Annotated in this window: 52 protein-coding genes and 4 pseudogenes (2 of these 56 cut by a window edge); 20 read left to right on the forward strand and 36 right to left on the reverse strand. The window is 59.8% G+C overall.

Annotated elements, in window-relative coordinates; translation table 11 throughout:
- The 3 genes in view from AD663_RS15730 to AD663_RS15740 are tightly spaced (at most 12 nt apart) and all read right to left on the reverse strand, a layout consistent with a single transcriptional unit that may run on beyond the window.
- Positions 1–948 carry the 5' portion of an FUSC family protein gene (locus AD663_RS15730; RefSeq protein ID WP_003182538.1) on the reverse strand. Its footprint begins 1,017 nt before the window's first position, so 948 of the gene's 1,965 nt are visible here — the first part of the coding sequence; the start codon lies at positions 946–948; the stop codon falls past the left edge of the window.
- On the reverse strand, positions 948–1,856 hold the full coding sequence (locus AD663_RS15735; protein ID WP_053214102.1) for an HlyD family secretion protein: 909 nt from the start codon (positions 1,854–1,856) through the stop codon (positions 948–950). Before AD663_RS15735 ends, AD663_RS15730 begins: the two co-directional genes overlap by 1 nt.
- Positions 1,857–1,868: 12 nt before the next feature.
- Positions 1,869–2,057, reverse strand: coding sequence for a DUF1656 domain-containing protein (locus AD663_RS15740; RefSeq protein ID WP_053214103.1), 189 nt, complete (start codon positions 2,055–2,057; stop codon positions 1,869–1,871).
- 144 nt (positions 2,058–2,201) lie between these two features.
- Between AD663_RS15740 and AD663_RS15745 the strand changes: the two genes are divergently transcribed.
- Entirely contained in the window at positions 2,202–2,999 is a 798-nt protein-coding gene (locus AD663_RS15745) for a helix-turn-helix domain-containing protein (RefSeq protein ID WP_053214104.1), read from the forward strand.
- A gap of 119 nt (positions 3,000–3,118) precedes the next feature.
- Here the strand turns inward: AD663_RS15745 and AD663_RS15750 are convergent, their stop codons facing one another.
- Entirely contained in the window at positions 3,119–4,132 is a 1,014-nt protein-coding gene (locus AD663_RS15750) for an AraC family transcriptional regulator (RefSeq protein WP_371261195.1), read from the reverse strand.
- Between the two features lie 64 nt (positions 4,133–4,196).
- On the opposite strand from AD663_RS15750, the gene AD663_RS15755 reads away from it, so the two are divergent.
- The gene (locus tag AD663_RS15755; RefSeq protein WP_053214106.1) at positions 4,197–5,441 is read left to right on the forward strand and encodes an MFS transporter; all 1,245 of its coding nucleotides are present in this window, start codon (positions 4,197–4,199) and stop codon (positions 5,439–5,441) included.
- 176 nt (positions 5,442–5,617) lie between these two features.
- On the opposite strand, the gene AD663_RS15760 is transcribed toward AD663_RS15755, so the two are convergent.
- Positions 5,618–6,277, reverse strand: a complete 660-nt coding sequence (locus AD663_RS15760; RefSeq protein ID WP_053214107.1) for a glutathione S-transferase family protein — start codon at positions 6,275–6,277, stop codon at positions 5,618–5,620.
- A 103-nt stretch (positions 6,278–6,380) separates the two neighbouring features.
- On the opposite strand from AD663_RS15760, the gene AD663_RS15765 reads away from it, so the two are divergent.
- Positions 6,381–7,268, forward strand: a complete 888-nt coding sequence (locus tag AD663_RS15765; protein ID WP_033046102.1) for a LysR family transcriptional regulator — start codon at positions 6,381–6,383, stop codon at positions 7,266–7,268.
- Between the two features lie 118 nt (positions 7,269–7,386).
- On the opposite strand, the gene AD663_RS15770 is transcribed toward AD663_RS15765, so the two are convergent.
- On the reverse strand, positions 7,387–7,812 hold the full coding sequence (locus AD663_RS15770; protein ID WP_053214108.1) for a helix-turn-helix domain-containing protein: 426 nt from the start codon (positions 7,810–7,812) through the stop codon (positions 7,387–7,389).
- A gap of 102 nt (positions 7,813–7,914) precedes the next feature.
- Between AD663_RS15770 and AD663_RS15775 the strand changes: the two genes are divergently transcribed.
- The gene (locus tag AD663_RS15775) at positions 7,915–8,526 is read left to right on the forward strand and encodes a glutathione S-transferase family protein (RefSeq protein WP_003182556.1); all 612 of its coding nucleotides are present in this window, start codon (positions 7,915–7,917) and stop codon (positions 8,524–8,526) included.
- A gap of 35 nt (positions 8,527–8,561) precedes the next feature.
- Positions 8,562–8,792: a hypothetical protein gene (locus AD663_RS15780; protein ID WP_003182558.1), complete on the forward strand. Its 231-nt coding sequence runs from the start codon at positions 8,562–8,564 to the stop codon at positions 8,790–8,792.
- Positions 8,793–8,853: 61 nt separating this feature from the next.
- On the opposite strand, the gene AD663_RS15785 is transcribed toward AD663_RS15780, so the two are convergent.
- The 3 genes from AD663_RS15785 to AD663_RS15795 all read right to left on the reverse strand — a co-directional run bounded on the left by AD663_RS15785 (position 8,854) and on the right by AD663_RS15795 (position 12,121).
- Entirely contained in the window at positions 8,854–9,768 is a 915-nt protein-coding gene (locus tag AD663_RS15785; protein WP_003182560.1) for a LysR substrate-binding domain-containing protein, read from the reverse strand.
- A 77-nt stretch (positions 9,769–9,845) separates the two neighbouring features.
- Positions 9,846–11,150: a dicarboxylate/amino acid:cation symporter gene (locus tag AD663_RS15790; protein WP_003182562.1), complete on the reverse strand. Its 1,305-nt coding sequence runs from the start codon at positions 11,148–11,150 to the stop codon at positions 9,846–9,848.
- 86 nt (positions 11,151–11,236) lie between these two features.
- Positions 11,237–12,121 carry an alpha/beta fold hydrolase gene (locus AD663_RS15795; protein ID WP_053214109.1) on the reverse strand — a complete coding sequence of 295 codons (885 nt, stop codon included), beginning with the start codon at positions 12,119–12,121 and terminating at the stop codon, positions 11,237–11,239.
- A gap of 250 nt (positions 12,122–12,371) precedes the next feature.
- On the opposite strand from AD663_RS15795, the gene AD663_RS15800 reads away from it, so the two are divergent.
- Positions 12,372–14,294, forward strand: coding sequence for a sigma-54-dependent Fis family transcriptional regulator (locus tag AD663_RS15800; protein ID WP_053214110.1), 1,923 nt, complete (start codon positions 12,372–12,374; stop codon positions 14,292–14,294).
- 63 nt (positions 14,295–14,357) lie between these two features.
- On the opposite strand, the gene aldA is transcribed toward AD663_RS15800, so the two are convergent.
- Positions 14,358–15,791, reverse strand: a complete 1,434-nt coding sequence (aldA, locus tag AD663_RS15805; RefSeq protein ID WP_003182567.1) for an aldehyde dehydrogenase — start codon at positions 15,789–15,791, stop codon at positions 14,358–14,360.
- Positions 15,792–15,855: 64 nt separating this feature from the next.
- The gene (locus AD663_RS15810; RefSeq protein ID WP_003182569.1) at positions 15,856–18,036 is read right to left on the reverse strand and encodes a PQQ-dependent dehydrogenase, methanol/ethanol family; all 2,181 of its coding nucleotides are present in this window, start codon (positions 18,034–18,036) and stop codon (positions 15,856–15,858) included.
- Between the two features lie 286 nt (positions 18,037–18,322).
- On the opposite strand from AD663_RS15810, the pseudogene AD663_RS28425 reads away from it, so the two are divergent.
- Positions 18,323–18,600, forward strand: a pseudogene (locus tag AD663_RS28425) (hypothetical protein); the annotation flags it as partial.
- A 43-nt stretch (positions 18,601–18,643) separates the two neighbouring features.
- On the opposite strand, the gene AD663_RS15815 reads toward AD663_RS28425, so the two are convergent.
- From AD663_RS15815 to AD663_RS15835, 5 genes are read right to left on the reverse strand one after another with little or no spacing between them, the layout of a single operon-like run.
- Positions 18,644–19,384, reverse strand: a complete 741-nt coding sequence (locus AD663_RS15815; RefSeq protein ID WP_003182571.1) for an amino acid ABC transporter ATP-binding protein — start codon at positions 19,382–19,384, stop codon at positions 18,644–18,646.
- The gene (gene argH / locus AD663_RS15820; RefSeq protein WP_003182573.1) at positions 19,381–20,883 is read right to left on the reverse strand and encodes an argininosuccinate lyase; all 1,503 of its coding nucleotides are present in this window, start codon (positions 20,881–20,883) and stop codon (positions 19,381–19,383) included. The genes AD663_RS15815 and argH overlap by 4 nt, the downstream gene beginning before the upstream one ends.
- On the reverse strand, positions 20,853–21,572 hold the full coding sequence (locus AD663_RS15825) for an amino acid ABC transporter permease (protein ID WP_003182576.1): 720 nt from the start codon (positions 21,570–21,572) through the stop codon (positions 20,853–20,855). The genes argH and AD663_RS15825 overlap by 31 nt, the downstream gene beginning before the upstream one ends.
- Positions 21,573–21,579: 7 nt before the next feature.
- The gene (locus AD663_RS15830; protein WP_053214111.1) at positions 21,580–22,242 is read right to left on the reverse strand and encodes an amino acid ABC transporter permease; all 663 of its coding nucleotides are present in this window, start codon (positions 22,240–22,242) and stop codon (positions 21,580–21,582) included.
- 13 nt (positions 22,243–22,255) lie between these two features.
- Complete coding sequence (locus AD663_RS15835) at positions 22,256–23,101, reverse strand: transporter substrate-binding domain-containing protein (RefSeq protein WP_003182580.1); 846 nt, start codon at positions 23,099–23,101, stop codon at positions 22,256–22,258.
- 241 nt (positions 23,102–23,342) lie between these two features.
- Here AD663_RS15835 and AD663_RS15840 point away from each other — a divergent pair, with 241 nt between their 5' ends.
- A complete protein-coding gene (locus tag AD663_RS15840) occupies positions 23,343–24,245 on the forward strand; it encodes a LysR substrate-binding domain-containing protein (RefSeq protein ID WP_003182583.1) in 903 nt (300 codons plus the stop codon).
- 21 nt (positions 24,246–24,266) lie between these two features.
- On the opposite strand, the gene AD663_RS15845 is transcribed toward AD663_RS15840, so the two are convergent.
- The 9 genes from AD663_RS15845 to AD663_RS15885 all read right to left on the reverse strand — a co-directional run bounded on the left by AD663_RS15845 (position 24,267) and on the right by AD663_RS15885 (position 32,539).
- Complete coding sequence (locus AD663_RS15845; RefSeq protein WP_053214112.1) at positions 24,267–24,620, reverse strand: RidA family protein; 354 nt, start codon at positions 24,618–24,620, stop codon at positions 24,267–24,269.
- Between the two features lie 27 nt (positions 24,621–24,647).
- Positions 24,648–25,808 (reverse strand): FAD-binding oxidoreductase, encoded by a 1,161-nt coding sequence (locus AD663_RS15850; protein WP_033046104.1) that lies wholly within the window; start codon positions 25,806–25,808, stop codon positions 24,648–24,650.
- Positions 25,801–27,177, reverse strand: a complete 1,377-nt coding sequence (locus AD663_RS15855; protein ID WP_003182588.1) for an NAD(P)/FAD-dependent oxidoreductase — start codon at positions 27,175–27,177, stop codon at positions 25,801–25,803. Before AD663_RS15855 ends, AD663_RS15850 begins: the two co-directional genes overlap by 8 nt.
- On the reverse strand, positions 27,174–27,527 hold the full coding sequence (locus AD663_RS15860) for a (2Fe-2S)-binding protein (RefSeq protein WP_003182589.1): 354 nt from the start codon (positions 27,525–27,527) through the stop codon (positions 27,174–27,176). Before AD663_RS15860 ends, AD663_RS15855 begins: the two co-directional genes overlap by 4 nt.
- Positions 27,517–28,659 carry an FAD-binding oxidoreductase gene (locus AD663_RS15865; protein ID WP_003182591.1) on the reverse strand — a complete coding sequence of 381 codons (1,143 nt, stop codon included), beginning with the start codon at positions 28,657–28,659 and terminating at the stop codon, positions 27,517–27,519. Before AD663_RS15865 ends, AD663_RS15860 begins: the two co-directional genes overlap by 11 nt.
- Positions 28,656–29,453, reverse strand: a complete 798-nt coding sequence (locus AD663_RS15870) for an ABC transporter permease (RefSeq protein ID WP_003182593.1) — start codon at positions 29,451–29,453, stop codon at positions 28,656–28,658. Before AD663_RS15870 ends, AD663_RS15865 begins: the two co-directional genes overlap by 4 nt.
- 6 nt (positions 29,454–29,459) lie before the next feature.
- Positions 29,460–30,332, reverse strand: a complete 873-nt coding sequence (locus tag AD663_RS15875; protein WP_003182595.1) for an ABC transporter permease — start codon at positions 30,330–30,332, stop codon at positions 29,460–29,462.
- Positions 30,319–31,392, reverse strand: coding sequence for an ABC transporter ATP-binding protein (locus AD663_RS15880; RefSeq protein ID WP_003182596.1), 1,074 nt, complete (start codon positions 31,390–31,392; stop codon positions 30,319–30,321). Before AD663_RS15880 ends, AD663_RS15875 begins: the two co-directional genes overlap by 14 nt.
- A gap of 67 nt (positions 31,393–31,459) precedes the next feature.
- Positions 31,460–32,539: an ABC transporter substrate-binding protein gene (locus AD663_RS15885; protein WP_003182598.1), complete on the reverse strand. Its 1,080-nt coding sequence runs from the start codon at positions 32,537–32,539 to the stop codon at positions 31,460–31,462.
- 225 nt (positions 32,540–32,764) lie between these two features.
- Between AD663_RS15885 and AD663_RS15890 the strand changes: the two genes are divergently transcribed.
- The gene (locus AD663_RS15890; RefSeq protein WP_003182601.1) at positions 32,765–33,658 is read left to right on the forward strand and encodes a LysR substrate-binding domain-containing protein; all 894 of its coding nucleotides are present in this window, start codon (positions 32,765–32,767) and stop codon (positions 33,656–33,658) included.
- 76 nt (positions 33,659–33,734) lie between these two features.
- The gene (locus AD663_RS15895) at positions 33,735–34,127 is read left to right on the forward strand and encodes an ester cyclase (protein ID WP_003182603.1); all 393 of its coding nucleotides are present in this window, start codon (positions 33,735–33,737) and stop codon (positions 34,125–34,127) included.
- Between the two features lie 114 nt (positions 34,128–34,241).
- Here AD663_RS15895 and treS read toward each other — a convergent pair whose 3' ends face one another.
- Entirely contained in the window at positions 34,242–36,308 is a 2,067-nt protein-coding gene (treS, locus tag AD663_RS15900; protein ID WP_003182604.1) for a maltose alpha-D-glucosyltransferase, read from the reverse strand.
- A 233-nt stretch (positions 36,309–36,541) separates the two neighbouring features.
- Positions 36,542–37,093 carry a TetR/AcrR family transcriptional regulator gene (locus AD663_RS28430; RefSeq protein ID WP_003182606.1) on the reverse strand — a complete coding sequence of 184 codons (552 nt, stop codon included), beginning with the start codon at positions 37,091–37,093 and terminating at the stop codon, positions 36,542–36,544.
- 126 nt (positions 37,094–37,219) lie between these two features.
- Here AD663_RS28430 and AD663_RS15910 point away from each other — a divergent pair, with 126 nt between their 5' ends.
- The 3 genes from AD663_RS15910 (at position 37,220) to AD663_RS15920 (ending at position 39,450) form a co-directional block, all read left to right on the forward strand.
- Positions 37,220–37,864, forward strand: coding sequence for a DJ-1/PfpI family protein (locus tag AD663_RS15910; protein ID WP_003182608.1), 645 nt, complete (start codon positions 37,220–37,222; stop codon positions 37,862–37,864).
- 21 nt (positions 37,865–37,885) lie between these two features.
- A complete protein-coding gene (locus AD663_RS15915; RefSeq protein ID WP_033046107.1) occupies positions 37,886–38,413 on the forward strand; it encodes a DUF2867 domain-containing protein in 528 nt (175 codons plus the stop codon).
- 203 nt (positions 38,414–38,616) lie between these two features.
- The gene (locus tag AD663_RS15920; protein ID WP_033046108.1) at positions 38,617–39,450 is read left to right on the forward strand and encodes a hypothetical protein; all 834 of its coding nucleotides are present in this window, start codon (positions 38,617–38,619) and stop codon (positions 39,448–39,450) included.
- 46 nt (positions 39,451–39,496) lie between these two features.
- Here AD663_RS15920 and AD663_RS15925 read toward each other — a convergent pair whose 3' ends face one another.
- The 3 genes and pseudogenes from AD663_RS15925 to AD663_RS15935 all read right to left on the reverse strand — a co-directional run.
- Positions 39,497–40,237: a dimethylsulfonioproprionate lyase family protein gene (locus AD663_RS15925; RefSeq protein ID WP_256217220.1), complete on the reverse strand. Its 741-nt coding sequence runs from the start codon at positions 40,235–40,237 to the stop codon at positions 39,497–39,499.
- A gap of 79 nt (positions 40,238–40,316) precedes the next feature.
- Positions 40,317–41,216: a glycine betaine ABC transporter substrate-binding protein gene (locus AD663_RS15930; protein ID WP_053214113.1), complete on the reverse strand. Its 900-nt coding sequence runs from the start codon at positions 41,214–41,216 to the stop codon at positions 40,317–40,319.
- A 260-nt stretch (positions 41,217–41,476) separates the two neighbouring features.
- A pseudogene (locus tag AD663_RS15935) lies at positions 41,477–41,884 on the reverse strand (electron transfer flavoprotein subunit beta/FixA family protein); the annotation flags it as partial.
- Between the two features lie 209 nt (positions 41,885–42,093).
- Between AD663_RS15935 and AD663_RS15940 the strand changes: the two are divergent.
- A complete protein-coding gene (locus AD663_RS15940) occupies positions 42,094–44,130 on the forward strand; it encodes an NADH:flavin oxidoreductase (protein WP_053214114.1) in 2,037 nt (678 codons plus the stop codon).
- Positions 44,131–44,188: 58 nt separating this feature from the next.
- Here AD663_RS15940 and AD663_RS15945 read toward each other — a convergent pair whose 3' ends face one another.
- Both AD663_RS15945 and AD663_RS15950 read right to left on the reverse strand, forming a co-directional pair.
- Positions 44,189–44,974 (reverse strand): pyrroline-5-carboxylate reductase, encoded by a 786-nt coding sequence (locus tag AD663_RS15945; protein WP_053214115.1) that lies wholly within the window; start codon positions 44,972–44,974, stop codon positions 44,189–44,191.
- Positions 44,964–45,668, reverse strand: coding sequence for a TetR/AcrR family transcriptional regulator (locus tag AD663_RS15950; protein ID WP_003182619.1), 705 nt, complete (start codon positions 45,666–45,668; stop codon positions 44,964–44,966). Before AD663_RS15950 ends, AD663_RS15945 begins: the two co-directional genes overlap by 11 nt.
- 44 nt (positions 45,669–45,712) lie before the next feature.
- Here AD663_RS15950 and AD663_RS28920 point away from each other — a divergent pair, with 44 nt between their 5' ends.
- The gene (locus tag AD663_RS28920; RefSeq protein WP_157062719.1) at positions 45,713–45,991 is read left to right on the forward strand and encodes a hypothetical protein; all 279 of its coding nucleotides are present in this window, start codon (positions 45,713–45,715) and stop codon (positions 45,989–45,991) included.
- 272 nt (positions 45,992–46,263) lie between these two features.
- Here the strand turns inward: AD663_RS28920 and AD663_RS15955 are convergent, their stop codons facing one another.
- Complete coding sequence (locus tag AD663_RS15955; RefSeq protein WP_003182632.1) at positions 46,264–47,247, reverse strand: lipase; 984 nt, start codon at positions 47,245–47,247, stop codon at positions 46,264–46,266.
- Between the two features lie 408 nt (positions 47,248–47,655).
- Here AD663_RS15955 and AD663_RS15960 point away from each other — a divergent pair, with 408 nt between their 5' ends.
- Positions 47,656–49,308 (forward strand): hypothetical protein, encoded by a 1,653-nt coding sequence (locus tag AD663_RS15960; protein ID WP_053214116.1) that lies wholly within the window; start codon positions 47,656–47,658, stop codon positions 49,306–49,308.
- Positions 49,309–49,533: 225 nt separating this feature from the next.
- Here the strand turns inward: AD663_RS15960 and AD663_RS28435 are convergent.
- Positions 49,534–49,671 (reverse strand): annotated as a pseudogene (locus AD663_RS28435) (hydrolase); the annotation flags it as partial.
- Between AD663_RS28435 and AD663_RS15965 the strand changes: the two are divergent.
- Positions 49,664–49,945: pseudogene (locus AD663_RS15965) on the forward strand (LysR substrate-binding domain-containing protein); the annotation flags it as partial. The pseudogenes AD663_RS28435 and AD663_RS15965 overlap by 8 nt on opposite strands.
- A gap of 102 nt (positions 49,946–50,047) precedes the next feature.
- Positions 50,048–50,248 carry an L-alanine exporter AlaE gene (gene alaE / locus AD663_RS15970; protein WP_003182639.1) on the forward strand — a complete coding sequence of 67 codons (201 nt, stop codon included), beginning with the start codon at positions 50,048–50,050 and terminating at the stop codon, positions 50,246–50,248.
- Between the two features lie 46 nt (positions 50,249–50,294).
- Here the strand turns inward: alaE and AD663_RS15975 are convergent, their stop codons facing one another.
- Positions 50,295–51,695 carry a diaminobutyrate--2-oxoglutarate transaminase gene (locus AD663_RS15975; protein WP_053214118.1) on the reverse strand — a complete coding sequence of 467 codons (1,401 nt, stop codon included), beginning with the start codon at positions 51,693–51,695 and terminating at the stop codon, positions 50,295–50,297.
- Between the two features lie 23 nt (positions 51,696–51,718).
- A complete protein-coding gene (locus AD663_RS15980; RefSeq protein WP_003182643.1) occupies positions 51,719–51,934 on the reverse strand; it encodes an MbtH family NRPS accessory protein in 216 nt (71 codons plus the stop codon).
- A 201-nt stretch (positions 51,935–52,135) separates the two neighbouring features.
- Between AD663_RS15980 and AD663_RS15985 the strand changes: the two genes are divergently transcribed.
- Both AD663_RS15985 and AD663_RS15990 read left to right on the forward strand, forming a co-directional pair.
- A complete protein-coding gene (locus AD663_RS15985; protein WP_053214119.1) occupies positions 52,136–53,122 on the forward strand; it encodes a TauD/TfdA family dioxygenase in 987 nt (328 codons plus the stop codon).
- Between the two features lies 1 nt (position 53,123).
- On the forward strand, positions 53,124–56,534 hold the start of the coding sequence (locus AD663_RS15990) for a non-ribosomal peptide synthetase (protein WP_053214120.1). The gene runs 5,526 nt beyond the window's last position; the window shows 3,411 of its 8,937 coding nt (coding positions 1–3,411); its start codon is at positions 53,124–53,126; its stop codon lies beyond the right edge, outside the window.

Genomic DNA, 56,534 nt, shown 5'->3' on the forward strand with positions numbered 1-56,534 from the left:
GCTGGGCAACCGCGAGCACGGGTTCGAGTCAGCGAGATCGTCCACCAGGCTATGGAGTTGCCCGATCGTATCGGCAGCGGCAAGGAAGTCGCAGCGGGCGTCGACCATCCGTTCACTCAGTTGCCGCAACGCCGTGCTTATTTGAGCGAGTAACGTGGGGTCTATTCCAGGGTCTGGGTCGTCGCCATGCACATCGAGCACAGCGGACTGCAAATGTGCCAGGCCTGCCTGAATCGCCAGTTGCCGGGAGCGAATCAGTGACGACTCCCCCCGGGCGAGTCCCAGTTGGTCGTCCACCTTGCCGATATCCATAGCGAGCTGATGACGCAGCGTCGCCAGCGCCACGGGCTGCTCGCCAGACAGTCTCGCGGCGAGCAGCCGAGCACTGCGGCCCCAGACGTCCGCCAGCGAGCTTCGAACCTTCTGCTCCATGGTCTTGGCACTGAACAGCGTGACCACCAGGCTCAAGCTAAGGACCCCGAGCGCCACCGCCGTGCCTCGGGTGATGATGTGGTCGAACCCTTGTTCGGGCGCGACGATGGCAGGACCCAACGCCAGGCACACCGTATAGCCCGCCACCACTGCCGCCGTGGCTTGGTAATGGCGCAGGACGCTCATCGCGCCTACGCACAGGCCCAGCCACATACCGATGCCCACTATGAACAACACCATCTGCTGAGCGAACAACCCTGTCAGCACGAAGGCCGCAACCATGCCGACCAAGGTACCGAGCATGCGGTAGAAGCCCTTGCCCAGAACCGCCCCTTGGATCGGCTGAACCAGCAGCAGCACGGTGGATGCCCCCGAAAACGGCGATTCCAGATGCAATTGGAAGCCGAGCCACAGCGCCAGGCCCGCCGCCAGGATACTGCGCAGTACGTAGGAGAGAGTGGCGGGCGTCCAGGGCCAGGGGATCGCCGCGAAAAAGCGTGTCGCCAGAGGAGTCATCACATGAACGCCTGTAGCCATTGGGTGAGTCGCCAGCGCGGGGCGGCGTTCGACTGCGTCACTTCGACACTGGCGGTCATGCCCGCCGCCAACTCCACCCCGTCCGGTACCCTGTCCAACTCGATGCGCACGGGTACACGCTGTGCCAACCGAATCCAACTGAAGGTCGGGCTCACCCGGGGCAAACCGTTGTCGTCGCGCAATTCATTGGCATCGGCAATCCCCCTGCCCATGCTTGCGACATGTCCCTCCAGTAGCGGGGCAAACCCCATCAGCTTGATCGACACTGGCGCGCCGATGCGCACACTCGGCAGCTTGGTCTCCTCGAAATAGCCCGTGATCCAGAAGCTATGAGCATCGACCACGAATAGATTGGTATTGCCAGCCTGCGCGTAGTCACCCACTTGCAGGCGTAGTTGAGTGACGTAGCCGTCCACCGGCGAACGAATAGCCGTGCGGTCCAAGTCGAGTTGGGCGTGGGCTAATTGGCTTCCTGCCGCATCCAGGCGCGCTTGGGCCACCGCCAAGTCTCGCGCTGCGTTGTCGATCTCTTCCCGGGCGATGGCGCCAGCCAACTGGGCTCGTCGCTTGAATTGCGCACTGCGCTGCTCGAACACACTGCGCGCCTCTGCAAACTCCGCCGCACGCTGCTGCTGCGTCAGTCGATAAGCTCGCGCATCGATGCGATACAGCAAGTCGCCCTTAGCCACCCATTGGTTGTCGCCGGCCAATAACTGATCGATCTGGCCGGACACCTCCGGTGCAATACGGATGACCTGGGCGCTCACCCGACCGTCCCGCGTCCAGGGCGCCAGGACATACGCACGCCAGAGTTGCAGGCAGAACACCAACGCCAGCAAGCCAAGTCCCAAGGTAAAGGCAGGTTTAAGGATTTTGACGACAGACATGGCCAGCCTCACTTAGCAATGGACGACCATCGCCGACACGACGATAAGCGAGACAAAAAAGCGCGCCAGCGCCGGGTGCCACGTCCCGTCCAGCCAGCGACGGGTCAGGCGTTCAATCAATCTGTAGGCCAGAGCCGATGCAGCCAAGTAGATCAACAAGGGGGGAAAATAGAGGTTGGCAATCGAGATTTCGCTGAGCATGGCAAGCACCGGGATTCGGAAGTTCTAGCATTCGCCCGCGTACTGAAGGGGGCTTGGTGATGATGCTAAGGGACTACCACCGCTGCCGATATTGAGTACACTGCCAAAATATAATCAAATTCAGACAAACGCCGACGACATTCCATGGCCGAAATCCACCGTTTCCACGTCGATCGATTCGAGTACGACAACCTGCCGCAACCTGCCGTAGCGCTGATGCTGGAAACCCAGCGCAACGACAGTGAGTCCGCCGAACACAAACACCGCAAAGGGCAACTGGTCGTGGCTTGTTGCGGAGGCATTGTCTGTACGGTGGAAGATGGCGTCTGGATGGTGCCGTCAGGGTTCGGCGTCTGGATTCCGGGGGGCGTCGCCCATAGCAACCGCGTCACTGCCAACGGGCAAGTCTGTTTCTTGTTCGTGGAGCCCGGCGCCGCGTCGCTGCCGGATCGCTGCTGTACCCTGGCCCTATCGCCACTGATCCTGGCACTCATCCTTCACCTGAGTGACCAAGCCCAGGATTACCCAGCCAATTCGCGCACTGCACGGCTGGCCAACGTGCTGCTCGAAGAACTTGAACTCGCGCCCACGGAACAGCTTTACCTGCCGTTGCCTGCCTCGAACCAGCTTCGCACCATCGCCCGGGCGCTGGCGCAAGAGCCCTCCAACCGCGCCACCATGGCAAGTTGGGCACGGCAGGTGGCCATGAGCGAACGCTCGCTGGCCCGCCTGATAAAAAGCGAAACCGGGCTTACCTTCGGTCAATGGCGCAAGCAATGGCAGATCATCGTCGCGTTGCAAAGCCTGGCCGAGGGGCACTCGGTGCAGAGGACGGCAGAGGCGCTCGGCTACGAGTCAGTCAGCTCGTTCATCACCATGTTTCGCAAGACTTTGGGCAACTCACCAGCACGCTATTTGCGCAATACCGCGTTAAGGCAATGAGCTGATGACAATGGTCAACGCCGCTATCGGGCCATGGGGCTTTGGGGAATTCATGGGCCTTGCGGTGAACAGCCACTCGTTTCCAGACACATTTGAATGACGACAGGTTCTAGCGCCCCTCATTGCACGGGTTCACTGCTTCGGCGTGTCTGTCTACTGGCCCCTGGTGGTTGGCCATTGATGCGCTTGAATGCGCGGCTGAACGCCGCTTGTGAGTTATAGCCCAAGCGTTGTGCGACGGCATCGATCGACAGGTTGTCCTGCGTCAGCCACTGGCTGGCGATCCGCATCCGCAACTCGGTGGCGTATCGCAATGGAGGCACGCCAATGGTGGCTTGAAAACGCTGCGCGAACACCGAGCGGGATACGTGGGATTCGGCTGCCAGCTCGGCCACCGTCCACTCGCGCCCGGGTTGGCGATGCAGGGCGAGGATAGAGCGTGCCAGCCGGGGGTCTCGCAGCGCCGCCATGAGACCTTGCGCGCTTTCGGAGCCACACTCGACCCAACCCCGTACGAACAAGGATGCAGCGACCTCCGCAAGCCGAGCCATGATCCCGGCATACCCGATACGTCCTGCGCAGATCTCACGCTTGATTGAATCAAGTATCGATCCCAATCCTGGATAACTTTGTCCGCCGGTGTCTGCCACCATGACATCGGGCATCAACTTGCCCAACGCCCGCATGCCGCCAAGATCGAACTCCATGCAGCCATAGAACAAGATCGCACTGGGCGTGGAAAGTGTGCTCGGACAGGTGTTCACACCACTGACGGCCTCGCCTAAAGGGGCCGCATCAAGCTGGTCGATATGCTGGACCGTGGCATCCAGCGCTGATAGCAATTGGTGCCCATGACCTTGCGGCACCAATACCGCGTCACCTGCCGATAGGTGATGGATCGCGCCCTCTCCGGTACGCAGGATGGCCGTACCCACCGCCAGATAATGAAAGTAGGCATGCGCTGATTTGTGTTCAAAACCCAAGCCAAAGCTCGGACCCGTTTGCACACGGCGGTACTGAACGCCACGCAGCCGCATACCCGCCAGCAGTTCGCTAATCAGCTCAGACGACAGCGCAAATTGTCCAGCTTCAGTCATATTAGGCGTTTCGATCAAAACACTAGGACTTTGCATCATAGATCATCCTGAATCTCAACTCTAGACTGCGGGTCACGATCACTTCCCAAGGATTCTTGAGATGAGTAGCAATGTGCTTGATGCTGCACCTGACAGCGTTGCCGGGGTAGAGCCGGCATCCCCGGCTTGGACAGCGGTTTTCTCTTTGGCAATGGGTGTCTTTGGGCTACTGACGGCTGAGTACCTTCCGGCGAGTTTGCTAACACCGATGGCCTCGGACTTGGGTGTGTCCGAAGCGATGGCCGGCCAGGCCGTGACCGTCACCGCCGTGGTTGCATTGTTTGCCGGACTCTTGGTGCCAGGTCTTACCCGCAAGCTTGACCGCCGCACCGTCTTGCTAGGTTTCTCCGCGCTCATGATTGCATCCAACCTGCTGGTTGCCCTGTCATCGAGTCTGACGGTCCTGTTGTTGATGCGGGTGCTGCTTGGCATTGCTTTGGGTGGGTTCTGGAGCATGGCGGCTGCCGTGGCCATGCGGCTGGTACCGGCCAAATTTGTGCCGCGCGCGCTGTCCATTATCTTTAGCGGTATCGCCGTGGGAACCGTGGTCTCCGTTCCGCTGGGCAGCTACTTGGGCGGTCTCTTCGGCTGGCGCAGTGCCTTTTATGCGGCAGCCGCGGTGGGCGTGCTGACGCTGCTCTTCCAATGGTTCACCCTACCCCGCATGACGCCTCGGAAAATGGCACGCACAGCCTCCGTGCTGGAACTGCTCCGCCGGCCTGGCATTGCCATCGGCATGTTCGGATGCGTGCTCGCGCACACAGGTCAATACGCACTGTTCACCTACATCCGTCCCGCACTTGAAAGCGTCGTGCGCATCGACACCGATGGCCTGGCTTTAATGCTATTGGGCTTTGGCGTCGCCAATTTCGTCGGCACACTCGTGGCGGGTTGGCTGATGGAGCGTAGCTTGCGCCTGACATTGATCCTTATGCCTGCCTTGGTAGCCGTGGCGGCGTTTGCGATGATCTCGCTTCCGCTTCAGGCGCCGGGACTGGCTCTTGCAGTCGCGCTATGGGGCCTGGCTTTCGGCGGGGTGCCGGTTGCCTGGTCAAATTGGGTGGCACGCGCGGTTCCGGATCAAGCCGAAACCGCGGGCGGTATGGTCGTCGCCGCGGTGCAGTCGTCTATCGCCATGGGGGCTGCACTCGGTGGGTTGGTCTTCGGCTTTGGCGGTGTAATGGGCGTCTTCATCGTCGCAGGCGCAGTGATGCTGCTGGCGGCTCTGATGATTGCTCTTTGTGTTCGGGTGGAATTGCCGAAGCATGGTGATGTAGCCGGTCAGGATTTGGGATTCTTGACGTAACGCATGACGACGAAACAGGCGATCATCAACCTCCGCAACGCAATTGGCGCGACGCTGGGCGCAGCGGTGATTTTGGCCTGGCGGTCCAGAGCGATTGCAGATGCGCTCGTGTGATGGTCGTTACGGCTACGCGCCATAGCAGACCATCATGATTGTGGTTTGGGGGCCTTCAGCCGTCAGCTTACGGCGTCTAGGACTCCAGCCATCCGCTTTTCCACTTCACCACGAGTCGCCTCCCAGGCGGGCACGGTCTCGAGCAGACGCTGCTGCCAAGCGACCAGATTCGGGAATTCTTCGAACGGCGCGCCAGTGCGTCGGTACTGCGAAAACGGTGCGGCAATATCAATGTCTGCCAGGGTCAACGCGTCACCGACCATGAATGTTCGGGCCGCCAGATGTGATTCCAGCACTTGTGCGGCGTTGCGAATACTGGTCATCGCCAACTGGACGATCGCGTCGCTCTTTGGCTTGCCCATGAACGTCGCCCCCGCCCATTCATTGAAGAGAAGCGTGGAAAATATCCGCCATTGCTCACCCGACCAGAACATCCATTGCAGGACCTCCCGCTTCTCTGCCTGAGTCCGTCCAAGCAGGTTGGAGTCTGCTTTCTCGGCAAGGTACAGGTTGATGGCTGACGCTTCCCATATGACGGTATCGCCGTCCTGGAGTACGGGTGTGAGCCCGTGCGGATTCAACGTCAGAAACTCAGGGGTATGGCTTTCACCCTTGAACAAGTCGACATGCATACGTTCGACATCGACGCCCATGATTGCTGCCGCAGCGGTGACGCGACGAAGGCTACCCGAGCCTGGATCGCCGTAGATTTTGATGGACATTGTTTCCTCACATATCGGTTCTGGTAAGTGACGAGAACAGGCTAAATCTTTTCGCCAGATAAAATTATACTGTCGTTCGGCAGAACACTTATTTGGAATACGAATGACTGATCGTTGGATGGAAGTCGAAGTTTTCACCCGGGTAGCGGAGTCGGGAAGCTTCTCCCGTGCGGCCCAGGAACTTGGTCTTTCACAGCCGTCGACCTCCCGCATCGTCACCGGATTGGAAAACCGTCTGGGCGTGAAGCTCTTGCTGCGCACGACGCGCAACGTGGCACTCACGGAAGCAGGCGCGGAATTTCTGGAACGGGCTCGCCAAGCGGCTGCGGACTTGGAGGACGCTGAAGATGCGGCGCGAGGAATTGATTCCCTGCGTGGCACCCTCCGCCTTGCGGTACCCATTGTGTACGGCACCCTGGCGGTCATTCCCGCCTTGCCCGGGTTTCTCGAGCGTTACCCTGATCTACGAGTCGAAATCACCATGCGAGATGAGCGCCAGAACCTGGTGGCGGCTGGAGTAGACATGGCAATCCGGATGGGCACGCTTGAAGACTCCACGTTCGGAGCCCGGCAAATTGCGTCAGTGGCGCGAATGTTGGTGGCGTCGCCTGCATACCTCGCCAGGAAAGGGGTGCCGAAAGTGCCTGAAGAACTGGCGTCTCACGACGCACTTCTGCACGAACAAAGCTTTCCAGAGAAAAGCGCATTGAAACTGTTCAAGGCTGGCACGGAGCAAGTCGTGACGTTGCGTGGAAGGGTCAAGATCGATGCAGCGCCAGGCATTCTGGCGGCTGCAACGGCCGGTCTGGGTATCGCCAATGTGACCACTATCATGTCAGCACAAGGACTACACGACGGCAGCCTCGTTCAACTGCTGCCCGACTATGAGCTGGAGCCATTGAAGGCATTTGCCGTATTTCCGTCGGGCCCCAAGCCTTCGGCCAAGGTGCGGGCACTGGTAGCCCACCTTATCGCGGTATTAGGCGCCTAGCGTACTGAGTTTCAACTCCCAGGAGGAACTGGGATTGAAAGCGGCTAGCCTGGGTTTTGACATACCCTGGCCAAAAGGCGCTATACCCGCAGATCGATGTGTTCCTGAAAACCATTTTTCAGGCAGGGTCTGCTTCGCCCGCCTTTTTTGCTTCATCAAAGGCACGCCGCGCATTGATGATAAGGGGCCAGTGCTCCCTGATCCAACCCGTGAAACCTTCCAGCGCTGGCAACAGGTCCCGGCCCATGTCGGTCAGCTCGTACTCGACGCGAGGTGGCACTTCTGCAAAGCAGTGACGGATGAGAAAACCGTCCCGCTCGAGGTTTCTGAGCGTCACCGTCAACATTCGCTGGGTGATGCCTTCGATACCGTTGCGGATCGCCGAGAACCGCAGCCGGTGGCCAGGAACGATCGCCAGCAGCAACAACGTAAGGATCGTCCATTTGTCGCCAAGCCGGGTTAGCACGTCGTGTGGCGCGCACGGCTTGAGGCGTGGCCCTAGCGCCGTTTCCTCGTAATTGCGACCGTGCAAGGTGCTGGCCATTAGTACCCTCCGTGTGCCCTGGGCACAGAATTGTGCCGTCTAGCGAATGCGATTTTGACAGTATACATTCGTAACCATCAGGTCTAGAGAGGGTTGGAAATTATGCTGCTTTACCAGTTTCGCAAGGGTACCAATCCCCGCCGCGTCATCATTTACCTGGCAGAAAAAGGTATTGATATCCCACGCTACGAGCTTGATTACGAGAACGGCGAACATCGCACTGCCCGTTACCTCAATATCAACCCAGCGGGCCGGGCCCCGACCTTGGTCACCGATTCTGGACTCGCCATTACAGACTCAGGGGCAATCGTCGAGTATCTGGAGGAGCTTCATCCCGACCACCCAATGATCGGCACCGACCCGCTGACACGGGCCCGGGTGCGGTCGCTTGAACGGCTCGGCAGTGAGTTGGTAGCACGCGGCCAGTTGTGGCTATGGAATCGGACTGGCGCCTTCCCCGCAAAGGAGAGCGCGCCCTCCCCGGAGATGGCTGAGCGCATGCATCGTTATGTGACGGAACTGCTCGATGTGCTGGAAAAAGAGATCGGCGACCAGTCTTTTCTCGCCGGTCCGGAGCCAACGATCGCGGACTGTACGACGTTCACCATTTTCCAGACCGCCCGTGAGCGGTTCGACCTGCCGTTGGGTAATGAACATCCCCGTCTCGACGCCTGGTACGCACGCTTCAGGGCTCGTCCTAGCGCAGCGTATTAATCACCCTTGATTCGAATCAGCTCTCTGGAGTTTTCATGGCACGACCGTATCAATCTGGCCGCCTGACGTTCGCGGTGTTGGTGTTCATCGCTGTCTATCCGCTGGTGACAGCGTTGAGTTATCTGATGCAGGCGGCGGCCGCCCACTGGCCAATTTGGCAGCGACACCTGGTGGTCGTGCCGATCGTCGTGCTCGCAATGGTGTTTGCGATCATTCCGGCTATTCAGGCGCTGCTGGTCCGCTTAAAAAATGCGAAATCATTGTAAAGCTGAAGGACTCGCACCGCGCCAGCAAAGCCGCCCTCCTCGGCCTGACCAAAAGCCAAACTCAGAGCGACAGCGCCATGAAATACTTCTGTAGAAATTCGACGCACGCTCGCAGCTTGGCGGAATGGGCCAGCCGTGTGGGATAGACGGCCCAGACATTGGCATTCTGATGGTAGTCGGGCAACAGCTGCACCAGTTTTCCCTGTTCCAGCAGGGGCTTCGCATCCCACATCGAGCGTAGCAATATGCCCCGACCGTCCAGCGCCCATTGCAGGACGATCTCCCCACTGTTAGATGAAAGAGGGCCTTTCACTTTGACACTTCGCTGAGCGCCTTCGTGTTCCAGCACCCATAAGCCAAAGGCATTGTCGCGTTCCTTGAGGACCAGGCAGTCGTGCAGTTCCAGGTCGCTGAGCTGCTGGGGAATCCCCCGGCGCTCAAGGTAGCTTGGCGCCGCGCATAATATGCGTCGGTTACGGACCAACTGGCGCCCGATGTGCTGCTTGGGAATATCATCACCCACGCGGATTTCCAGGTCGAACCCTTCGCTAACGATGTCCACCACACGATCAAACAGGTCCAAGCGTATTTCCAACTCGGGATAGCGCTCGGCGAGCATTGAAAGCGCCGGGGCCACATGGTTTCGACCGAAACCGAAGCTGCTGCACATGTGTAATCGACCGCGGGGAATTTCATGGGCATCAACCAGCTCGTCGGCCATGTGCTGGAAGTCTTCCAGAATGCGTATTGCCCAAGCTCTCACACGCTCACCGTCTTCGGTCAAGGTCACTCGGCGGCTAGTGCGGTGCAGCAGGCGAGTGCCCAGCGTGCTTTCGAGAATCTGGATGCGCTTGCTCACGTAGGCTGCCGACAATCCCAGATCATCGGCGGCGGTGGCAAAACCGGACTTGCGAATCACCGTGAGGAACACTCGTAGATCTTCGGGAAGAGGCGTCGAACCTTTGATATTGATCATTAGCGAAAGAGGTCGGTGTGTGGTCAGTCAGGATAACACTGCATGAACGGGCCCTATCCACCGTTCGCTCATGATTGTCACTCTGCTGCCGCTGGCTTCGGCCGACCGATCATCGACTGCTTTCCACTCTTTATTGCAACTGGCGCCAGCTGGGTGCGGTCTAGCTGGCCTTCCCAGGCGGCCACTACCAGGGTTGCCACGGCATTGCCGATGATGTTGGTCAACGAGCGGCACTCAGCCATGAAACGGTCCACGCCCAAAATCAACACCATCGCCGCCACGGGCACCGTGGGCACCACAGCCAGGCTGGCGGCTAAAGCTACAAAGCCTGCGCCGACCACCGCACCTGCCCCTTTGGACGTCAGCATCGCCACGGCCAACAGGGTGAACTGTTGCTCCAGTGTCAATTCGATATTGGTGGCTTGGGCCAAAAACAGCACGGCCAACGTCATATAAATATTGGTGCCGTCCAGGTTGAAGGTGTAGCCGGTCGGTACCACGATACCCACGACCCCCTTCGAGGCCCCCAAGCTTTCCAGCTTCTGGATCAGTTGCGGCAAGGCCGACTCCGAGGAACTGGTTCCCAGCACGATCATCAGCTCGGCCTTGATATAGCTGAGGAGCTTGAAAATGTTAACGCCGGCGTAACGTGCAATACCGCCTAGAACCACGACGACAAAAAACAGGCCGGTGACGTAGAAAGTCCCTACTAACTTGAGCAGAGGCAGCAATGAACCCAGGCCATACTTGCCGATAGTGAACGCAATGGCGCCAAAGGCCCCAATAGGAGCTACACGGCTGATCATGCCCACGATCCGGAAGAAAACCTCACTGGCTTGGTTTACCAGGCCTGCGAGTGGACGCGCCTTTTCACCGACAATCACCAGGCCAACACCGAACAGGATCGACACAAATAACACCGGCAATATCTCGCCCTTGGAGAACGCATCAAAAAAGGTCGAGGGGATCACATGCAGAAGAAAGCCAACGATGCCTTCGCCATGTTCGGCCTGGCCAACAAAACCGGCGATTGCCGAGCTGTCGAGCGTCTTGACATCGATGTTGAAGCCCGCGCCAGGACGCATCAGATGCGCTGCGAGCAACCCGAGCACTAGCGCGATGGAAGACACCACTTCAAAGTACAACAGTGCCTTGCCACCGACCCGGCCCACCTGCTTGACGTCATGCATGCTGGTGATTCCCGAGACCACGGTGCAAAAGATAATTGGCCCGATGATCATCTTGATCAGCTTGATAAAGCCGTCACCCAACGGCTTCAAGTCGACGCCAAGCGACGGCCAGTAATTGCCGATCAATATGCCCAGGCAGATGGCGATGACGACTTGTACATAGAGTGTTCCCAGCAGCTTTTTGATTGTCATTGTTATTATCCCCAAGCTTTTTCGGGTCGAGACCAGGCGCTCGCAGGCAACGATGTGCCTGCGATTCGATGCCTGTCGATTCAGGGTTAGAGCAGGTCTGCGAAGAAGTCCTGCACGGCTTCGAGCAGAAGTTCAGGCGCTTGCTCTGCGAGGTAGTGGCCGGCTGGCAGCGCTGTGCCGCGAACATTGGTGGCGACCTTTTGCCATTCCTTCAAGGGATCGAAGCAACGGCCGACTGTGCCCTCGGCTCCCCACAGGGCGAGCAACGGCATCTCGAGACGATGCCCGGCTGTGAGATCAGCTCGGTCGTGCTCCAGGTCGAGACTTGCAGCTGCGCGGTAATCTTCACAAATGCCTCGGGCGCTACCGGGCAGTTGCAAGCAACGCAGATACTCGGCGAATGCCTCCTCGGTAAACGGTGTGAGGCCCGCGCTGCGGCTACCCATCACACTGCGCAGGTACTGCTCGGGATTGGCCTCGATGAGGCTTTCGGGCAGCGGCGCCGGTCGAATGAGAAAGAACCAATGCCAGTACGCACGCGCGAAGGCCTCATCGGTTTGCGCGTACATCGCCAGCGTTGGCGCAATGTCCAGCAGCGCCATGCGCTGCACCGCGTGCGGATGGTCCAAGGCCAAGCGATGGGCGACGCGTGCGCCCCGGTCGTGGGCCAGCACGCTGAAGCGGTCGAAGCCAAGAGACCCCATCAGTTCGATGTTATCCATGGCCATCGTTCGCTTGGAGTAATTGCGGTGCTCGGCATCGGCAGGGGGCCGGCTGCTGTCGCCATAGCCACGAAGGTCGGCAGCGACCACGGTGAAATGCTCCGCCAGCCGAGGGGCAACCTTGTGCCAGATAACGTGGGTCTGAGGGTGTCCGTGCAAGAGCAGGAGCCCCGGCCCCGTGCCACCCATGCGAAAGCTTATGTCCACGCCGTTGACATGACGTTTCTGTTTTTGGAATCCGGCGAACATGATTCGACTCCTTGAGGAATAGCCTGAATCCTGAGATCAACCGGCGTGTGGAGCAATAGTTCAAGCGTGTAGAGAACGTTCATGAAGTGTGTTGCAGCTCGCAGGTAGCCATGAGCTTGCTCACTTCGCTCGCGGCATAGCGCCCTCCTCCAACAGCGGCTATCTTAAGCCCTGACGGCCGTGGCTCGTCGCACCTATAACAAGAACGCCGTGCCCGCCCTCGCAAGCGGCACGCTACACGGAGCCTTCCATGACTCGGCATAGCGCGCAGCCCCACCCGAGCGAACTCGCTGCCTTCGTCAACGAGCATTTCCCTGAGCGGCGAATCAGTCCGGACCGGGTGATTGCCCAATCCTGGTATCGCAGCGTCATAAACCATCGACTCGACCCCTCCTCGGCCGCCTGCCTGGATATTCTTTGCGCCGAGGATATCCGCCAGCATCAGCAACGACACCAGCAGTATCTGGATATTGCCAGCCAGGGCGTCAGTGGCTTGGCTCGGCGCGTGGTACCGGCTGGCTTCGCGGTGTTGCTCAGCGACGAACAGGGCATCACCCTCGATGCCCGTCTGCCAGACCAGCATGCGCCGTATGTCCGCTCGGGTTTGGTGGTCGGCGCTCGCTGGGACGAGTCCATCGCCGGTACCAACGGCATCGGCACCACATTGGCAGCGGCCGAGCCCTTGATCATCCATCGCGAGGAGCACTTCCTCACCTCCAATGCCCGCTTGAGCTGTTCCGTTGCGCCGATCTTCAACCCCCAGGGCCTGTTGCAGGGTTGCTTGAACGCGACTTGCCTGAACAGCGATGGGCCCAAGCAAAGCCAGTACCTGACCCTGCAACTGGTGATCCTGTATGCCCGCTTGATCGAGAACGCACACTTTCGCCAGAGCTACCGGGATCGACTGACCCTCTCGCTCAAGCCCATTGATGAGATTGCCGACCTCGCCAACGAGCAGCTATTGGCGCTGGACGACCATGGTCGGGTGATCGGTGCCAATCACGCAGCCTTTGTGGTCCATGACCGAGCCGGTAGCCCGAACCTGCTGGGCGGCCATATCGACCAATTGCTGCCCATGGGCGTCGACGAGTTACTGAGCCTGACCAATGGCGGCGCCCGCAGCCTGCGCCTGCGCGCTCGGCAGGACGAAGCGCTGCTGGACGTTGGCCTGCGCATCCCTTCGAGCCATCACCGCCTGGCGTCCGCACCGGCCAAGGCGCTGCGGCCCCGTCATCCCGATCTGGAACAACTGGCCGGGGATGACCCAACGCTACAACAAGCCGTGCGGCGCTTGCGCAAGGTGATCGACAAAGATATCGCCATCCTCATTACCGGTGAGACTGGCACTGGCAAAGAGGCCTTTGCACGGGCCATTCACCAAGCCAGTGCGCGCCAGGACGGGCCCTTCGTCGCGCTCAACTGCGCGGCCATTCCTGAGAGCCTGATCGAGAGCGAACTGTTCGGCTACCGTGGCGGTAGTTTTACCGGTGCCGAGAAAAAAGGCATGAAGGGCAAGCTGGAACTGGCCAATGGCGGCACGCTGTTTCTCGATGAGATCGGCGATATGCCGGCCCATCTGCAAACCCGTCTGCTGCGCGTACTGGCCGAGCGGGAGATCTCCCCCATCGGTGCCCCAACGCCGGTGGCGCTGGATATTCAGGTGATTTGCGCAACGCACCAGGATCTGCAAGGCATGCTGCGCGACAAGCATTTCCGTGAGGACTTGTTCTATCGCCTCAACGGCATGAACCTCAGCCTGCCGCCCCTGCGCGAGCGCAGTGACCGTGCACAACTGATCCAGCAGCTGCTCGACAGCCAACTCGAAGCCAGGGGTCTGCAGCTCACCGCCCAGGCCCGCCAATGCCTGCTGGACGCACCCTGGCCCGGCAATATCCGCCAACTGATCAATGCCCTGCGCTACGCGGTGGCACTGGCCGAAGACGGCGCCATCGATCTCGACTGCCTCCCCGCCGACCTACTGCTGAGCAACGCACATGCTCAGCCGGCTAGCCAGCTGGCGAGCAGCGAGCCCCCAGCGTCGAGTCTGCTGGCGATCTTGCGCCGACATCGGTGGAATATCAGTGCGGCCGCCGCAGAGTTGGGGGTCGCTCGCTCGACGCTCTATCGACAGATGAAAAAGCAGCGGTTGGTGCAACCCAACGACCGTCTTTAACCCCAGATAAAAAAACGCCCAGAGCGTAATCCGGCCTGGGCGTTTTTCATCGTGGTAGAGCTGTCACGCCTGGATATACACCACGTGGGTATGGGTGTATTCGTACAACCCGTGCTTGCCATCGGCACCGCCAATGCCCGACTTGCGCGTGCCGGCATGGAAGCCCTGCATGGCTTCGAAGTTCTCGCGGTTGATATAGGTCTCACCGAAATCCAGCGAGCGGGTTGCCTGCATGGCCGCGCTGAGACTCGCGGTGTAGATCGATGAGGTCAGGCCGTATTCGCTGTCATTGGACAACGCAATCGCCTCGTCGAGGTCATCGACAATCTGGATTGGCAGCACCGGGCCAAAAATCTCCTTGCGCATGATCTCCATGTCGGCGGAACACCCGGCCAACACCGTTGGCTGATAGTGAAACCCTTGGCCCAGATCGGCCACCGCACCGCCAGTAATCACCTGCGCGCCCTGCCCGCTCGCGGTCCGGACCATTTGCGCCACCTTGTCGAGCGCCGCGCGATTGATCAGCGGGCCCATGTCCAAGCCATTTTCGGCCAACGGATCACCATAACGAGTGCCAGCCATGGCCGCCGCAATACGCTCGATAAACGCATCGGCCACCTTGCGCTCGACGTACACGCGTTCGGCGCAGTTGCACACTTGCCCGGTATTGATCACCCGCGAGGCGGTAATCGCCCTGACTGCAAGATCCAGATCTGCGTCAGCCAGCACAATGGCAGGCGCCTTACCGCCCAATTCCAGATTGAGCTTGGTGATATTCGGCGCTGCGGCGGCCATGATTCGCGAGCCGGTGCCGACGCTGCCGGTGAAGCTGATCAGGTCGATGCCCGGATGACTGGTCAGCGCATTGCCGACCGTCGCGCCGGTGCCGCAGACCACATTGAACACCCCCGCCGGTAGATCGGTTTCGGCCACCAGGCGGGCGAACTCGAAGCAGTTGATCGGCGTTTCTTCGCTCGGCTTGATCACGATGGTATTGCCGGTCAGAAGCGCCGGCGCCATCTTGCGGGCGATCAGGAAGAACGGAAAATTCCAGGGCAGAATCCCGGCGACCACGCCGAGGGGTTTACGCAGCAAAAAGATGCTTTCACCGGGCCGGTCGCTGCTCAGCACTTCGCCTTCCAGGCGCCGTGCCCATTCGGCCATATAGTCGAGGTAGTCGGCCGTGAAGTTCACCTCGACCCGCGCCAGTTCCAGGACTTTGCCCTGCTCAGCGGTAATGATCCGAGCCAGGCGTTCGCCGTGCTCGCGTATCTTGCTGGCGATTTTGCGCAGATAGCCCGCACGTTCAATAGCCGGCCGGGCGGCCCAGGCCTTCTGTGCCTGACGCGCCGCGGCAATGGCCCGCTCGACTTCAGCGCTGCTGCCCTGGGGCACATGCGCCAGTAATTGGCCGTTGGCCGGGTTATGCACCTCAAGATGCTCGTCGCTGGCGACAAAGGCATTGGCGATGTAGTTCTGGTAGATGGCGTGACTCATATCCGCGTCTCTCCTGTCGGGAATGAATGCGGCCGACCGGTGATGCTACCGGTCAGCCGGGGGCTTATTGCTTGGCGCTGAATTTCTTCCAGGCCTGGCCTTCGTCCTGAAGGTCGTGGGATCGCTTGATCAGGTACTGATGGATCTGGTCCACCTGCTCGGGGGTAAAGGCATCGGCGAAGGACGGCATGCCATCGGGCACGCGACCACCGAACAGGATGCCGAGGAACATCTGGTGCTTCTCCGGCGTCAGCTTGCGCAGGTCCGGCAGCACGCCGCCGCTGACTGCGTGGATGCCATGGCACTGTGAGCAGTAACCGTCATAGAGCTTGCCGCCGGCCTCGATGGACGCTGTGTCGGTGCTCAGCGCGGGTGGTTTCGGGGTATCGGGACGTGGCGCCGGCTCCTGCAACTTGGCCGTGCCCCCAATCTTGTAGGTCAGCACTTGGGAAAAAGGTTGTACCCCGGCTCGCAGCGACAGCGCTCCAGCGAAGGTGGAAAACGCCCCGCCCCAACCGGCCATGAACGTCACATACTGCTCTCCGTCGACGCTGTAGCTGATCGGCGCGGCCATCACACCGCTGGCGGCAGGTTGTTCCCAGAGTTTCTTACCGGTATCGGCGGCGTAGGCAATCACTCGCCCATCGGCACTGCCTTCGAACACCAGGTTGCCGGCGGTGCTCAAGGTGCCGCCGTTGAAGATGGTTACGTAGGGCACTTCCCAGGCCGGCTGCTGCTTGACCGGGTCCCAGGCGATCAGCTTGCCCGACCAACCCTTGGCCATCTCCAACAGGCCGTCGACATTTTCCGGCATCATCCCGGTACGCAGGCCCAACTGGTAAATGCTCTTGAAGGGGTTGCGCTTGGGCGCCTCGGGAATGTGCTCGTAGTAGGCCGACATGATATGCGCCGGGATGTAGACCAGCCCGGTGTTCGGGTTGTAGGACATCGGCTGCCAATCATGGGCGCCCCAGAAGGCCGGCGTCACCAGCTTGCGCTTGCCGTCCTTCCAGTAAGCCGCATTTTCGTCATCGACGATCGGCCGGCCGGTCTTCATGTCCATGCCCTTGGTCCAGCTTTGCGGCACGATGCCCTTGGCCGAAAGCAATTCACCGGTGGCGCGGTCGATCACATAGAAGAAACCGTTCTTGGGCGCCTGCATCAGCACTTTGCGCGGTTTCCCATCAATTGGCAGCTCGGCGAGGATCATGTGCTGGGTCGCGGTGTAGTCCCACGCGTCGCCCGGCGTGGTCTGGTAGTGCCAGGCGTATTCACCGGTATCGGCGTTGACCGCGACAATCGACGACAGGAACAGGTTGTCGCCCTTGGCCTGGCTGCGCCATTTCGGGTCCCACAGCGAACCGTTGCCGACACCGATGTACAGCAGGTTCAAGTCCGGGTCGAAGGCAAACGAATCCCAGGCTGTACCGCCGCCGCCCTGCTCGACAAATGCCTCGCCGTGCCAGGTCTTGGCGGCAATGGCCATCGCCTTGTCTTCCGGTGGCAGCTTGGGATCGCCGGGCACTGTGTAGAAGCGCCAGGCCTGCTTGCCGGTCTCGGCGTCATAGGCGGTGACATAACCGCGCACACCGAATTCCGCGCCGCCGTTGCCGATCACCACCTTGCCGTTGACCACCCTGGGCGCGCCCGTGATGGTGTAGCTGCGCTTGTGATCGGCCCGGGTATCGACCGACCAGGCGCGTTGACCGGTCTTGGCATCGATGGCCTCCAGGCGGCCATCCAGCACGCCGACATAAACCTTGCCCTTCCACACCGCGACGCCACGGTTGACCGCATCGCAGCAGGCCTCGCCCGCGCGGTTGCGGTCCGACTTCGGGTCGTACTTCCAGATCAACTTGCCGTCACGGGCATCCAGCGCATACACCACCGAAAACGGCCCGGTGGTGTACATCACGCCATCGACCACAATCGGCGTGGCCTCGACACCACGGTCCAGATCGAGCTTATAACTCCAGGCCAGTCCAAGCTGACCGACGTTCTGGTCGCTGATCTGCTTGAGCGGGCTGTAGCGCTGCTCGTCGTAGGTCCGCCCGGTGCTCATCCAGTTGCCGGGTTCCTTATCGGCGGCGACCAGTCGTTTGCTGTCGACATTCGCCGGCCCCTCAGAGGCCGACGCAGACGCAGTCGCCAGGCTCAACAGCAAAGCCGTGACCAGGGATTTCAGAGGGATACCGGCGACGGTGGATCGAGCGCCGGAAAGCGAGGCATGGCCAATCTGTCTCATGGGATCAGTCCTGTTCTTATTAGTGGCGCGGTCATTTCAATGCGCACCAGTGAAAGAGCAACGACCATGCCACTGACTTCTAACGGGGCTGGAGCGCTTGATTTGTTGGGATTCAAGAAACCACCAAGCGCTATTCATCCGCGAGAGGCGCTACAGGTGTAGCGCGTAGCGCTACAGTGGCGGGACAGATGTTGTGCGACAGCGCTTTTACGATCCTCTTGGCGAGACAGGATAATACTGGCCGTGCTCGTCCACTCGCTGAATCATTGACTGTTCCCCGAACCGCTTGATGTTGTTCTACCTCTGGATGCTTCTGTCCGGGCTGCTGGGTCGCAGGCTCTATGGCCTGAGCCGCACGGCGCTCAGCCCCGGGTCTGGCTGAATACGTTTATCACGCTGATCATCCTGCTCGGTCAGTCGGTGCAAGACAGTGCCCTGGGCAAAGACGTCTACACCGCTTTCGCCGTGCGCATGGGGCTGTTCATCCTGATGACGCTTTATGCGTGCTTGATGATGCATGTGCTCGGCGAGCGTCACCGGCCGCTGCCGCAAAGTTTCCCTTGAGTCAGCGCAGCAGGTAGCGCTCACCCACTCCAGGATCGTCGCGCTAGTGAAGCACCGCCTGAAGAAATTGCCGTGTCCGGGGTTCTTTTGGCGTGCTGAAAATCTGTGAGGGTGGGCCCATCTCGACGATCCGCCCGCCGTCGAAAAACACCACCCGATCCGCCACCTCACGGGCGAAACCCATCTCGTGAGTCACGACGATCATGGTCATGCCTTCGACGGCCAAGCCCTTCATTACATTCAGCACATCGCCGACCGTTTCCGGGTCCAGCGCCGATGTGGGTTCATCGAACAGCAGCAGCTTGGGCTTCATGGCCAAGGCGCGGACGATCGCCACCCGCTGTTGCTGACCACCGGACAGCTCGGACGGATAGCTGTCAGCCTTATGCCGTAGCCCGACGCGATCCAGCAACGTCAGCGCATTGCTTTGCGCCTGGGCCTTCGATGCGCGCTTGAGCTTGACCGGTGCGAGCATCATGTTCGCCAGCACCGACATGTGCGGGAACAAGGTGTAGTCCTGGAACACCATGCCCACCTCCTCCCGCAGCTTCGCCAGCGCCTTGCGATCGCCGGCCTTGATCGACGCACCGTTGCCGATGACCACGCTGCCCGCTGAAGGTGCTTCGAGGCTGTTGAGGCAGCGAATGAAGGTCGACTTTCCCGACCCGCTGGGGCCAATGATCACCACCACTTCGCCCTCGGCGACGTCCAGGTCCACCCCTTTGACCACCTCGTGGTCACCGAACCGCTTGTGCAACCCACGTACCGTCAACATCGTGTTCATCTCCCCGCCTGTGCCCGTGTAGCCGCTTGCAGACGCTCCTGGGCCGTCGCCAAACGAGCACGACGGGCCTGATTGGCGTGGCGCTCGGTGGCGACACGCGTGTTGGCGCGAAGCAGGCTCGGTTTGAGTGAAGCCATCGACGGCCCCCCCGCTGAAATTCTGGCCTGTACGTTGGCGATGGGGTCGAGGCAATCTCGCACTTTCTGGGCTGGAAGATTCAGCGCGTGCCCCAGTTGCTCCAGCGCACATAGGTCGACCATGGCGGTATCGATCTGGTGCGCGAGCATGCCCGCATCCATGGCCATGCGCACGACACCGCCCACCACGTGATGGGCCTCGCGGAACGACAGGTCCGCTTCCTGAACGATCAGGTCGGCAAGGCCGGTGGCGGTCGAAAAGTCCTCGCCCGCGCGGCGTACGGCCAGCTCGAAGTTCGGCGTCGCGGTGCGCAACACCAGGTTCAGTAGCTTCAGGCAGCGCAGGCTCTCGTCGGCGGCCTCCCAAAATCCACGGGTGCCCTCGCGATTGCCGTCGCCGGTGTGGGAGAAGTTGCTGCCCTTGATGCTGATGCTCGCTCCCATCAACAAGCCAACGATATGCCCGCTACGACCCTTGAGGTATTCCAGCACCGTGGGGTTTTTCTTTTGCGGCATGATGCTCGACGTCGCGGCCACGCTGTCGGGGAAGTCGATCAGGCTGAATTCGTGCGTGCTCCAGACAAAGTAGTCCTGGGCCACACGGCTCCAGAACACCGCCAGCAGACTCAGGTGCGACAGGCTTTCGAGAATGAAATCCCGCGAGCCGACCGCGTCCAGGGCGTTGTCCAGATAACCATCGAAACCCAGCAATTCAGCGGTGCGTCCACGATCGATGTTGAACGGCGTCCCGGCGAAGGCCGCCGCGCCCAGCGGGCTTTGGTTCATCGACTCCAACGTCTGGGTCAGGCGCTTGCAATCGCGGGCCAGCGCCTGTTCCACCGCCGAAAGGTAATAGCCGTAGGTGATCGGTTGTGCCGGTTGCAGGTGGGTATAGCCGGGCATCACCACATCGGCGAACACCTCAGCGTTGTCGACGGCTGTTTGCCGGACTTCAAGCAAGGCATCGATCAAGTCCATCAGTACTTCGCGGCAACGCAGCCGGTCGAGCGTGGCGAGGATGTCGTTGCGACTGCGACCCGTGTGCAGGCGGCCGCCGATATCGGTGCCGATCAACCCGATCAGGTGGGCTTCATAGTTGAAATAGGCATCTTCCCGGGAGGGATCGAGGGACACTTCACCCGGTCCGGCCTCCTCCATCTCCAGGACACCCTTGGCCAACACAGTGGCGTGCTCATCACGGATCAGGCCCTGCTCGGCAAGCATGACGATATGGGCCTTGTTGATGTTGCCCAAGAGGTCGAAACCTTCGGCGAACCCCTGCAGGCGCGGCCGGTAGATGTACTCGTTGACTTCCGGAGCGGTGGCTTCCTTCAGGCGTCGGCTGACTTTGGATGCTTGCATGTTGAAACCTCTTTAGGAGTGGCACGCGTCACTGGGCGACCCAGCCGACGTTCGAGATAACGGCTGAGCCAACTCAGCAGTGAACAGATGACGAAATACACCAACAGGACCAGGCCGTAGACGCTGAACGCGGGGCTGACGCCGGTCATGACGGTGTCGCGCTCGATGATGATCTGGCCGACCTTGAGAAACTCGCCGACACCCACCAGCGCCCCCAGGGACGTGGCCTGTACCAACATGGTCAGCAGACCGGTATAGGCCGGCAGAATGGCCCGCATCGACTGTGGCGCGATCACGTACAGATAGATCTGCCAAGGACGCAGCCCCAGCGCCCAGGCGCTTTTCCATTGGTGGCGAGCCACCGATTCCAGGCCACCGCGCACAATCTCGATGCCATTGGCACTGCCCCACAGGGTCAGTCCGGTGGTCACCGCCGCGAACGGACTCAGGTCCAGGCCCAGCATCGGTGCGCCGAAAAAAATGAAGAACACATTGACGATCAGCGGAATCGAGCGAAACAGCTCGACGTAAGCGTGGATGGTCCACCCCAACAGGCGGTTCTTCAGCGTCGCCATGACGCCCAGAACGATGGAAATCAGCGTGGTGAACAGCAGCACCACCATCGCCAGGCGCAGGGTCATCCACAGGCCCTTGCAAACGAAGGCCCAGTTTTCGATCAGGAAATTCATGCTGGCCTCAGTGTTGGAAAGGTCGTTGCAGGCGGGCCGAGAGCCGTCCCGTCAACAGCGCCAGGATTCCCACCAGCGCCAGGTAGATCACGCAAATGGCGCTGAACATTTCGATCGCACGAAAATCCGTGGCTATGCGATCCACCGCGACGAACGTCAGCTCGGCAAGGCCGATCGCCTGCAAGTAGGAGGAGTTCTTGAGCAGCGAAATGGAGGTGTTCAATACCGCTGGCAGACTGGTCCGAAACGCGATGGGCAAGGCCACCAGGAAAAAGTAATGCGCCGGTTTGAGGCTCAGGGCAACGCTCGCTTCACGCATGCCATGCTCCACGGTCGCCAGCCCGCCCCGCACGTTCTCGATCTGATAGGCCCCGGCCCAGAGCGACAGGCACAAGACGCCGGACCAGAACAGCGACAGTCCCATGCCGATGGCGGGCAACCCATAGAAAATGAAGAACAACTGCACCAGGATCGGCGTGTTGCGGATCAGTTCCACATACAGCACCACGGCGTGCGTCAGCACCGGCACCTTCATCACCCGCGCGGCACCGCCCAGGACCCCCACGAGCAGTGAGCAGATAATGGCGAGTACCGACACCTGCAAGGTCATCTGTACGCCATCGAGTAGCGCCGGCCACTGGGCCACCAGGTAATTGAAATCGAAATCCATGGTTGGCGTCCGCTCAAAGGGCTTCGGCAGGCTTGGGCTGCTCGAAGACGCTCAGGTAGTAGCTCTGGATGCCCTGCGGCACGTATTGCTGGATCCATCCACGGAACAGCTTTTCCTCGTGCATGCGCGCCACGGCGGCACTCAGGTAGTCGCGCCATGGCTCGTCGTTCTTGCGCACACCGATCGCGGCGTCGGAAATCTGGAAGGGCTCGTTGAGCAGGCGCGCGTCCTTGTCGTTGTCCGCCACCACCACCAGCGTCGCGGCATCGTGGGTGTAGGCATCGGCACGGCCCTGGCGGAAGGTCTGCAGCGCATCGGCGGCGCTGTTCATGCGCAACGTCTTGACCTCCGGCATATGGTCCTCGAACCACTTGGCCTGCACCGAACCCTTGAGCGTGGCGAGGGTCTTGCCCTTGAGGTCGGCGATCTTTCTGATCGCACTGTCCTTCTTCACCACCACGTCGCTGGCGCCCCAACGATACGGCGTGCTGAAGTCAATCACGCGCAGGCGTTCAGGGGTGACGCCCAGGGTTGCGATCAGGAAATCAACCTTGCGTCCAAGCAACTGCGGGACGCGGTTCTCCGCCGTGACACAGGTAAACGACACCTTGTCCTTCGAGCCCAGCGCCCACAGCGCAACTTGCCTGGCCATCTCCACTTCAACGCCGGCGAACTGGCCGCTGCTGTCCTGGAAGCCATACGGCGGCTGGTCGCAACGCACGCCGGCACGCAGTTGGCCGGCCTCCTTGATCTCATCGGGAACCGCAGGTAATCCAGACGCCTGGGCCTGGGTCAGACCACCCAGCGCCAGGCATGAGAATGCCAGTGCACTGCCAAGAATCTTGAACGAAAACGACATGATGCCTCCTGGTTTACATAGCGGTATCGAACGGCGTTGAGGCTGGACGACACCCTGAAATACAAGGGCAGAAATGAGATAAAAGAGCGGCGTTTTTTTATGCTTATGACTGCCGTATGCTCGAACTGCATCGCGTTGGCGCGTTCGCGTTCACGTCGATGTAATGGATTTATAAAGCCTGCAACTCATGCAAACAAATGACAATTCATCAGTCATTCATACCGAATTGATATGGGACGCCATGAACTTCAAACAAGTCGAAGCCTTTCGCGCGGTCATGTTGAGTGGCTCGATGACCGCCGCAGCCGAGTCCCTGCATACCTCCCAACCCAACATCAGCCGATTGATCGCCCAACTGGAGCGTAACGCCGGCTTCAAGCTGTTCGAGCGGGTCGCTGGACGCCTGCTTCCTACCGATGAAGGGGCCGCGTTGTTCGCCGATGTCGAACGGGCCTTCATCGGCCTGCACAGCCTTGAGAAATCGGCACAGAACATCCGGCGCGCCGGCACGGGGCGCTTGCGTATCGCCGCGGTCCCGTCGCTGTCACTGACCGTGTTGCCCCGCGTGATCCAGCGCTTTCGCCAGGAGAACCCGGACGTCGCGATCTCGCTGCATACCAACGACTCCCCCATGGTCGCCCATTGGGCCGCCTCGCAATTTTGCGATCTGGGACTGGTGTCGTACGTGGGTGAGGACATGCCGGGGGTGACGACCCAGTTGATTTGCGATGTGCCGGGAGTCTGTGTATTTCCCAAGGGCCATCGACTGAGCGCACTGGCGTCCATCGGACCGGAAGACCTCAAAGGCGAGGAATTCATTTCGCTGTCCCAGAATGACGGCTCGCGGACCCGAGTCGACCGGGCATTCCCCGAAGACCGAGGCCATCGCAAGCTGAACCTGGAAACGCCTTACGCCGCCACCATTTGTTCACTGGTAGGACTTGGGCTGGGCGTGAGCATCGTCAGTCCGATCGTGGCGCTGGAATACCTGCACACCGGTATCGAAACCCGCCCCTTTCGTCCACAGATACGCTTCCCGACTTACCTGCTACTTCCGGCAGACAGGCCGCAAAGCCTGCTGACACAACGGTTCGGGCAATTGATCCATGAAATGCTCACCGCCGTCGCGAAGGACTGGCAGTGAGCAGCAAGGCGCCGCTGGCGATCAACCCGCGGCGATGACGGTGATTTCCACCAACAGGTCCGGGGCCGCAAGACGCGATTCAACGGTGGCGCGCGCCGGTGCATGGCCTTCCGGGGCCCAGGCGTCCCACACCTCGTTCATACCGGCGAAATGGGCCTGGATATCCGACAGCCAGACCTGGGCACTGAGAATGCGAGTCTTGTCCAGACCGGCCTGGGCCAGGTAGTTGTCGATTTTTGCCAGCACCTGGGCGGTCTGGCCCTTGATGTCCTGCGTCCGGTCAGCGGCCGTCTGGCCGCCGAGAAAGGTGAAGCCATTGCATTGAACGACGCGGCTCATGCGTTGATTGGTTTCGATCCGGTTGATGTCCAGCATGTGAACTCCTTAGTGTTGCAACAGGGTTTAGGTGGGTTGGCCATTTGAAGCCGTCACAGTGGCGGTGACTTCGAAACGGTCGATGGCGAAGGGTTCCAGGGAGATGTCCGAATGCTCGCCCAAAATAAGCTGGGCCAGGCGTTTACCGGTGCCAGGGCCCATCTGAAAGCCGCTGCCACAAAATCCAAATGAGTAGCTGAGGTTGCTGGCCTTGCGACTGGCCCCTATCACCGGTAGGTCATCGGCGGTAAAGGCTTCAACGCCGGCCCAGACGCGGTTGACGCCCAAGTGTCGCAAATGGGGGAACAAGTCGGTGACCGTGCGCGCGCTGCTGCCCAGACGCGTCATGTCGACTTCGCCATGGCGCGAGAGAAAATCCAACGACCCGATCAGCTTGCCACCAATCACGACGGTGCCGTTGGCGAACTGCTTGAAGGACAAGGCCCTTGTCGTGGCGCCCAACACCGGGGCACAGAACGGTGCGACCCGATGGGTGACCATCAACATCAGGCCTTCGGGATGGGCCGGGACCGGCTCGCCAACCTGCGCCGCCAGCTCGGCGGCCCAGGCGCCTGCCGTCACCACCAGATGTTCCGCGCTGAAACAGCCGCCAGGTGTGTGCACTTGCCATCCAGAGCCGGTTTGTTCGATGCGCTGGGCCGGGGTGTTCTCGTGGATCCGTACACCACGTCTCTGCGCAGCCAGGCGAAACGCGGTGACCGTCTTGTAAGGCACCGCGTAGCCATCGTCCTCGACCCAGATACCGCCCGTCACATGCCGGGAAATGCTCGGCACTTTCTCGAACACCTGGTGCTGGTCGATCAGCACTTCGTGGGTGAAACCCAACGCCTGGAGGTGCTCGACACGGAGCCGGCACTCCAGTAGCTCCGCCGCGCTCTCCGCCAGCTTGAGCTGCCCGCTGGGAACAAAACCGCCGTCGCCGCCCAAGCTGTTCTCAAGATCATGCCAAAGCTGCCGCGAGGCCAGGGCCAACGGAATTTCCGCTGTGTGGCGCCCCAGGGTACGCACCCCTCCGGCGTTCACGCCAGAGGCGTGGCGGCCGCAATACTCCGCTTCCAGCACCGTCACCCTGACGCCAGCTTGCGCGAGGAATAACGCAGTGCTCAGGCCATGGATGCCGCCGCCAATCACCAGCACATCCGCCACGCGCCCACTCGCCTCACTCACCGGCCAACTCCCCCAAGGTGATGGGCTTTATCGGCGGTCGAATTCGGTAATACCCGACTTCGGCCGCCGACACCCCCCGGGCCTTGGCGATGACTTCGGTGACCGTCAGGCCGCACATGCGCCCCTGGCACGGTCCCATGCCACAACGGCCAAAGGCCTTGGCCTGGTTCGGGCCCGCGCAGCCCAGGGCGACGAAGCCGCGCAGCTCACCTGCCGTCACTTCCTCGCAACGGCAGACCATCACCTCGTCGGCTGGAATACGGTTTTGTTCCTTTGGTTGATACAGCGCATCGAGGAAGGGCCGGATCCGCAGATTGGCTTCAAGTTGCAGGCGCAACTTTCGAGCCTGTTCATTACGATCAGCAGCGCTGATCGCCTTGAGCCGCGCGGCAATTCCCAGCGCCGTCAGTTGCCCCTGCAACGCCGCCGCCTGCGCCCCGCCGATGCCCGCACCGTCGCCCGCGACATAGACCCCCGGCACATCCAGTTCTCCCCATGGATCGCTGACCGGAGTGAAACACAGCTGCTGCGGGTCCCATTCATGGCGGGCGCGCAACGCCTGGCTGAACTGGATGTTCGGCACCACGCCCTGATGCAACAGCACGCAGCGCGTGGCGATGCGTTGCGCCTTGCCCGAAACGTTGAATGTCAGGGCCTGCGCCGCCTGCTCGCCTTCGATTGCCAAGTCTTCGGCACCGCTGTGGTGAGCAATACCGGCAGCACGCAAGCTGCGCATCAACTCCAACCCCTTGCGCAGGTACGGCCAGGCCCGCAAGGCAGCAAACAGGGGGCGACGGGCGCGCCAGTAGTCTTCTGGCCGCGTGGTGTCGACCAGGGCCTTGATCGTTACACCCGCCCGCAGGTACTGCCAGCCGAGCAGGTACAACAGCGGGCCGCAGCCGGCCAAGACCACCGGCTCGCTCGGTGCCAGGCCTGAGCTTTTCAACAGGATCTGCGCGGCGCCGACACTCATCACGCCGGGCAAGGTCCAACCAGGAATCGGAAACGGTCGTTCCATGGCACCGGTGGCCAACAGCACGGCCTTGGCATCCAGCGTATACAGGCGGCCTTCACGCAGATAACTGACCTGGCGCTCCCGGGTCACTTGCCACACCGATGCACCTTTCTCATAACGCACGCTCGAAGCGGCCAGGGCCTGGACCCATTCATTGCCCTGGGCATAATCGGGCCCCAGCAAAGCCCGCCGTGACAGAGGTGCCAGGCTGATGCCTCGATAGATCTGCCCACCCGGGCTCCCCTGCTCATCCAGCAACACCACCTGCAAGCCCAACCCGGCCAACCGCGTCGCCGCAGCCATGCCGGCCGCGCCCGCGCCAATCACCACGACCTCGACGCTTTCAGGGTTCATGACTGCACCTCCACGGCCTGGACATTCATCGTTCGATAGATCAGATCCCGTGCGCCCTCCTGGGAATGGATGCGCATGCCGTCAGCCACTTCGATCAGGCAGCTTTGGCGGTTAGGGACGCCATCGATCTCGACCAGGCATTCGAAGCACACGCCCATCATGCAGTACGGCGCTCGAGGCGACTCACTGACCGGGGTGGCGCGAAAGCGATCGATGCCAGACATCAGCAAGGCAGCGGCGACGCTCATGCCGGCGGGCACGTTCAGCGGTTGATCGTTGAACGTCAGGCTCACCGTCCGCGTCGCCCTGACCTCACTGGTGATCGGTTGAAACAGCGGATCAGTGCGCATGTGAAAACACCTTGTCGGTTAGAAAACGATCTCCGGAAAACACTCCCAGCTCATCAGGCGGCGGCCCGCCCATGATCCACGGCGCGATGCGCAGGGCATGGGCGGCCGCCAAGGTCACGCCGCTGTGACAGGTGACCACGAAGGCCCCCGGGTGCGCGCTTGATTGCTGGTAAATGGGCAATCCGTCCGGGCTCATCACCCGCAATGCGCCCCAGGCCCGGACCAGCCCCACGTCCCGCAGCAAGGGAAAGGTCGTGACACCGCGCTTGGCGATGGCGGCCAACACCTCGGTGGACGTGCCGTCATCAAAGCCCACCTCCTCCATGGAATCGCCAAGCTGTACGGTGCCTTCATCGGTCTGGCGCACGTTGAGCGTCGGATAGTGAAGAAATGGCCGGATCCGCTCGCTGATCAACACTTGTCCGCGGTTGGGCGCTACCGGTGCATACAGGCCCACCTGCCGGGCCAGCGCCGCGTTGCCCAGGCCGGCGGCCAGGACGATCCTTGGCGCGACGAAGCAGCGTTGGCCGGCTCTCACCCGAAACTCGCCGGCGGCGCAATCAATGCGCTCGACCTGCACGCCACCCAGCAATCGCACGCCTTTGGCCTGGGCCGAGGCGTGCAAGGCCCGAAGCAATTTCAGTGGATTGACGTGGCCGTCCTGAGGCGTATAGCTGGCACCGACCACCGCTGGGCCGATCAATGGCAAGCGGGCTTTCAGTTCGGCGGCGTCCAGCATTTCGAACGGATAATCCCCCAGCGCATCCCGCAAGGTTTGCAGCCGCGACTGACGCTCCAACAGTTCTTCGTCGTTGAAGCACATATGGAAGCCACCCGGTTGCCTGAGCTGGACATCGATACCGCTGTCGGCCATCAGCGCCTGGGCAAGCGCCGGCCAGCGAGTGGCCGAAGACCGAGTCCAGCGCGAGTAATCCGGGAGGTCATGGCCCTTGCCCTGGACCCAGACCAGGCCGAAATTGCCCCGAGAGGCACGAAACGCATCATCGCCCTGATCGAGCACCTGGATGTCGACACCGTTGCGTGCCAAGCCATAGGCCACCGCCATGCCCACCAGCCCGCCGCCGATAACGATCACTTGCGACTGCACGGGATTGTGCCTGTCCTGGCTCATTTACTTTCTCCGATCAATACCCGATCCAGCCCGACCATGCGGTCGAGCACCAGCATCAACAACAGGGTTCCAATGATCAGCACCGTGGAAACCGCAGTGATCAACGGATCAATGGTCTGGGAGATCTGGTTGTACATGGCCACCGGCAACGTCGTGGTGCCTGGCGTGGCGACGAATACGGTCATGGTCAGCTCATCGAAGCTCTGGATGAACGCCAACATCCAGCCGCCCATCACCCCTGTGCGGATACGCGGCAGCACCACCCGATAAAAAGCGCTCCAGCGCCGTGCGCCGAGTGACAGGGCTGCTTGTTCGATGTCGCGCTCCAGGCCGATGGTCGAAGCCAGCGTCAGCCGCAAGGCATAGGGCAACACCACAATCACGTGGGTGATGCTCAGCGCCCAGAACGATCCGCCAATCTGTGCCATGGAGAAAAACCGCAGGAATGCGATGCCCAACACCACGGAAGGAATCATCAGCGGCGACAGCAGAAAACCCGTCAGCGTGCTGCGCCCGGCGAACTCGTAGCGGCTGATCGCCAATGCCGCCGGGACCGCCAGCAGCGTCGCGACAGTGGCTGAAAACAGGCCCAGCTTCAACGACAGGAAGAATGCGTCGAGCATTTCCTGGTTCTCAAGCAGCGCCCGGAACCAGCGCAACGACAAGCCGTCGGTGGGCAACGACAGGTAGCCCTTATCGGTAAAGGCGATCGCCATCACCACCACCAGCGGCGCGACGATGAAAGTGATGAACAGCAGGTGGTACAGCAGCGAGAAAAATCCGTTCTTGTGCATGGCCGGCTACTCGAAGACTTGCTTGAAACGACGTTCGGCCAGCTTGCTGCAACCCAGGATGATGATCAGGTTGGCAACCAGCAGGAGCATCGCAATGGCGGCGCCGAGGGGCCAGTTGAGGGTGCCGAGAAATTCGTCGTAGGCCGCAGTCGCCACCACTTTCAGACGTCGACCGCCGATGATCGCCGGGGTGGCGAAGGCGGACGCCGCCAGGGCGAAGACAATGATCGAACCAGAAAGGATGCCGGGCATGATTTGCGGCAGGATGATCCGACGGAACACCGTCAGCCGCGAGGCCCCAAGGGACAATCCGGCCCACTCCACCTGCAGGTCCAGGCGCTGCAAGGTGGCCCACACGGCAATCACCATGAACGGCACCAGCACATGGGTCAGCGCGATGATTACGCCCAGTTGGGTGAATAACATCTTCACCGGCTGGTCAGTGATGCCCAGCGCCTGCAAGGCATCATTGATCAGGCCGTTGTTGCCCAGCAGGATCGCCCAGCCGAGCGTGCGCACCACCACCGAAATCAGCAGCGGCCCCAACACCACCAGCAGGAACAACGAGCGCCAGCGCGGCGCCATGCGCGCAATGATGATGGTTTCCGGCACCCCCAACAGCACGCAAAGAACTGTCACGGCCAGCGCCAGGCCACCGGTGCGCAAAAAGATGTCGTGGAAGTAACCGTCCTTGAACACCTCAAGGTAATTGCCAAGGCTGTAGGCCGGCAACACGCCCTCGGTATCGCTGAACAGGTTGAGCGAGAGCACTGCCGTCAGCAGCAGCGGCACCAGCAGCAACGCGATGAACACCAGTAACGCCGGACCGCTGAGCAACCAGGGCGCGGCACCGACATGCTCGGCATCATACCTGGCCATGGGCAGCCTCCCGATCTAGCAGGCGAAGGTCATCGTCTGACCAGTCCAGGCCGATTTCATGGCCTTCATCGGGCGGCGGAGTGCCCAGGTTCGGCTGGGTCATGTGCACCATGCCCAAGTGGGTTTCCACCGCGATCAACCAAAGATTGCCAAGGAATACGCGCAAGCGGATGCGCCCGTTCAAACGGCCGCTGCCGCTCTCCGTCAGGCGAATCTTTTCCGGTCGGATGTAGACATTGACTTCATTGCCCAGCGCCCGGTCTTCATGGGGGACATGCAGCAGCGTGTCCTTGACCTGCACGTTGCAACACCGTTCGTTGCGAGCCTGTACGGCACCAGCGAAAGCATTGGTCTTGCCCAGGAACGCCGACGCAAAAGGTGAATGCGGGCGCTCGTAGGCTTCATACGGGGTGTCGATCTGCACGATCCGACCTTTTTGCATCACGGCGATGCGATCGCTCATGGTCATGGCTTCGACCTGATCGTGGGTCACCAGAATGGTAGTGATGCCCAGGTCACGCTGAATCGCCCGCAATTCGATGTGCATCTCCTCGCGCAGCTTGGCGTCGAGGTTGGACATGGGCTCGTCGAGCAACAGCAGGTTCGGGCGAATGGCCAGGGCCCGGGCAATGGCGACCCGCTGCCGTTGGCCGCCAGACAACGCCTTGGGGTAACGCTCGCCGAGGCCGTCGAGGCGCACCAGCGCCAGTGCCTCGTCGATGCGCTGGCGGCGTTCGGCCTTGGGTACGCCACGCATTTCCAGGCCAAAGCTGATGTTCTGCGCGACGCTCATGTGGGGAAATAACGCGTAACTCTGGAAGACGATCCCCAGCCCCCGCTGCTCAGGCCGTACATGGGTGATGTCGCGGCCATCCAGAACGATGCGCCCCTGTGTGGGCTGAACGAAACCGGCGATGGATTGCAGCGTGGTGGTTTTGCCGCACCCGGAGGGTCCGAGCAAAGCGATGAACTCACCATGCTGCACCTCCAGGTCCAAGCCGTCGATGGCTTTGAAACTGCCATAGGTCTTGACGAGGCCTTCAAGCGTAAGAAATGCCATTGGCTTGCCACGCAGGCCGGGCCTGCGCCTCCAGAAAGGTTTCGGGAAGGATCGGAGCCCGTGGACGCTAGCGTTCGACCGTGCGGTTCCAGCGCGTCGTCCACTCGCTACGCTGCTGGTTGATCGTGTCCCAATCGACCTTGATCAAGGCATTGACCTTCTCCGGGCCGTAGGGCATGCGCGCGGCGACATCCGGCTCAAGACTGACGGTTTTGTTGACCGGTGCGAAACCGTTTTCCCGCGCCTGGATTTCCTGCACTTGCGGCGACAGCACATATTGGATGAATTGCTGGGACAGCTCAGGCTGCGCGTTGGGCGTGATGCCACAGGCGGCGATCTGCAGGGCGATGCCGCCCTCTTTGGGGTAGATGAACTTGAGTGGGAAGCCGGTGCTCTGCAACGCCATTGCACGACCGCTGCCATACACGGCCATGACCACGTCACCGTTCTGCATCATGCCGTCCATTTCACCTGGCGCCGAGACCCAGGCCAGGACATTGGGACCGATTTCGTCCTTCAGCGCCTTGAAGCCGGGATCGATATTCTTTTCGCCACCACCGCGCAAACGAGCCATCTGCACCAGCGTATGCAAGCCATAGGTGTTGGTCACGGGCGGCATGCCCAGCAATTGCTTGTAACGTGTATCGGTGAGGTCTTCCCAGGAATCGGGCGGGGCCCAGCCACGCTTCTTGAAGGCCTCTTCGTTGTAGCCGATACCGGTGGCGACTACGCCGATCCCGGTCGCTTCAGGGCTGATTCGCGCGAGCGGATAGAGGTCTTGATAGACCGGCGCATCGCTGAGTTTTGCACACAGTCCCATTTGCAACGCCTGGTACATCGGCCCATCGTCCATCATGGCCACGTTGATTTGCTGGCGACCTTTCTGGGCCTGCAATTTGGCCAGGGTTTCCGTCGAGTTGCCTGCGACGTAGATCACTTTGACGTTGTGCTGCTTCTCGAAGGCCGGAATAACCTTGGTCTTGTACATCTGCTCGGTTGATCCGCCCACACCCGCGACATACAGCGTCGGCTCGGCGAAAACGGCGCCGCTACTGCCCAGCCCCAAGAGGGTCACGGTGACAGCAGTGGCAATGCGGGCCAGGGGACTGAACGGCGGTATTGCTGAGGTCGAGTTAGGGCTATTCACAGACTATCTCCGAAGTGCGTGGGGGCAGATCGAACAATGCGTCAGTTGCTTCGGCGTCAATCGAAGCCATGCAGCACGCTGCATGTTGTCGGCGAATACCTCGCGCCGATGGCGCATCTTCAGGTGCGCTATGGGGTTGCTGATTGGGAGTATTGCGATGCACCATCCATATGGTCAAATCAGAATATCCCGGTTAACTATTCATATTTGATATGAAGGGCAAGCATGAATCTCAGGCAAATCGAAGCATTCCGCAGCGTCATGCGACTGGGCTCCATGACCGCGGCAGCCGAGGTGCTATATACCTCGCAGCCCAATGTCAGCCGGCTGATCGCGCAGTTGGAACTGAGCACCGGACTGACCCTGTTCAAGCGCGCAGGCGCGCGGCTGGTCCCCACGCAGGAAGGCCAGGCATTTTTTCATGAAGTGGAACGCGCCTATGTCGGCCTCGACAGCCTCAAGCATTCGGCGAAGAACATTCGCAACCTGGGCACCGGGCGTTTGCGTGTAGCAGCGGTACCGTCGACCGGCCTGAGCCTGCTTCCAGCAGTGATCAAGAACTTCACCGTCACGCGGCCCGAACTCACGGTGTCGCTGCACGTGAACTCCTCGCCCACAGTGGAGCAATGGGTCAAGTCGCAGTTTTGCGACATCGGCATCGTGGTTCATCCCGGCGACGTCAACAGCGAGCAGATCGAATTGCTCGCCGAAAAAGCGGCCGTGTGCGTATTGCCTCGCACGCATGCACTGGCGGCACGGGCGCAGATTACCTTCCAGGACCTCGAAGGCCAGCCATTCGTTTCACTCTGCCATGGCGACGGCACTCGATCACAGGTGGATGGCTTGTTCGAACAGGCAGGCGTCGAGCGGATAATGGCCGTCGAGGCGCAGTACAGCGCGATCAACTGCGAAATGGTCGCGCTCGGCATGGGCATCACCCTCGCCCACCCGCTGGTCGCCAAGGATTATCTGCATCGGGACATCGTGGTCAGGCCATTCACCCCGGACATCCTCTTTCCGACCTATGTGATATGGCCGACCGCACCCACACGGACGCGACTGGCCGAGGAGTTCGTCGATACGTTGAAGGCCTATTATCGAGACGTGGAAGACGCATGACCCGGTGTCCTGGCTTTCCAGCCATCGCTCACCCATCAATTTCTGAACAAACAGACAGGCAGCGGAGAATCAGCCCATGACCTCGACCCTTGCAGATCTTTATCGCGACTATATCGCCTGCCTGAATGCGCAGGACTGGGAAAACCTAGGCCATTATGTGCACCCGGAGGTGGTACACAACGCGCGACGATTAGGGTTGCACGGCTATCGAAGCATGCTGGAAGCGAACTATCGGGATATTCCCGACTTGCGCTTTGAAATGGATTTCCTGGTGATTGACCCACCTAAGTTGGCGGCTCGCCTGGCATTCAATTGCTGCCCGATCGGGACGTTTTTGGGCCTTGCGGTGAACGGGGCACGGGTGTCCTTCAAGGAACACGTTTTCTACGCCTTCGAAGACGGCAGGATCCGCGAGGTCTGGTCGGTCATCGACAAGGAGGCGATCGAAGCTCAGCTCCGATCAGCGTAGATGGCGCAGCGCTGTTCGTCGCAGGCTGTTTTCCCAGTCAAAACTGTGTTGAGCCGGGTTTAAAATCCAGCGAGGTGGTTGAGCGACCCACCACCTCGATTTCTACGGGTGCCGCTAGATCAAGGGTGAGCTGCTCACCACCCGCAGTGCCAGACCCTCGAATGCATCCAGCGTAATGGTGAATTCGCCTTCAGGCGTAAGATCACCTTCGACCCGCTCATTGATGATGTCGACCACCGGCCCCGGTGCAATATTGGGCAGGTGCAGGGTTTCAGTGATCTGCGTGGAACCGAAGTTCAGCGCAGTGATTTGGGTCCCTTTGCCGGTCGGCAGTTCGTGGACCATGATCAACAGTCCTGGATGCTCGACGTCCGGAACCAGTATCTGGCGACTGGCGGCGATGTCATAGGCACGACGCGCAGCGAGGATTTTGCGCAGTTGCGAGACGAACGAATCCGGATCTTTCAACTGGCTTGGCAAGCTGCCGTACAAGGTCTTCGGACGTGGCATCTGGCCGGCCGACAATACCGCATCGGGATTAAGGTCCACGAGATCGTAAGCACCGCGATGAATCCAACGTGTGTCGCCGTCGCCCATCAGATGCTCGACCTGTTCCGCCGGCAACGGCAGCGCGCCGACCAAGTCCCAGCCTGACAAGGCAAACACGCCAGGTTGCATCGCGTTATACATCACCAGCAGCAGATGAACCTGGCGAATCTGCTGGATGTCTGCGGCAGTAATTGCGTCAAGGTCACGAATCCCCAGCGCTGCCGTGATGATGCTCGCGGTGGTGCAGGACACGCCGTTGGTGACGAATTTCAGATTGTAAGGCGCATGCTCTCCAGTGAGGCGTTCGTACATCTGCTCACGGATGTGCTCGCGCAAGATGCCGCCGGGAAAGGTCTGGCCCTGATAGAGGTAAGTATCGTGAGCGTGCAGGGTCCAGAAATGCACCAGCTCCAGGGTCAATTCATCATGATTCTGCAATGCATGAATCAGCGACCCGGGATCGATGCCGAGGGTGTGCATCTGCCGCAGCATCAAGCGCAGGAACTCGGTATCGCCCATCAGCAACGCATGCTGGTAGGCGGGTCGGGTGATGAAGTCGTAGGAGAGGTCCGCCCCTCCGTGGGACATGGCGGCGATATCGTCTACGGTCAGGTTCAGCTCTTGAAAACTGAAACCGCCTGCCTTGCGAATCGCTCCACCGAGCAGCTGGTTTCCGGTGATCGACAGCGGATGACTTTCGGACCAGGCGGTACCGTCGAGTTTGCGTTCGACGCCAAGAAATCCGTTGGCGTCCAGGCGTAGAATTTTCGCGCCCATGACGTCGATGGCATGCAGCGCGTCCCCGATGATCATCTGCTGAGCGGCAAAGGTCGGGTCAAGCCAGTTCAGCGAAGGTTGCCCTTCCTTGAAGTAATGCAGGTAAACCCAACGTCGCGGCTTGCCGTCAACACCCATCACGATCGGCGTCGCACTCCAATCGGTTTCCTTGACTCCCGGTTCGAAGAAGATGACCCGTTGCAACTGACCGACGATGTAGTGCTTGTCGCGCAAGACGTCTACCTGCTGCGGAGTGAGGTTCTGCGCATCGCGCCCCTCGGCAATGTCAGGCAGCAGCGGCCAATCCTCCTCGCGGATTTCCACCATGTGGTAGAGCCCCGGATAGTCTTCATACGCCATTTCGGCCAAGCGAAAATCCGCGCCTTTGCCGGTATGAGACGGGATGACATCATCGATGACGACCGCGTTATGCGCGGCGGCCATTCGGGTCAACGCTTGGAGCTGCGCCTCGGTGCCCAGCTGCGGGTCGATGTCGAAACTGATGCGATCGAAATTTCCGTCAATCGTAGGTGTGTGCTCAGTGCCCGAAAGACCGCCGGACCTTTTCAACGGTCCATTGTGAATGCCCTGGATACCGATTCTCGACAACGCATGCCACAAGGTTTCATCCCCCAGCGCCTCCAGCACGGTGCCTTCTTCGCGAGTAACAATGGATGCCGGATACGCGGTGAACCACACCGAAGCCAATGCCGAGGCATCGCGGGGCCGGGTATGTGCGAAGGGCTGCTGCCACAATCGTCCTTGCCCTGAGTAGAGCTTGGCGCGCTTCCTCGCAGCCGCGAGCATCGATTGTTCGACCAGCCAGTCGACATGATTTTTCTCAGCTGCCGTCATGGAAACAACCACCTCTGTCATGAAAAAACCCAGTCGCCCCTCTCCATCCCAGGCGCCGCTTGTTTTTATATGAGGCTACTAGGCGACATTCGTTGCATTGGATCGGGAGAAGGCCTGATGGATAAGCAGAGGCTTTGCTATTTCAACACCACCAGACGACCTGGATAGAAACCGCTGAGGCGAGCCGGGCGAGTGGCTTTATCTAAAACGGTCAACCAAATTCTCTAACGAAGCTACCGCCACGGCGCAAGAGCCCCTTGGAACAGTGAAAAAGCTCGATGCATGAAACTGTTGAAGCGCTCGGCGTCACGCCGCAGCCCTGCCTGTTGACCACCGATCAGGCACAGATGAGCCACGTGGCCGATCACTTCTGCTTCGCCTGGCATATGCGCCAGGCGGCGACACGTCCGTATCGCGAAATCCAGTCGTTTCGCGTCAACACGCTGCTGGAACTCACCTACCAACGGATCGTGCAGCGACCAGGCGCGAATGGAAACTTCCCGCCCAGGTTGTTTCTCAGCGGCAATACTCAAGTAGCGTTTCAATATTTCGCCCGCGCTACGACCCTGCGCCGCATGAGCGAGCATGCGCTCCGTGTAGTCTTCTTCCCAAGCAGCCAGCAAGGTGCGGACAAAGTCTTCACGATTGCGGAAATGGTGGTAGAACGATCCGCGGGTCACATCCAATCGGCGCGATAGACTCTCGGCCGAAACGCCGACATGCCCTATCTGGTCGAGCGCCTCAAAACCAGCCGCGATCCAATGGCTACGAGTCAGCTTTTTCACCGGTTATTTCGCTCCTTGTTTAGCGCCATACAGGCTGTGTATGGCGCGCAACCGATTGATACGCTGCGAACACCAGCCAAGATGGCCGTTGCGTTTTGCACGCCAGCACGTCTCATGGAGCTCGCCTTGAAGAAAATCGTTCTGGTTGCTTTCGACCAATTCACCGATATCGACCTATTCCTGATGTGGGACATTCTAGGCCGCAACACCGAAGACTGGCACGTCCGGATATTAGGTGCCAGCGCTATCGTGCGATCGGCGCACGGCCTGCCTGTTTCGGTGCACGGTCCGCTTTCCGAGGCCAATAGTGCCGATGCGGTATTGTTCGTCAGCGGCAAGGAAGGGATACCCGCCGCACTTGCCGCGCCAGATTTCCTGCCGTCATTTGAGCTTGACCCCAGGCGCCAGCGAATCGGCTCCATATGCGCCGGCGCCTTCATTCTCGAACGGCTTGGGCTGCTCAGCGGCCAGGCAACTACACACCCGGATGCACGATCGAACTTGCAAGCCTTGGGACTTAAATCCCTGGACCAGCCTCTTGTATGCCAGGGGAACGTTGCAACCGCAGGCGGATGCCTTTCGGCGCTCTATCTGGTGGGTTGGTTGGTTGAATCCTGGTTCGGTGCCCAAAAGCGCCGAGCGACGTTGCTCCCGGTTCTGCCAGCTGGGCAGCAAGCGCTCTATGATGCCTTGATCGGGCTCAGCATCCGACAAGGAGAAGTGGGCGCCGCCCAACAAGAAACGCGACATGGCATGTCGTCAAATTGGTAATTGGAACTCAGGAGATCCCCAATGCCCCGAGAATTTGAGCTTATTATGGCCGTGCCAGTCCCCTCGAGGTCCGGCATCACCCACCTCTACAAGTCGATGAACCTGGCAGACGCCTTTGCGATTCGCCTCCCTGCGGGCACATCCAGCAATCCAGATCTGCTGGCTCGATTCATCCTTTCCCACCAGCCATCCTGGATCGGATGGCTCATGCAAGTCCGAGACACGATGGTTGCCTGTTTGGGTCTCAAGACAGCCAGGCATCTGGCAACCCTTGCTGATCGGGTGGGTATCTTCAAGGTCTACAGCACAAACCAGACTGAAATCGTTTTGGGAGAGGACGATAAGCACCTCGATTTCCGGATTTCGGTCCTATGTTCTGGAGAGGCAGAACCCGAAGGCAGTCGCCAACTGGTTTTTTCAACCGTGGTCCACTGCCACAACCGTCTAGGCCGGGCCTACATTTTCGTTATTGCCCCATTTCACCGTTTGGTAGTAAAGGCCAGCCTGCTGCGTGCAGCGCGCGTCGGTTGGCCGCTGGCTTCGTTGTAAGCCTACGCCCACTCTGCACACCGCCTGTCCGACCCAACAGGCGTGTGCCGAGCGAGCAATCGCCAGCCCGGCTACCTCCTCCAGGCCAACGGGCAATACTGCAACTATCATCTATGCTTTCATCTTCGGCTCGGGCGTCATCTACGAGCGCCCCCATTCATATGCAGCCCTTACAATCGAATAGCAACAGCCAAGGAGGCAGTATGCTCGCTCGCTTCTCGACCGAACTCCAGACCCGAGAGGAGCTTGATGCCAAGCAGGCAGATTCCATGGACTGTGGCATCACCTCCCCACCAAGCCATGCATTGAGCCCCAAGTTCAACATTGTCTGTCAGCAGAAACCATTCAAAGGCTGGTCAGCCCATGTGCAAATCCTGCAAAGAGCCTACGAGGGCGACAATGAGGCCTACCATCTGGCACCGGGCTTTTATCCCACCGGCTTGATGATTTCCGGCGGCGTCACGAACTATGTCCCAGGGGCAGGCAACCGACAGATTTATGTGGAAATCGACGCTGCGCACTCTGTGGATGGGCGCGATGCCGAGCAAGAGCACTGTCGGGATATTCTGCACGCCTACGCCATTACGTTGAAAGCCATGCAAGATGCTCTGGACAGCGCGAAAGCCAAGGGCCCCTATTTCGGGGACAACCGCGAAAAGGCCGTGCGAGCCACGAAAAACGCCATCCTCACGGGCCTGCATCCGAAGCTTCAAGGGATCGTCCGCTCCTGTGTAATCGACAATTGGGGAGTGAAGATTCCAGAGTTCGAAGCCAAGCTCCGGCAGCTCTACCTGGACACATGCAACCTCACACAACAGCGCGACACCAATGGCTGGCACACCCTCAAGCCGGACATGAACAACCCGTCCGGGAGTCTCTGGTCATGGACCGAATACGCCGCCGAACACCTGATGCCTTCCGACCTGCACGCACTCATGCTGGGAGAGGTCAAGGACATCCGAAAACTTATGAGAGGTCCGCAATTTTCGGTGAATACAACGTCCAGTCAGCAGCTGATCATACTAGTCGCTCCCTGACACTGACATCCTGCCATAGGTCTCGCTGATTGGTCTGTGTTACGAGTCACTCGTGCATCAACCCCCACACCGCTAACAATGGAACCTGCGTCGATTTCATCGCGTGGATACAAGATGGCGGATTGAAGACCACGCCTCCCGCGCCAGGACTCCACCAGCCCACGTCCTCCCGATACCAGTCGCCCGGCGAAAGAACGAGATAGAACTCGGCTGGAGGGTGTTGGTGATAGGGGTAGCGGGTCTCAGGCATCATCAGCGCCAACCCCAAGGTCAACGTGGAACACTCAAATAGCGCTCCAGGGCCGGCGACCATGCCGTGGCGATGCCGCTCCACGAAAGCGCTGTCCTGGTCGGCCTGGGCTTGGCGGTTTATCCAGGGGAGATGGGGCCAGAGCATGCTCAGCGCAGCCAGTATCGATATCAGGTCATCATCGGTCCTGGGCGCAATGTCGAGCGCCTCGGATAAATGGCGCTCCAAACACCGGGGCAGCGCATTTGAAGTTTGCGCTGTCTTCCTGATGTTCCATTGAGCCGTACTTAGAGACGCAGCGTGTGCTAGCGCCTTATCGCAACCGCAGTTCGACAGGACGCTGTGAAGCGAACGCCTGAGCGACTCCGTACAACGGATAATTGCCTGATCCCATGATGGATCTTCAGTGCTGTTTGTCATCGCTATTGACCTCAGGGCAACCGCGGGTGAGCAGCCCTTCGCTTCGCAGAGGTGCATCACCCAGTCAATCGCTTCTTCAAGGGTAAAGCGACGATAAGCTGTGGTCTTCAAGGGCATCGCCTGAATGTCCGTTCGATGCATCTGATGCCCTTCATCAAGAGCATCAGATGGCAACACAACTATCGGATGACAGCCATTACTGGGACGGTGTCGCGGAGGCGGTCTGGCTGCCGAACATGGCCTCGAAGCGGGGCTTGTTGGCGGCGTAGTACTCTGCAACGACTTCGTCTGCCGAGCTGTCACGGGCGGACGACATCAACTTTTCAAGGTCGGCCTTGGGAATCTTGAAGTTGGCGAAAAACCGGGCGACATCAGGATGCTCGGCGCTGAAACCTTTGCGAGCAACCGCGTGAATTTGTTCGGCGCCCCCGAAAATCTGCTTCGGATCGTCGAGGTAGCGCAGCGGCCACTTGGCGAACATCCAGTGGGGACTCCAGGCGTTGATCAACGACCATTTGTCACGCTTGATGTTGCGATCCAGCTCGCTCAGCATTCCAGACTCTGAAGAAGCGACCATCTTGTAACCATCGAGCTTATATTCCTGGATGGCCTTTTCCGTGAGCTTGTATTGGCCGTTACCCACTTCCGAAGTGAGGATCTTGCCGCCGAGTTTCTCCCGCACCTCTGGTTTATTCAGATCCTCGACACTGGCGATCTCGCTGGTAGGAATAAACGTTGGCACCGCCATGCCGATCCGACCTTCATACAGCACGCCGAGGTCTTCGAGCTTGTCCTGGTATTTGTCATAGAACGCCTTGTGAGTGCTCGGCAGCCAGACCATCGGAATCAGGTCGATATTGCCGTTAGCCAGGGCCTGGAACTGAATGCCAATATCGGCGAGTACCAATTTGACCGGTTGCTTCAAGTGGTCGCGCAATGCCGTATCTGCCAGCTTTACAGCGATTTCCGTATCCGACCAATTCACCCATCCAATACGGATAGGCGTGGGTTCCTCGGCGTGAGCACTCAGGCTACCGGCGGCCATCGCCAGGGCTGCAAGCCAGCCGATACAAGTTTTACTGGATAACGTCATCATGATGCATCTCCGCGTACTGTATTAATAGTTATTGGCAGGGCAGCAGAAGAATTAACGTTCCCTCATCAAAGCAGAGTGCCATCGCCCTCCTCAAGGGATTTAATGTTATGCATGGATAAGTTCTAGTTATGCGAAAACCCTTCACGTATTTAGGTGTTTCGGCCCTCCTCCGCCATTTGGCGGAGCTTATAAATGTCAGCATTCACAATGCTTTTTCGAGCGCCGGCAAGGCCTCGAACAAATCCGCCAGTCACATGTAATCCGATCAACTGCGCGACCATTTGCCCGACCTGATTGTTTTCCTGGTCGATCGCCTGTTTGCCGAACAGGATCAATTGTGGCCTTTGCTGGTCGATCACTTTGCTCAGGTACTTGGCCACGTTGAGCGGTTCGAGTACCGCACTCGTCTCGACCAGCAGCGCGCGGTCCGCGCCGAGTGCCAAGGCCGTGCGCAGTTGTTCCTGGGCGGCCGACGTGCCCACCGAGACCACCACCACTTCGGATACCAGTCCCTTCTCCTTGAGGCGAATCGCCTCTTCCACCGCGATCTCGCAGAACGGGTTCAAGGCCATCTTCACGCCATTGAGCTCGACGTCTGAACCGTCGGCGTTCACCCGGACTTTCACATTCGGGTCGATGGCGCGCTTTACCGCAACGAGCACTTTCATAGTTCTTCGCACTGCCCCCCGGCACTTTGGATCAATGCGGGATGACCGACCGCACGAGCCGGCCCCCTGTTTCGACTGGATGGTAATCCTGGTTTTTCCGTCAAGCAAGAGAAATGTACACCTGTGTCCTAATCGTTGACACAAACGAACATTAAACATACTGTCATGTCAAAACCAAGCCTGATGTTCTGTTCCCGGAGCGCAACACCATGTCCAGCGACCCTCTGCTGCAACCCTATAAGATCAAGCACCTGACCCTCAAAAACCGGATCATGACCACCTCCCATGAGCCCGCGTATCCTGTCGACGGCATGCCCAAGGATCTATACCGCGCCTATCACGTCGAACGGGCAAAGGCCGGGGTCGCGCTGACCATGACCGCCGGCTCCGCCGCTGTCTCCCGTGACAGCCCTCCCGTGTTCAACAACGTGCTGGCGTACAAGGATGAAGTGGTCAGATGGATGAAGGACCTGACTGACGAATGCCACGAACATGGCGCGGCGGTGATGATTCAACTGACCCACCTGGGCCGGCGCACGCGCTGGGACAAAGCTGACTGGCTGCCGGTGGTCTCGCCTTCCCATCGTCGTGAAGCCTCTCATCGGTCCTTCCCGAAAAAGATGGAAGAATGGGACATCGATCGCATCATCAAAGACTACGTCGATGCCGCCGAACGCATGAAGGCGGCCGGGCTCGATGGCCTGGAGCTACAGGCCTACGGCCACCTCATGGATCAGTTCTGGTCGCCACTGACCAATGACCTCGACGGTCCCTACGGTGGCTCGCTGGAAAACAGGCTGCGCTTCACTTTCGATGTCCTGCGCGGCATCCGCCAGCGCTGCGGCGAAGATTTCCTGCTCGGGGTGCGCTACACCGGCGATGAAGACTTGCCCGGCGGCTTCGGTGCCAGTGACGGCCTCCAGATTTCTCACATGCTCAAGGACAGTGGGCTGGTGGACTTCCTCAACGTCGTGCGCGGGCACATCGATACCGATGCGGGCCTCACCGATGTGATTCCGATCCAGGGCATGCGTAACTCTCCGCACTTGGATTTTGCCGGCGAGATTCGCTCGGCCACCGGCTTCCCGACGTTCCATGCGGCCAAGATCCCGGACGTCGCCACGGCGCGTCACGCCATCGCCTCGGGCAAGGTGGACATGATCGGCATGACCCGGGCGCACATGACCGACCCGCACATCGTGCGCAAGATCATCGAAAAACGCGAAGAAGACATTCGCCCTTGTGTCGGCGCCAATTATTGTCTGGACCGTATCTACCAGGGCGGCGCGGCGTATTGCATCCACAACGCCGCCACCGGCCGCGAAACCACCATGCCCCACGACATCCCCAAGGCGCCGGCCAAGCGCAAGGTGGTGGTGATCGGCACCGGCCCGGCGGGCCTGGAGGCGGCGCGGGTCGCCGGTGAGCGCGGCCACGACGTCACGGTGTTCGAAGTCGCCGATCAGCCCGGCGGGCAAATCCGCTTGACCGCGTTGAGCGAGCGTCGTCGCGAGATGATCAGCATCATCGACTGGCGCATGGCGCAATGCGAACGACTGGGCGTGAAGTTCCACTTCAACACCTGGGCCGAGGCCGAGACGGTCATGGCGGAAAAACCAGACGTGGTGATCGTCGCCACAGGCGGCTTGCCGCACACCGAGGTACTCAAGCAGGGTAATGAACTGGTGGTGTCGACCTGGGACATCATTTCCGGCGACGTCAAGCCCGGCCAGAACGTGCTGATCTTCGACGATGCGGGCGACCACGCGGCGCTACAGGCCGCCGAGGTCATCGCCAACAGCGGTGCAAAACTGGAAATCGTCACGCCGGACCGGTCGTTTGCGCCGGAGGTGATGGCGATGAACCTGGTGCCTTACATGCGTAGCCTGCAAGACCTTAACGTCACCTTCACGGTCACCTATCGGGTCGATTCCGTAGAGAAGCGCGACGGCCAGTTGGTTGCCAACTTCGGTAGCGATTATGGCCAGGTGCACAAGCAGCGAGTGGTCGATCAGGTCGTGGTCAACCACGGCACCCTTCCCCTGGACGACTTGTACTTCGACCTGCGCCCGCACTCGAGCAACAACGGCGCGGTGGAGCAGCACGACCTGATCGCCGGGAAAACCCAGAATATCGTGACCAACCCTGAAGGCCGTTTCCAGTTGTTCCGGATCGGCGACGCGGTCTCAGCGCGTAATACCCATGCCGCCATCTATGACGCGCTACGGTTGCTCAAAGACATCTAAAGTCATGCCCCTGGCCTTATGGATCAGGGGTGTTTTTTATATTCAGCACGAGGCTTGATCAGGCTTGGAGCCCCTTGCGGGCCACCGCCGCCCCTTCCTGCAATGCCCTGCCGATCTGCTCTTCGAAATGACTGTGGCTCATCGCCTGCAAAGCGGCGGCCGTCACGCCCCGATAGGCCACCAAGGCATCGATCATCTGCTGAGCGTCATGGCTGGCCAACAATTGGCTGCTGTTTACCACGACGTTCTTCGCCGCAAGCTGTGCGATGTCAGAAGGAATGCCGGCAGCCATCGCCTGATTGGCCAGCGCAGTCATCAGCAAGGCAGGAAAAGCCGGACCGGTGCCTGAGAGCGCCGAAAGGTAATCGATAAAGTCCTCTTGCTGAACCTCAGCGGCTGTACCCACGCATTCGAACAGGCGTTGCACGAGGCTTTTCGTTGTCGCCTCTATCTTCCCAGCACAATACCAAGGCGTGAAGGACTGCTCGATTTCCACCGCCGCGTTGGGCATCGCCCGCACGACCGCCGAAGCCGAGGTCTGCGTCATGATCGTCTGCGCCTTGATCCCGGCCATCAGGGAGATAATTGTTTTGCCAGTCGCCTTGATGTTCAGGTTGGCGAAACGCTCGGGTCGAACCGCAAGGATCACGATGTCGCTGCGATCCACCAACGCCTGGTTATCCGTCACCAGGCAGGCACCTTGTTGCGCCAACGGATGACTGCCCGAGCGGTTGGAGATAACCAGGTTGCCCGCCTGCAGCAATGCCTTGGCCAGCATGGCCTTGGCGATCGCGCCGCCCAGCCAGCCGGTTCCGCCAATGATGCCCAGGGTTTCATGACTCATTGGCAGCGCCTTCGAACGTGTCCGTCAAGGGCACGAAAACCCCGGACTCGATTTCGGCGTAGCCGAACTTGCCGTAGAAACGATCCAGCTCGCGCTGCTTGGGGACTTTCCCGGTGAAAATGCTCACGTAATGGGGAATGCGCTGGAAGCGCACGGTGATCAACTCGGTGGTGTTCATGGTGATGTAGCCGATCTGGGTCAGATAGATCGTCCGGGCCCGCGCATCGGCACTCGGGCTATCGTAGCCAAAGCGCTTGAACATGTTCGCAAGAGCGGTCATCCGCTGTTCGTCCACAGTCGTGACCTCTTGGGCGACCTCAGCCGACTGCAACGCCCAGCTGCGTACCGCGAATTCGAATTGCGAGTCGAACAGCTGCGGATTGAGCCAGCACTCGAACACATTCAGGATCGCCTCGGAGATGCTTTCGGCATAACTTTCGCTTTGGCGAATCAAGCCACCCGTATTGGTCTCCCGCCAGCGAGAAAGCAGGGCCGCCAGCAGTTGTTCGCGATCCTCGAAGAACCAGTAGAAGCTGGTGCGTGACAAACCCAAGCGCTTGGCCAGAGGCATGACCCGAACCGAATCGATGCCCGACTCTTTGAGGGCCTCGTAGGCCGCTTCCAACCAGCCTTCTGGCGAGCCCCGCCAACCTGCGTCCTGGGCTTTGCCACGAGCCTTTCCTAACTGGGTCATCCTGCATACCTCTTTTCAATAATGCGCAACGCAAATGTACTTTGATGACCGATAAATGTACACCGAAGAACATTTTATTGACTCTTCTCCATTTCAATACCCTTGAGAACAAAATCATTAATGATAAAAACTCATGGGCCATTGACTTAAAATGGTTTGTCTACGAAGTGCACCTGGATAAATATCTCCCACAGGCAAAAGACTCAAACCCAAAAACAATAACGAGCCGCCATCATGAATCTAGCAGTGCACGCCTCAGACAAAGCGTCAACCGCTTCCGCCAGTGGTTGATGACCCATCTGGCGGAGACGGTCGACGCTTGAGAAACAGTCTTGAGTCGCGACCTAAGCTATTTCGAATCCAAGGGGTCTATTTTCTTGCCGAAGCAGCAAGAGATGTAACCAGGGATCAGGATGGTCTGGGTGATCTCATTGCCCTTCAGCGATTCGTTAGTCGAGAAAAAACACAAAAATTCGTGCGCTGATGCTTGAGCAGCGCACGGCCAATCTAACGGACGATCACTTACGGGCCTCTAGGGTCAGATTGAAGGGTGTTTCTGTCGCACGGCGCAGGTGTTTGAACCCAGCCTGCCCTACTAGCTGCCGAACGGCGGCATCGGTATATCGGCGGGCTGCAGGCCCACCAGTGTCATGTATTCATAGATGTGCTGATAACCGGTTTGAGACTTGTAGCTTGTGCAGTCGGGTTGGGGTTTCCCACAGAGCCGCAGCTCCATGTTCGCGCTGCCCATTCCCCATTGCGTATAGTTCAGGTTGTTATTCACAACCTTGTCTATGCCGGAACACACCGTGTTCCTTGTGTCTTTATCAATGGGATTGCTCTCATAAAGGGTCAGAGAGTAATCGAGAGACGTTGCGCACCACGCCATCGGAATAACATCCAGGGTGTTGTAGATACGCAGCGCATTACCGGCCATCTGCTTATTGAAATAGCTGGCGAAAAAGCCATCTCCCGCCGTGGGCGCAGCAAAGGTCTCGCAGAAGAAAGTGAAGCCCGGAAATTTGTCCTTCAGATAAAGCGCGAGCACTGACATGAGTGCACCGCCGAGGCTATGACCAACCAAACGGATGTTCGTCCCACTTTGCTGCTTTCCTAGAAAATCGCTCAGTGTGCCCTGAGAATTAGAGGCCGTCGTCAGTATCGCGTTAACACCATCCGCCGTTCCTTGGGCAATACTCGCCGCCCCCTGGTAGCCCGGAATAACGCTCTGCAACGGCACCATTGGGAAAATATCGAGATCGTCCACCTGATCCTTCAAAGAATCCGCGAGGGTCCCACTCGTCACCACGACGATGTCGTTCCCACTTCTCCCGCCGGTCAGCACCACGGTGATGTGCGCCGTGTACTCGCCATCCGTTACCAGCGCGGGGCCCCAAGCTACGGCATAGCCACCGCCTACCTTCGAGCCATTGAGGCGCGTAAGAATATTGTCTTTGACCTGGCTCGGCGTGGGGTTCTTGATGTCTTTCCAGGACTGCGAATACAACGCCGCATTATTGACCACGAAAGCATGTGTAAGACTGATTTGCCTTTGCAGAAGTGTGTCTGGGGTAGTCATGACTGCTCCTTGTCTCGAAGAAAGTTTTCAAAGGACCCAACGAAAACCTATGGCAGCCGTCGATCCTTCTGGGCCAGCAAGACCGAGTGTAGACGCAATTTTTTCAAGCGCGAGGGTGATGCCGCCTGCTGGGCTATTCCGGCCAGGCTTGCTGCCACATCAGCGGGTATTTGTCTGACTCACGCAAGGTGAGTTGGGCAGACGCTTACAGTGATGGGAATAAATTAATGAATTAACCGCTCTCCTTTTGGAACGTTTTTTCCACCACGGTCACTCAGGTTTAAGAATGTCGCCGCTCATAGCGTCCAGGTTGAGATGTGTCGAAGCGGGGAGTGATTTATGGGTGGGTGCGTAGGCCACCGGGATCGTTTGCATTCTTCTATCTGCCGATCACCAGAGGGTAATGCCATGGATACGATTAATGTAAGTGCAAGCCGCGAGCAGACGCGTGTACCTGATGAGCTACAGCACGATGCAGTGCAACAGGCCCCTCACTCTCCTAACCTCGGCGCTATCGGGTTAGCGATGAGCATGCGGCTTGAAAAACATTTCGAGGCTCACCTCGAAACAGACGCTGGCTCCGGTCAACCCGCTGCCCCGGCCTCAAGCGTGCGCAACACGGAGCTGAACGCCATTCGCGATGACCGTGCTCAACGGTTAGAGGCAGGAGGCTACAACGTCCATGACATGGAGAAGGCGGAGAAAAACGCAGCCAGAGCCGACAGACTGTTTGCGTCAATAAAGTCAGGTATGGGGGGAACGCCCTTTGCGGCGCTTACCGAGGCAGGTAATTTCAAGCCGTCCATCCTCCAGGTAGCGGGCCAGCATGCCAATACAGTACGCGAAGCGGCTATAGAGAACGCTATGTCATGCTTGTATGCCGGCATGGCTGATGCTGCCGGCAATAAGATGATTGCAGGCTTCAAGCCTGGTTATTACCTTAAACCCGATAGCGACACACTGCACCCGTCGCTGCAAGCATCGGTGGCGGAAAAGCTGCTGGCATTGGACAAAGGTCCATTGCGCAATGCCTTCGACGAAGCCAATAAATGGCTCACCGGGTTTGCCGTACGTAATACCGCAATGTACGCGTCGACGCTTGCCATGACGGCTGCTGGCAAAGAGAACCTGGATGCAATCCTGCAACCCGCCCTGCGTCCAGTCACGGCTATCATCGTGGGTATGGCAATTGAACATTACAATGTGAGCCGCGATCGCACGAACCATTTAGCTGATCCTGCAATGCTCTATGGTCGTCGAGATGCTGTACCTGAGGGGCAGGCTCATAAGCCTGTCGCTCAAGAGACCGAATGGCTGGATGACTTCGAGACTTTAAAGGATCTCGATGCCACTGCCCTGGTTAAGATGGTCTCCGCGCGCCTTGGTGAAGGCGCGGCTACGGCTCTGAATGCGGTCATCAGCGGCGACGCCTTGAAAGAGATAGCAGACCCGGTCAGTGTTGTAGGAAACGGTCTCCTGATTGGGGGGTTTTCTGCGATGGGCGCGGCTACAGCCGCCACAGCTAATTTAGCCAAGTCTAAGGAGCTGGGAAAAGTGGCGGCTACCGCAGCCTCGGAGGGTGTAAAAAATGTATTGGGTACTCTGGCTTTCGGGCTGTGGGCAGCTGGCGCCTCGCTAGGTGGGTCAGTGCCGAAAAAAGCCACTGCGGTGGTCGATGCCCATGTACCAAAAGCAATAGAAGGGAGCGCAGATGCAGTCGGCAGGGTGGCGGTCAAGGGCGGTGAGCTTGCGCTCAAGACATCGCTCGCCGGTGTCAAATTTGCCAAGGAGACAGCTGTTTCAGGGGCCAATCACACCAAACATGCAGCTCAAGCGGCAAAGGATGGAGTCACCAGCGCCGCTAGCGCCATTGGCACCACCTCTCAATCGACCTGGCACAAAAGCATTGGAGCTCTTAGGCAACGAACGGTGGACACTTCTCAAGGCCAAGCCATTCCGGGTCAGGACATACCCATGCAGCCGCTCGCAGTTACGCAGGGCCAAGCATCGTCCTCAGCGCCCATGCGCCCCCCTGCTCAGGATGATAGCGATATCGTGTAGCAGCGTTCCTCGGCGCTCATTGTAATTTTTCCTTAACCTTTGGATTTAGTTGGATCAGGGCTAGGAACATTACAGTCACCGACCTTTCGAAGGATGCCTTGCATATCTATGTAAGTCTGGCATCGCTGATCGCTGCCAGCCACATCACTCGAAAACCCATGGGCTCCTTCTAAATAAAGGCAGCGCCCGCTTTCGCGAGCGCCACCTTCATCAACTACCCGCTGATCAGGCCTTCTTGCCCGCCTCCTCCAGGGCCTTTTCAGCATTGAACCCGTCGAAGTTCGCAAACACGCCCATAAAGCCCGGCACGGTCACTTCGCGCGCCCAGTCGCGCTGCAGTTCGCAGTACATCTGCTTGCGCGTCGCGGTCCCACTCTCGTTCGGTCCGACTCATTTCGCGCCTGTACTGGCGGAAATGTTACGCCGCCATCCTCAGCTTCATATGCAGACCTGCTACAGCGATCGCTTCGTTGACCTCATCACCGAAGGGTACGATTGCGCAATCCGGGTGGGTTACCTCCATGACTCCAACTTGATCGCAAGGCGTATTGGCCCGGTCTACACCAAGCTCGTCGCGAGCCCTGACTACATCAAGGCGCACGGGGCACCCGCGACCGCAGGGCCGGTGTCACATCAGGATGAAGCCCTGAGGGCATTATCGTAGGGTTGGCTGAGGGAGCGACGGGCGTGAATCAAGGTCCAACGCTTTGTTTGTCCAAGCCAAGACAGGAGATGTGATTTGATTCGACGCCCGCAACAGTCAATGCGTCGAACTGCATTTTTTGCAGACACAACGGCGCTGATCCTGTTTTTCACAACCACCGGCATTATCAATGAACGCTTCATTGCCGGCATGACATGGGATCAGGTTCTTCATGCGCGCCTTCTGGGCGCAGCGTTGATGGTGCCCGTCGCGAGACCTATGGGTGGCTCAGCCTGATCGGACAGCACCGGTTATTTACCGGTGTTATCCGACCCAGCGCTCATCAACTCAGCGCATGATCCAACGCGATCTGGAACTTCTCCACCAGCAGATCGATCTCCGCCGCCTGGATCGTCAACGGCGGCAGGAACCGCACGACAGCCCCATGACGCCCACCCAGCTCAATAATGACGCCCTCTCGCAGACATTGGTGTTGGATGGCCTTCGCCATGACGCCGTTGGCCGGTGCGACACGTGCGCCCTCGGTCGCCGTCGAGACGATTTCGACGCCCACCATCAGGCCACGTCCGCGAACCTGCCCGATGCACGGGTAGTCGCGTTGCAGCTGCCGAAGTTGAGTCATCAAGCGCTCGCCCATGACCTCGGCGTGGGTCGCCAGGCCTTGTTCCTGGAGGTAGCGCAACGTCGCGGTGCCCGCAGCCATGGCCATCTGGTTGCCCCGGAAAGTACCGGCATGGGCCCCAGGTTTCCAGAGGTCCAAGGCTTCGCGGTAAACCATGACCGCCAGAGGAAGACCACCGCCGATGGCTTTGGAAAGGACCAGGATATCGGGCTCGATTCCCGCGTGTTCAAACGCGAACATCCGTCCGGTACGGCCTAATCCGGTCTGGACCTCATCGACAATCAACGCGACACCGTGCTGCCGAGTCAGTTTACGCAACCCCTGAAGCCAGCGCGCCGGCGCGGGAATCACGCCGCCTTCCCCCTGCACCACCTCAACCACCACCGCGGCGGGTGGAAGGACTCCTGACTCGGGGTCCGTCAATAATTGCTCGATGTAGCTCAGCCCCGCATCGATCCCCGCCTCGCCGCCGATACCGAATGGGCAGCGGTAATCATAGGGATACGGCAACACCTGCACGTCCGCCATCAGCGAGCCGGGCAATTGCTTGGGCCCCAGGTTGCCCATCAAGCTCAAGGCGCCCAGGGTCATGCCGTGATAACCACCGGAAAAACTGAAGATACCTTTGCGACCCGTCGCGATCTTCGCGAGCTTGAGGGCCGCTTCAATCCCGTCCGCCCCTGTCGGCCCACAGAATTGGATGCGCGCTTGCGCTGCGAATGCCGGCGGCAATGCCGCGAACAGCGCCTCGACAAACGCATCCTTGACCGGGGTGGTCAGGTCGAGTGTGTGCAAGGGCAAGCCGGAATCGAGTGTCGCTCGCATCGCGTCGATGGTCACCGGATGGTTGTGACCGAGCGCCAGTGTCCCGGCACCGGCCAGACAATCCATGAACACCTGGCCGCGCGTGTCCTGCACGTAGAGCCCATGGGCCTCCTTGAGGGCCAAAGGAATACGTCGTGGATAAGAGCGCGCATTGGATTCGCGTGCGGCCTGGCGTTCAAGCAAGTCGTCCGGCGTGAATTCACGCGGTGGCTGCTGACGGAAATGCTCGAGGGTGAAAATCGAACCGGACTCGGTCCAGCGATGAAGACTTTCCATGCGAATGTCCTTATAGGCGAGCGTCAGCGCTGTGGGGCGGCTTGCAGGGCCGTACGCAAACTGAGTGGGCGCATGTCCGTCCACTGCTCCTCGATCCAGGCCAGGCACTGGGCCTTGTTTCCCTGGTGGCCGGCCGCACGCCAGCCCTCGGGCAACGCCTTGTAATCCGGCCAGATCGAATACTGTTCCTCGTGATTGACCACCACGACAAAAGCGCTTTCAGGGTTATCCCAACTCATTTTTCATTTCCTTGTACGAGCGTTATCCAATAAAGCCTGAGGCCTGCGAGAGCGATGATTCTGGCAGCCAAAAACCAATAATGCGAATGTTAATAAATATTATTAACACCTGCATTGAGTATCGGATAGTATTTCTCGCCTCCAATAAACGCACTACAAAGTGGCGTTTCGACACATGACCAAAAAATGAGGGAACGATAGATGGGACGGGACGTCGGGCATTCATCAGGGTTATCCGTGCGCCCACTTCTGGTGCACAAAACGTTGCCATTGCTGGTTGAGCCGCTTGACCGCACACGTCCGTGCCTGAGCGAGCTCCACGGGCTGGTCGAGGACCACTTGCACGAGGCCGGCGCCCTGCTTCTGCGCGGGTTCGATGTGCTCGGGGAACATGCCTTCCAGGCGCTTGTCCGCGGTTTCGGCCATGAGTTGCTCACGTACGAGTTTGGCTCGACCCCGCGCAAAGCGATTGAGCCAGGCGTCTACACGTCGACCGAATACCCCGCCCATCAAACCATTCCCCTGCACAACGAGCAGTCCTACACCCTGCAATGGCCCATGAAGATCTGGTTCCACTGCGTCCAGCCGAGTGTCGAAGGTGGCGAAACGCCCATCGCCGACAGTCGTCGCATCTTTCAGCAGCTCGATCCCGCCTTGCGTCAGCGCTTCTCCGATAAGCGGCTGATGTACGTGCGCAATTATGGCAACGGCCTGGATCTGTCCTGGGAACAGGCCTTTAACACCGAGGACCGCGCAGTGGCTGAAGCCTACTGCCGGGCCAATCGCATTGCGTTCGAATGGAAGGACGACGGCGAATTGCGCACCCGCCAGATCTGCCAGGCCGTTGTCCGTCATCCTAGAACCCAGGCATGGGTCTGGTTCAACCAGGCGCACCTGTTCCACGTGTCCAATCTTGCCCCGGCGATCCGTGAAAGCCTCATGGCGGTGGTCGATGATGATCCGCTCGATCTGCCCCGTAATGTCTATTACGGCGACGGCAGCGAGCTGGAAGAAAGCGCCCTGGAGGACATTCGCGGGGTGCTGGCCGAGAACAGCGTTTATTTCCCCTGGGAAAAAGGCGACGTACTGATGCTCGACAACATGCTGGTTGCCCATGGGCGCGCCAGCTTCAAAGGGCCCCGACAAGTGATCGTCGCCATGGCCGAACCTGCCCAGGAGCAAAACTGACATGACGTCCACCCTCTTGCAGCCGGCCAGCCCCGGCCAACAGGCCCTATGGCAGTTTCACCAGCTCAACCCGAGCAGTCATGCCTACAACATGGTTGCCGCGCGCGAGCTGCGAGCAGACCTGGACGCCGCAGCGCTGTGCGCAGCCTTCGCGCGCATCGTCGAACACTGCGAAACGCTGCATTGCGGCTATCGGGAAGTCGAGGGGCAACTGTGGATGTCGCGCCCCGAGCAGATCAGGGTCAACGCAACCTGGGAGTGCCTCGACGACCTCGACACGGCGGGGGTCAAGGCGTGGATCGAACAGCATGCCGACCAGCCGTTCGATCTCGCCTCGGCAGACATCTGTCGCCTGCGCTTGCTGCGCAATCAGGGACGACTTTATTTATGCATGGCGGCGCACCACATCAGCGGCGACTTCCTCAGCGTTGAATGGATGCTCAAGCTGACCTTCGCCGCCTACCATGCCCAAACCACAGGCGAACCGCTGACCCTGCCAGAACCAGGCCTGTATTTCGAGTGGTTGAACGACCACCGAGGGATGCTCGAAGAGAGCAAAATCGCCGCCCTGGCCAGTTACTGGCAAGGGCAGCTCAGCGGGGCGCCCTCAGCCCTGGAACTGACACCGGACCGCCCTCGCTCACGCACGCCCAACTACGAAGGTGACGAATTCGAATACCTGCTCGATGAGCGCCAGAGCAGCCATTTGCGAACGATGGCCGACGCCCATGACGTCAGCCTGTTTGTGCTGCTGGCGGGGCTGTTCCAGGTGTTCCTGCATCGCTGCAGCGATCAAGACGACTTCCTGATCGGCACGCCGACCATGGATCGACACAAAGCCAAATACAAGAACCTGATGGGGTTTACCCTCAATAGCCTGCCGCTACGCGCGCGCTTCGAGCACAACCCGACCCTGGCCGATTGCTTGCGCGACGTCGCGCAACAAATGCGTGAAGGCTTGCGTCATCGCCGCTATCCATCGGTGCGCATGCAGGAACATCTCGGCAACGGCCCGTTGTTTCGCTGCATGCTGACCTACATGCCCAGCCGCCGCGATGATCAGTTCGGTGAATACAGCGTGCAAGAACACCTGTTCACCCAACGCGGCGCGGCCAACGACCTCAATCTGCGCTGGCAGGACGATGGCGTCCAATTGCTCGCGCAATGGCGTTTTCGCACTGACCTGTTCGATGCGCGGCGTATCGCCCGCCTGGCCGAAGATTTCGTCTGGTTTGCCGGTCAGGCCCAGCAGTTTCCCAACGTACGGGTCAGCGACCTGCCAGCCTGCCCACCGTCCGCTGCGTCCAGCTGCCAGGGCCCGAACAGCCAGCCAGCCTTTGCAACCGCTGTCGAAGCCTTCGAACATCAGGTACGCACGCACCCTGATCGAATCGCCCTGAGCGATGCCAACGGCTCACTGACCTACGCCCAACTGGACCAGGCAGCCCAAGCGCTGGCTCAACAGTTGCGTAGCGCCGGGACAGGCCCTGGCCAGATTGTCGCCCTGGCCCTGCCGCGGGGCCGCGCGTTGATGACGGCCATGCTGGCCAGCTGGAAACTGGGCGCGGCTTATCTATGCCTGGACCCGGCGCTGCCTGAATCACGACGCCAGCAGCTGCTTGATGACAGCGCCGCCAGCGTATTGATCGGCCCTGATCAAACCCTGCGTTGCCTGACCCAAGGCACGGGCAGCGCGGCGATAAGTCCGCGGTCCGCCCACCCTCGGCAACTGGCCTACCTGATCTATACCTCCGGTTCCACAGGCACGCCCAAAGCCGTGGGCGTCACCCAGGGCAACCTGATTCACTACGTCGATGGGGTGATGCGCAGTCTTGCGCTGAGCGAAGGCGCCAGCCTGACGGCCTTGGCCAGCGTGGCCGCGGACCTGGGCTACACCGCCTGGTTTGGCGCGTTGCTGACCGGCCGGACCCTGCGCCTGATCGACGAGCAACTGGCCGCTGACCCTGAAGAACTGGCGCAAAGCCTGGCCGCCGCGCCAGTCGATTGCCTGAAGATCGTGCCTTCGCACCTCAACGCCCTGCTCGCGGTTGCCGCCCCGGAACGCCTGCTCCCGCGCCAATGCCTGGTGCTGGGCGGTGAAGGCCTGGACCTGACGCTGGTCAAGCGCCTGCAGGCGTTGCTGCCAAGCTGCCGGATCATCAACCATTACGGCCCCACCGAAACCACCGTCGGTTGCCTGACCCAACCTGTGACAGGTGCCGAGGAGAGCCTTTCCGGATTCGCACCGATTGGCTCGCCACTGGCCAATGTCGATGTACACGTGCTCGATCGCTATCTGCATCCGATGCCACTGGGCAACGCCGGCGAGCTCTATATCGGTGGCCCTGGCGTTGCCGATGGATACCTGGGGCAGCCAGGTCTCACGGCACAGCGTTTCATCCCCAACCCGTTCAGCGGCGCGGGCGAACGCCTGTATCGCACCGGTGACCGCGCGCGACTGCTGCCTTCCGGCGCCGTGGAATTTCTTGGCCGCATCGATGATCAAGTCAAGATCCGCGGTTTTCGCGTCGAGCCAGGGGAAATCGAAGCCTGCCTCAAGGCCTGTGACGGCGTGCGCGAGGCCGTCGTCGTGGCGCGGACACTCGGCGACCAGGAGGCGACAAAACTGATTGCCTACCTGGTGCCGGACTCCGGGCTGGATCGCGAACAGCTGCGTCGACAACTGGCTGAGCAACTGCCCGAGCCGATGCTGCCGAGCCTGTACGTCGAGCTGAGCGAACTGCCGCGCCTTGCCAACGGCAAAGTCGACCGACACAACCTGCCCTCGCCACAACAGAGTCCGCGACAAGACACGCTTGAGGTTGCGCCTCGCGATCCGGTTGAAGCGCTGCTGATGACGCTGTGGTGCGAGGTACTCGGCAAACCCTCGCTGTCGATCCACGACGACTTCTTTGCCTTGGGTGGCGACTCGATCCTGGCGCTGCAATTAATTGCCGGCGCGCGCAAGGCGCAACTCAAGTTCACCCCGAAACATTTCTTCGCACACCCCACCATTGCACGACTGGCGGCCACGCTGGAGTCGCCACTCCGGGACCTGGAAGCGCAATTGCTCGCGCTCTGGACCGAGGTGCTGCAACGCCCTGACCTGGGCCGGGACGATGATTTCTTCGCTGTCGGTGGAGACTCGATCATCGCCCTGCAGTTGATTGCAAGGGCGCGTAAGCAAGGCCTGCGATTCAGCCCGAAAGAGCTTTTCGCCCACCCACGTATCGAAGCGCTGGCCAGCCTGCTCAGTCGCCGCGAACAGCCATTGGCCGCTGCGGCCCCTCAAGTGCCGGCAGAAAAACCACCGGCAGTATTCGCCCTCAGCCCAGTCGAGCGCAAAGCCCTCGACGTCCTGGCCGGGACCGAGCTGGAAGATGCCTATCCCTTGTCGCCGCTGCAAAAAGGG

This window comes from Pseudomonas sp. Q12-87, assembly GCF_001269755.1.
GTDB lineage: Bacteria > Pseudomonadota > Gammaproteobacteria > Pseudomonadales > Pseudomonadaceae > Aquipseudomonas > Aquipseudomonas fluorescens_S.

Excerpts from the sequence above, each read along its gene's own strand:
- AD663_RS15735 (WP_053214102.1), bottom strand. The coding sequence starts at position 1,856 with ATGTCTGTCGTCAAAATCCTTAAACCTGCCTTTACCTTGGGACTTGGC.
- AD663_RS15740 (WP_053214103.1), bottom strand. The coding sequence starts at position 2,057 with ATGCTCAGCGAAATCTCGATTGCCAACCTCTATTTTCCCCCCTTGTTG.
- AD663_RS15745 (WP_053214104.1), top strand. The coding sequence starts at position 2,202 with ATGGCCGAAATCCACCGTTTCCACGTCGATCGATTCGAGTACGACAAC.
- AD663_RS15750 (WP_371261195.1), bottom strand. The coding sequence starts at position 4,132 with ATGCAAAGTCCTAGTGTTTTGATCGAAACGCCTAATATGACTGAAGCT.
- AD663_RS15755 (WP_053214106.1), top strand. The coding sequence starts at position 4,197 with ATGAGTAGCAATGTGCTTGATGCTGCACCTGACAGCGTTGCCGGGGTA.
- AD663_RS15760 (WP_053214107.1), bottom strand. The coding sequence starts at position 6,277 with ATGTCCATCAAAATCTACGGCGATCCAGGCTCGGGTAGCCTTCGTCGC.
- AD663_RS15765 (WP_033046102.1), top strand. The coding sequence starts at position 6,381 with ATGACTGATCGTTGGATGGAAGTCGAAGTTTTCACCCGGGTAGCGGAG.
- AD663_RS15770 (WP_053214108.1), bottom strand. The coding sequence starts at position 7,812 with ATGGCCAGCACCTTGCACGGTCGCAATTACGAGGAAACGGCGCTAGGG.
- AD663_RS15775 (WP_003182556.1), top strand. The coding sequence starts at position 7,915 with ATGCTGCTTTACCAGTTTCGCAAGGGTACCAATCCCCGCCGCGTCATC.
- AD663_RS15780 (WP_003182558.1), top strand. The coding sequence starts at position 8,562 with ATGGCACGACCGTATCAATCTGGCCGCCTGACGTTCGCGGTGTTGGTG.
- AD663_RS15785 (WP_003182560.1), bottom strand. The coding sequence starts at position 9,768 with ATGATCAATATCAAAGGTTCGACGCCTCTTCCCGAAGATCTACGAGTG.
- AD663_RS15790 (WP_003182562.1), bottom strand. The coding sequence starts at position 11,150 with ATGACAATCAAAAAGCTGCTGGGAACACTCTATGTACAAGTCGTCATC.
- AD663_RS15795 (WP_053214109.1), bottom strand. The coding sequence starts at position 12,121 with ATGTTCGCCGGATTCCAAAAACAGAAACGTCATGTCAACGGCGTGGAC.
- AD663_RS15800 (WP_053214110.1), top strand. The coding sequence starts at position 12,372 with ATGACTCGGCATAGCGCGCAGCCCCACCCGAGCGAACTCGCTGCCTTC.
- aldA (WP_003182567.1), bottom strand. The coding sequence starts at position 15,791 with ATGAGTCACGCCATCTACCAGAACTACATCGCCAATGCCTTTGTCGCC.
- AD663_RS15810 (WP_003182569.1), bottom strand. The coding sequence starts at position 18,036 with ATGAGACAGATTGGCCATGCCTCGCTTTCCGGCGCTCGATCCACCGTC.
- AD663_RS15815 (WP_003182571.1), bottom strand. The coding sequence starts at position 19,384 with ATGAACACGATGTTGACGGTACGTGGGTTGCACAAGCGGTTCGGTGAC.
- argH (WP_003182573.1), bottom strand. The coding sequence starts at position 20,883 with ATGCAAGCATCCAAAGTCAGCCGACGCCTGAAGGAAGCCACCGCTCCG.
- AD663_RS15825 (WP_003182576.1), bottom strand. The coding sequence starts at position 21,572 with ATGAATTTCCTGATCGAAAACTGGGCCTTCGTTTGCAAGGGCCTGTGG.
- AD663_RS15830 (WP_053214111.1), bottom strand. The coding sequence starts at position 22,242 with ATGGATTTCGATTTCAATTACCTGGTGGCCCAGTGGCCGGCGCTACTC.
- AD663_RS15835 (WP_003182580.1), bottom strand. The coding sequence starts at position 23,101 with ATGTCGTTTTCGTTCAAGATTCTTGGCAGTGCACTGGCATTCTCATGC.
- AD663_RS15840 (WP_003182583.1), top strand. The coding sequence starts at position 23,343 with ATGAACTTCAAACAAGTCGAAGCCTTTCGCGCGGTCATGTTGAGTGGC.
- AD663_RS15845 (WP_053214112.1), bottom strand. The coding sequence starts at position 24,620 with ATGCTGGACATCAACCGGATCGAAACCAATCAACGCATGAGCCGCGTC.
- AD663_RS15855 (WP_003182588.1), bottom strand. The coding sequence starts at position 27,177 with ATGAACCCTGAAAGCGTCGAGGTCGTGGTGATTGGCGCGGGCGCGGCC.
- AD663_RS15860 (WP_003182589.1), bottom strand. The coding sequence starts at position 27,527 with ATGCGCACTGATCCGCTGTTTCAACCGATCACCAGTGAGGTCAGGGCG.
- AD663_RS15865 (WP_003182591.1), bottom strand. The coding sequence starts at position 28,659 with ATGAGCCAGGACAGGCACAATCCCGTGCAGTCGCAAGTGATCGTTATC.
- AD663_RS15870 (WP_003182593.1), bottom strand. The coding sequence starts at position 29,453 with ATGCACAAGAACGGATTTTTCTCGCTGCTGTACCACCTGCTGTTCATC.
- AD663_RS15875 (WP_003182595.1), bottom strand. The coding sequence starts at position 30,332 with ATGGCCAGGTATGATGCCGAGCATGTCGGTGCCGCGCCCTGGTTGCTC.
- AD663_RS15880 (WP_003182596.1), bottom strand. The coding sequence starts at position 31,392 with ATGGCATTTCTTACGCTTGAAGGCCTCGTCAAGACCTATGGCAGTTTC.
- AD663_RS15890 (WP_003182601.1), top strand. The coding sequence starts at position 32,765 with ATGAATCTCAGGCAAATCGAAGCATTCCGCAGCGTCATGCGACTGGGC.
- AD663_RS15895 (WP_003182603.1), top strand. The coding sequence starts at position 33,735 with ATGACCTCGACCCTTGCAGATCTTTATCGCGACTATATCGCCTGCCTG.
- treS (WP_003182604.1), bottom strand. The coding sequence starts at position 36,308 with ATGACGGCAGCTGAGAAAAATCATGTCGACTGGCTGGTCGAACAATCG.
- AD663_RS15915 (WP_033046107.1), top strand. The coding sequence starts at position 37,886 with ATGCCCCGAGAATTTGAGCTTATTATGGCCGTGCCAGTCCCCTCGAGG.
- AD663_RS15920 (WP_033046108.1), top strand. The coding sequence starts at position 38,617 with ATGCTCGCTCGCTTCTCGACCGAACTCCAGACCCGAGAGGAGCTTGAT.
- AD663_RS15925 (WP_256217220.1), bottom strand. The coding sequence starts at position 40,237 with ATGCCCTTGAAGACCACAGCTTATCGTCGCTTTACCCTTGAAGAAGCG.
- AD663_RS15930 (WP_053214113.1), bottom strand. The coding sequence starts at position 41,216 with ATGATGACGTTATCCAGTAAAACTTGTATCGGCTGGCTTGCAGCCCTG.
- AD663_RS15940 (WP_053214114.1), top strand. The coding sequence starts at position 42,094 with ATGTCCAGCGACCCTCTGCTGCAACCCTATAAGATCAAGCACCTGACC.
- AD663_RS15945 (WP_053214115.1), bottom strand. The coding sequence starts at position 44,974 with ATGAGTCATGAAACCCTGGGCATCATTGGCGGAACCGGCTGGCTGGGC.
- AD663_RS15950 (WP_003182619.1), bottom strand. The coding sequence starts at position 45,668 with ATGACCCAGTTAGGAAAGGCTCGTGGCAAAGCCCAGGACGCAGGTTGG.
- AD663_RS28920 (WP_157062719.1), top strand. The coding sequence starts at position 45,713 with ATGACCGATAAATGTACACCGAAGAACATTTTATTGACTCTTCTCCAT.
- AD663_RS15955 (WP_003182632.1), bottom strand. The coding sequence starts at position 47,247 with ATGACTACCCCAGACACACTTCTGCAAAGGCAAATCAGTCTTACACAT.
- AD663_RS15960 (WP_053214116.1), top strand. The coding sequence starts at position 47,656 with ATGGATACGATTAATGTAAGTGCAAGCCGCGAGCAGACGCGTGTACCT.
- AD663_RS15975 (WP_053214118.1), bottom strand. The coding sequence starts at position 51,695 with ATGGAAAGTCTTCATCGCTGGACCGAGTCCGGTTCGATTTTCACCCTC.
- AD663_RS15980 (WP_003182643.1), bottom strand. The coding sequence starts at position 51,934 with ATGAGTTGGGATAACCCTGAAAGCGCTTTTGTCGTGGTGGTCAATCAC.
- AD663_RS15985 (WP_053214119.1), top strand. The coding sequence starts at position 52,136 with ATGGGACGGGACGTCGGGCATTCATCAGGGTTATCCGTGCGCCCACTT.